The organism is Leptospira andrefontaineae, from assembly GCF_004770105.1.
In the GTDB taxonomy this organism is placed as follows: domain Bacteria; phylum Spirochaetota; class Leptospiria; order Leptospirales; family Leptospiraceae; genus Leptospira_B; species Leptospira_B andrefontaineae.
Genome location: NZ_RQEY01000012.1, coordinates 285,962 through 343,632 on the forward strand (window position 1 = coordinate 285,962; position 57,671 = coordinate 343,632).

General features: G+C 40.7%; 55 protein-coding genes and 1 pseudogene (2 of these 56 running past the window's edge). 16 read left to right on the forward strand and 40 right to left on the reverse strand.

Going from position 1 to position 57,671, the window contains the following annotated elements; all coding sequences use genetic code 11:
• On the reverse strand, positions 1 to 388 hold the 5' end (the start) of the coding sequence (locus EHO65_RS08255; RefSeq protein ID WP_135773640.1) for a PhoX family protein. It extends 1,283 nt beyond the left edge of the window; the window shows 388 of its 1,671 coding nt (coding positions 1-388); it begins with the start codon at positions 386 to 388; its stop codon lies off the left edge, out of view.
• Positions 389 to 497: 109 nt separating this feature from the next.
• Between EHO65_RS08255 and EHO65_RS08260 the strand changes: the two genes are divergently transcribed.
• A complete protein-coding gene (locus EHO65_RS08260; RefSeq protein ID WP_135773641.1) occupies positions 498 to 992 on the forward strand; it encodes a hypothetical protein in 495 nt (164 codons plus the stop codon).
• On the opposite strand, the gene EHO65_RS08265 is transcribed toward EHO65_RS08260, so the two are convergent.
• The 18 genes and pseudogenes from EHO65_RS08265 to EHO65_RS08345 form a co-directional block, all read right to left on the reverse strand.
• Positions 973 to 1,491, reverse strand: coding sequence for a hypothetical protein (locus EHO65_RS08265; RefSeq protein ID WP_135773642.1), 519 nt, complete (start codon positions 1,489 to 1,491; stop codon positions 973 to 975). The two genes, EHO65_RS08260 and EHO65_RS08265, sit on opposite strands and share 20 nt — an antisense overlap.
• A gap of 57 nt (positions 1,492 to 1,548) precedes the next feature.
• A complete protein-coding gene (htpG, locus tag EHO65_RS08270) occupies positions 1,549 to 3,378 on the reverse strand; it encodes a molecular chaperone HtpG (RefSeq protein ID WP_135773643.1) in 1,830 nt (609 codons plus the stop codon).
• On the reverse strand, positions 3,375 to 4,970 hold the full coding sequence (locus EHO65_RS08275) for a BatD family protein (protein WP_135773644.1): 1,596 nt from the start codon (positions 4,968 to 4,970) through the stop codon (positions 3,375 to 3,377). Before EHO65_RS08275 ends, htpG begins: the two co-directional genes overlap by 4 nt.
• Positions 4,967 to 5,665 carry a TPR repeat-containing protein BatC gene (gene batC / locus EHO65_RS20125; protein WP_341867373.1) on the reverse strand — a complete coding sequence of 233 codons (699 nt, stop codon included), beginning with the start codon at positions 5,663 to 5,665 and terminating at the stop codon, positions 4,967 to 4,969. The genes EHO65_RS08275 and batC overlap by 4 nt, the downstream gene beginning before the upstream one ends.
• Positions 5,666 to 5,677: 12 nt before the next feature.
• Positions 5,678 to 6,676, reverse strand: a pseudogene (gene batB, locus EHO65_RS20130) (VWA domain-containing protein BatB); the annotation flags it as partial.
• Positions 6,673 to 7,617, reverse strand: coding sequence for a VWA domain-containing protein BatA (batA, locus tag EHO65_RS08285; RefSeq protein WP_135773646.1), 945 nt, complete (start codon positions 7,615 to 7,617; stop codon positions 6,673 to 6,675). The gene batA and the pseudogene batB, both read right to left, overlap by 4 nt.
• Entirely contained in the window at positions 7,614 to 8,516 is a 903-nt protein-coding gene (locus tag EHO65_RS08290; RefSeq protein WP_135773647.1) for an LB_053 family protein, read from the reverse strand. The genes batA and EHO65_RS08290 overlap by 4 nt, the downstream gene beginning before the upstream one ends.
• Complete coding sequence (locus EHO65_RS08295; protein WP_135773648.1) at positions 8,513 to 9,337, reverse strand: DUF58 domain-containing protein; 825 nt, start codon at positions 9,335 to 9,337, stop codon at positions 8,513 to 8,515. Before EHO65_RS08295 ends, EHO65_RS08290 begins: the two co-directional genes overlap by 4 nt.
• Before the next feature lie 14 nt (positions 9,338 to 9,351).
• On the reverse strand, positions 9,352 to 10,362 hold the full coding sequence (locus EHO65_RS08300; protein ID WP_135773649.1) for an AAA family ATPase: 1,011 nt from the start codon (positions 10,360 to 10,362) through the stop codon (positions 9,352 to 9,354).
• An 11-nt stretch (positions 10,363 to 10,373) separates the two neighbouring features.
• Positions 10,374 to 10,988 carry an LIC20036 family protein gene (locus EHO65_RS08305; protein ID WP_208744022.1) on the reverse strand — a complete coding sequence of 205 codons (615 nt, stop codon included), beginning with the start codon at positions 10,986 to 10,988 and terminating at the stop codon, positions 10,374 to 10,376.
• A gap of 163 nt (positions 10,989 to 11,151) precedes the next feature.
• Positions 11,152 to 12,438, reverse strand: a complete 1,287-nt coding sequence (locus EHO65_RS08310) for an LIC20035 family adhesin (protein WP_135773651.1) — start codon at positions 12,436 to 12,438, stop codon at positions 11,152 to 11,154.
• 336 nt (positions 12,439 to 12,774) lie between these two features.
• Positions 12,775 to 13,863 carry a DUF1574 domain-containing protein gene (locus tag EHO65_RS08315; RefSeq protein WP_135773652.1) on the reverse strand — a complete coding sequence of 363 codons (1,089 nt, stop codon included), beginning with the start codon at positions 13,861 to 13,863 and terminating at the stop codon, positions 12,775 to 12,777.
• A gap of 44 nt (positions 13,864 to 13,907) precedes the next feature.
• Positions 13,908 to 14,273, reverse strand: a complete 366-nt coding sequence (locus tag EHO65_RS08320) for a PLU-1-like domain protein (RefSeq protein WP_135773653.1) — start codon at positions 14,271 to 14,273, stop codon at positions 13,908 to 13,910.
• Between the two features lie 153 nt (positions 14,274 to 14,426).
• Positions 14,427 to 14,849, reverse strand: a complete 423-nt coding sequence (locus tag EHO65_RS08325) for an SRPBCC family protein (protein WP_135773654.1) — start codon at positions 14,847 to 14,849, stop codon at positions 14,427 to 14,429.
• Between the two features lie 15 nt (positions 14,850 to 14,864).
• On the reverse strand, positions 14,865 to 15,677 hold the full coding sequence (locus tag EHO65_RS08330; RefSeq protein ID WP_135773655.1) for an SDR family oxidoreductase: 813 nt from the start codon (positions 15,675 to 15,677) through the stop codon (positions 14,865 to 14,867).
• 50 nt (positions 15,678 to 15,727) lie between these two features.
• Positions 15,728 to 17,014: an NAD(P)/FAD-dependent oxidoreductase gene (locus tag EHO65_RS08335; protein ID WP_135773656.1), complete on the reverse strand. Its 1,287-nt coding sequence runs from the start codon at positions 17,012 to 17,014 to the stop codon at positions 15,728 to 15,730.
• A complete protein-coding gene (locus EHO65_RS08340) occupies positions 17,007 to 17,522 on the reverse strand; it encodes a low molecular weight protein-tyrosine-phosphatase (protein WP_135773657.1) in 516 nt (171 codons plus the stop codon). The genes EHO65_RS08335 and EHO65_RS08340 overlap by 8 nt, the downstream gene beginning before the upstream one ends.
• A gap of 12 nt (positions 17,523 to 17,534) precedes the next feature.
• Positions 17,535 to 18,299: an SDR family NAD(P)-dependent oxidoreductase gene (locus tag EHO65_RS08345; RefSeq protein WP_135773658.1), complete on the reverse strand. Its 765-nt coding sequence runs from the start codon at positions 18,297 to 18,299 to the stop codon at positions 17,535 to 17,537.
• Between the two features lie 87 nt (positions 18,300 to 18,386).
• Between EHO65_RS08345 and EHO65_RS08350 the strand changes: the two genes are divergently transcribed.
• A complete protein-coding gene (locus EHO65_RS08350; protein WP_135773659.1) occupies positions 18,387 to 19,409 on the forward strand; it encodes a GGDEF domain-containing protein in 1,023 nt (340 codons plus the stop codon).
• On the opposite strand, the gene EHO65_RS08355 is transcribed toward EHO65_RS08350, so the two are convergent.
• The 4 genes from EHO65_RS08355 to EHO65_RS08370 all read right to left on the reverse strand — a co-directional run bounded on the left by EHO65_RS08355 (position 19,410) and on the right by EHO65_RS08370 (position 22,500).
• A complete protein-coding gene (locus EHO65_RS08355; protein WP_135773660.1) occupies positions 19,410 to 19,808 on the reverse strand; it encodes a cyclic nucleotide-binding domain-containing protein in 399 nt (132 codons plus the stop codon).
• Between the two features lie 366 nt (positions 19,809 to 20,174).
• Positions 20,175 to 20,780 carry an NADPH-dependent FMN reductase gene (locus EHO65_RS08360; RefSeq protein WP_135773661.1) on the reverse strand — a complete coding sequence of 202 codons (606 nt, stop codon included), beginning with the start codon at positions 20,778 to 20,780 and terminating at the stop codon, positions 20,175 to 20,177.
• A 108-nt stretch (positions 20,781 to 20,888) separates the two neighbouring features.
• The gene (locus EHO65_RS08365; protein ID WP_135773662.1) at positions 20,889 to 21,590 is read right to left on the reverse strand and encodes a ParB/RepB/Spo0J family partition protein; all 702 of its coding nucleotides are present in this window, start codon (positions 21,588 to 21,590) and stop codon (positions 20,889 to 20,891) included.
• Positions 21,574 to 22,500, reverse strand: coding sequence for a ParA family protein (locus EHO65_RS08370; protein WP_135773663.1), 927 nt, complete (start codon positions 22,498 to 22,500; stop codon positions 21,574 to 21,576). Before EHO65_RS08370 ends, EHO65_RS08365 begins: the two co-directional genes overlap by 17 nt.
• Positions 22,501 to 22,688: 188 nt before the next feature.
• Here EHO65_RS08370 and EHO65_RS08375 point away from each other — a divergent pair, with 188 nt between their 5' ends.
• The 6 genes from EHO65_RS08375 to EHO65_RS08405 all read left to right on the forward strand — a co-directional run bounded on the left by EHO65_RS08375 (position 22,689) and on the right by EHO65_RS08405 (position 28,942).
• Positions 22,689 to 23,783: a putative porin gene (locus tag EHO65_RS08375; RefSeq protein WP_135773664.1), complete on the forward strand. Its 1,095-nt coding sequence runs from the start codon at positions 22,689 to 22,691 to the stop codon at positions 23,781 to 23,783.
• On the forward strand, positions 23,780 to 24,883 hold the full coding sequence (hemH, locus tag EHO65_RS08380; RefSeq protein ID WP_135773665.1) for a ferrochelatase: 1,104 nt from the start codon (positions 23,780 to 23,782) through the stop codon (positions 24,881 to 24,883). The genes EHO65_RS08375 and hemH overlap by 4 nt, the downstream gene beginning before the upstream one ends.
• Positions 24,884 to 24,898: 15 nt before the next feature.
• On the forward strand, positions 24,899 to 26,422 hold the full coding sequence (locus tag EHO65_RS08385; RefSeq protein ID WP_135773666.1) for an AAA family ATPase: 1,524 nt from the start codon (positions 24,899 to 24,901) through the stop codon (positions 26,420 to 26,422).
• A gap of 484 nt (positions 26,423 to 26,906) precedes the next feature.
• On the forward strand, positions 26,907 to 27,263 hold the full coding sequence (locus EHO65_RS08395; protein WP_135773667.1) for a YciI family protein: 357 nt from the start codon (positions 26,907 to 26,909) through the stop codon (positions 27,261 to 27,263).
• 26 nt (positions 27,264 to 27,289) lie between these two features.
• A complete protein-coding gene (locus EHO65_RS08400) occupies positions 27,290 to 28,522 on the forward strand; it encodes an RNA polymerase sigma factor (protein ID WP_135773668.1) in 1,233 nt (410 codons plus the stop codon).
• A gap of 3 nt (positions 28,523 to 28,525) precedes the next feature.
• Positions 28,526 to 28,942 carry an SRPBCC family protein gene (locus EHO65_RS08405; protein ID WP_135773669.1) on the forward strand — a complete coding sequence of 139 codons (417 nt, stop codon included), beginning with the start codon at positions 28,526 to 28,528 and terminating at the stop codon, positions 28,940 to 28,942.
• Here EHO65_RS08405 and hemG read toward each other — a convergent pair whose 3' ends face one another.
• From hemG to EHO65_RS08465, 11 genes are all read right to left on the reverse strand, one after another.
• Entirely contained in the window at positions 28,943 to 30,247 is a 1,305-nt protein-coding gene (hemG, locus tag EHO65_RS08410) for a protoporphyrinogen oxidase (RefSeq protein WP_135773670.1), read from the reverse strand.
• Between the two features lie 81 nt (positions 30,248 to 30,328).
• Positions 30,329 to 31,294, reverse strand: a complete 966-nt coding sequence (locus EHO65_RS08415; RefSeq protein WP_135773671.1) for an LA_0442/LA_0875 N-terminal domain-containing protein — start codon at positions 31,292 to 31,294, stop codon at positions 30,329 to 30,331.
• A 125-nt stretch (positions 31,295 to 31,419) separates the two neighbouring features.
• Complete coding sequence (hemN, locus tag EHO65_RS08420) at positions 31,420 to 32,769, reverse strand: oxygen-independent coproporphyrinogen III oxidase (RefSeq protein WP_135773672.1); 1,350 nt, start codon at positions 32,767 to 32,769, stop codon at positions 31,420 to 31,422.
• Complete coding sequence (locus tag EHO65_RS08425; protein ID WP_135773673.1) at positions 32,766 to 33,788, reverse strand: uroporphyrinogen decarboxylase family protein; 1,023 nt, start codon at positions 33,786 to 33,788, stop codon at positions 32,766 to 32,768. The genes hemN and EHO65_RS08425 overlap by 4 nt, the downstream gene beginning before the upstream one ends.
• Positions 33,781 to 34,473 carry a response regulator transcription factor gene (locus EHO65_RS08430; RefSeq protein ID WP_135773674.1) on the reverse strand — a complete coding sequence of 231 codons (693 nt, stop codon included), beginning with the start codon at positions 34,471 to 34,473 and terminating at the stop codon, positions 33,781 to 33,783. The genes EHO65_RS08425 and EHO65_RS08430 overlap by 8 nt, the downstream gene beginning before the upstream one ends.
• On the reverse strand, positions 34,470 to 35,396 hold the full coding sequence (locus tag EHO65_RS08435) for a sensor histidine kinase (RefSeq protein WP_135773675.1): 927 nt from the start codon (positions 35,394 to 35,396) through the stop codon (positions 34,470 to 34,472). Before EHO65_RS08435 ends, EHO65_RS08430 begins: the two co-directional genes overlap by 4 nt.
• Positions 35,393 to 36,688 (reverse strand): glutamate-1-semialdehyde 2,1-aminomutase, encoded by a 1,296-nt coding sequence (hemL, locus tag EHO65_RS08440; RefSeq protein WP_135773676.1) that lies wholly within the window; start codon positions 36,686 to 36,688, stop codon positions 35,393 to 35,395. The genes EHO65_RS08435 and hemL overlap by 4 nt, the downstream gene beginning before the upstream one ends.
• The gene (hemB, locus tag EHO65_RS08445) at positions 36,688 to 37,653 is read right to left on the reverse strand and encodes a porphobilinogen synthase (protein ID WP_135773677.1); all 966 of its coding nucleotides are present in this window, start codon (positions 37,651 to 37,653) and stop codon (positions 36,688 to 36,690) included. Before hemB ends, hemL begins: the two co-directional genes overlap by 1 nt.
• Positions 37,650 to 39,212 (reverse strand): hydroxymethylbilane synthase, encoded by a 1,563-nt coding sequence (locus EHO65_RS08450; protein ID WP_135773678.1) that lies wholly within the window; start codon positions 39,210 to 39,212, stop codon positions 37,650 to 37,652. Before EHO65_RS08450 ends, hemB begins: the two co-directional genes overlap by 4 nt.
• Positions 39,197 to 40,084 (reverse strand): glutamyl-tRNA reductase, encoded by an 888-nt coding sequence (locus tag EHO65_RS08455; RefSeq protein ID WP_135773679.1) that lies wholly within the window; start codon positions 40,082 to 40,084, stop codon positions 39,197 to 39,199. Before EHO65_RS08455 ends, EHO65_RS08450 begins: the two co-directional genes overlap by 16 nt.
• Before the next feature lie 303 nt (positions 40,085 to 40,387).
• The gene (locus tag EHO65_RS08465; protein ID WP_208744036.1) at positions 40,388 to 41,215 is read right to left on the reverse strand and encodes a Cof-type HAD-IIB family hydrolase; all 828 of its coding nucleotides are present in this window, start codon (positions 41,213 to 41,215) and stop codon (positions 40,388 to 40,390) included.
• A gap of 166 nt (positions 41,216 to 41,381) precedes the next feature.
• On the opposite strand from EHO65_RS08465, the gene EHO65_RS08470 reads away from it, so the two are divergent.
• On the forward strand, positions 41,382 to 42,209 hold the full coding sequence (locus tag EHO65_RS08470; RefSeq protein ID WP_167482017.1) for a 1,4-dihydroxy-6-naphtoate synthase: 828 nt from the start codon (positions 41,382 to 41,384) through the stop codon (positions 42,207 to 42,209).
• Here the strand turns inward: EHO65_RS08470 and metF are convergent.
• From metF to EHO65_RS08500, 5 genes are all read right to left on the reverse strand, one after another.
• Positions 42,206 to 43,078, reverse strand: coding sequence for a methylenetetrahydrofolate reductase [NAD(P)H] (metF, locus tag EHO65_RS08475; RefSeq protein ID WP_135773682.1), 873 nt, complete (start codon positions 43,076 to 43,078; stop codon positions 42,206 to 42,208). The two genes, EHO65_RS08470 and metF, sit on opposite strands and share 4 nt — an antisense overlap.
• Before the next feature lie 34 nt (positions 43,079 to 43,112).
• The gene (locus EHO65_RS08480; protein ID WP_135773683.1) at positions 43,113 to 45,620 is read right to left on the reverse strand and encodes a discoidin domain-containing protein; all 2,508 of its coding nucleotides are present in this window, start codon (positions 45,618 to 45,620) and stop codon (positions 43,113 to 43,115) included.
• Between the two features lie 21 nt (positions 45,621 to 45,641).
• Positions 45,642 to 46,535 carry a helix-turn-helix domain-containing protein gene (locus tag EHO65_RS08485; protein WP_135773684.1) on the reverse strand — a complete coding sequence of 298 codons (894 nt, stop codon included), beginning with the start codon at positions 46,533 to 46,535 and terminating at the stop codon, positions 45,642 to 45,644.
• Between the two features lie 387 nt (positions 46,536 to 46,922).
• Complete coding sequence (locus EHO65_RS08495; protein WP_135773686.1) at positions 46,923 to 47,768, reverse strand: ParB/RepB/Spo0J family partition protein; 846 nt, start codon at positions 47,766 to 47,768, stop codon at positions 46,923 to 46,925.
• Positions 47,752 to 48,504, reverse strand: coding sequence for a ParA family protein (locus tag EHO65_RS08500; protein WP_100723858.1), 753 nt, complete (start codon positions 48,502 to 48,504; stop codon positions 47,752 to 47,754). Before EHO65_RS08500 ends, EHO65_RS08495 begins: the two co-directional genes overlap by 17 nt.
• A 218-nt stretch (positions 48,505 to 48,722) precedes the next feature.
• Here EHO65_RS08500 and EHO65_RS08505 point away from each other — a divergent pair, with 218 nt between their 5' ends.
• From EHO65_RS08505 to EHO65_RS08530, 6 genes are all read left to right on the forward strand, one after another.
• On the forward strand, positions 48,723 to 50,132 hold the full coding sequence (locus EHO65_RS08505; RefSeq protein WP_244243480.1) for a helix-turn-helix domain-containing protein: 1,410 nt from the start codon (positions 48,723 to 48,725) through the stop codon (positions 50,130 to 50,132).
• Between the two features lie 4 nt (positions 50,133 to 50,136).
• Positions 50,137 to 51,171, forward strand: coding sequence for a hypothetical protein (locus EHO65_RS08510; protein ID WP_135773687.1), 1,035 nt, complete (start codon positions 50,137 to 50,139; stop codon positions 51,169 to 51,171).
• A gap of 95 nt (positions 51,172 to 51,266) precedes the next feature.
• The gene (locus EHO65_RS08515; RefSeq protein ID WP_244243481.1) at positions 51,267 to 52,241 is read left to right on the forward strand and encodes a hypothetical protein; all 975 of its coding nucleotides are present in this window, start codon (positions 51,267 to 51,269) and stop codon (positions 52,239 to 52,241) included.
• Positions 52,242 to 52,246: 5 nt separating this feature from the next.
• Complete coding sequence (locus EHO65_RS08520; protein WP_208744024.1) at positions 52,247 to 52,621, forward strand: phosphatidylinositol phospholipase; 375 nt, start codon at positions 52,247 to 52,249, stop codon at positions 52,619 to 52,621.
• Between the two features lie 808 nt (positions 52,622 to 53,429).
• On the forward strand, positions 53,430 to 53,645 hold the full coding sequence (locus tag EHO65_RS08525; RefSeq protein ID WP_135773767.1) for a hypothetical protein: 216 nt from the start codon (positions 53,430 to 53,432) through the stop codon (positions 53,643 to 53,645).
• 100 nt (positions 53,646 to 53,745) lie between these two features.
• Positions 53,746 to 55,191, forward strand: a complete 1,446-nt coding sequence (locus EHO65_RS08530) for an MBOAT family O-acyltransferase (protein WP_135773690.1) — start codon at positions 53,746 to 53,748, stop codon at positions 55,189 to 55,191.
• Here EHO65_RS08530 and EHO65_RS08535 read toward each other — a convergent pair.
• Complete coding sequence (locus EHO65_RS08535) at positions 55,176 to 56,654, reverse strand: hypothetical protein (RefSeq protein ID WP_135773691.1); 1,479 nt, start codon at positions 56,652 to 56,654, stop codon at positions 55,176 to 55,178. The two genes, EHO65_RS08530 and EHO65_RS08535, sit on opposite strands and share 16 nt — an antisense overlap.
• A gap of 91 nt (positions 56,655 to 56,745) precedes the next feature.
• On the opposite strand from EHO65_RS08535, the gene EHO65_RS08540 reads away from it, so the two are divergent.
• Positions 56,746 to 57,671: the 5' portion of a hypothetical protein gene (locus tag EHO65_RS08540; protein WP_135773692.1), read on the forward strand. 619 nt of this gene lie beyond the right edge of the window; 926 of the gene's 1,545 nt are visible here — the first part of the coding sequence; the start codon lies at positions 56,746 to 56,748; the stop codon falls past the right edge of the window.

Sequence of the window (57,671 nt, forward strand, 5' to 3'; positions counted from 1 at the left end):
CTAATTCGTTTAAGTATTCGTGATTGGTCCAAAGAAGTGCTGAGTTTGGATCATTAGGGAACTGGAAGAAGCAGTTAAAATCTGCTGCATAACCGAAAGTGTCTCCCTTAGAGTTGATCTTATCTCCATAGACTGCGATCAGATCGTAAGTAAAACCCGCCGCTAAAATTAGATCGTCTTGAGTGTTAGGTTTTAGAGGTTTAAAATTACTTCCCGGAATTTTAGAAGAGAGCTCCTTTTTCGTTTTTGGAGAAGAAGGATGTGAAGAATGAACTTTTTTAGAAGGCTCTTTTGCAGGTTCTGAAAACAGATCCAAGGTACGGGCGGCAGTCAAAGCAAGCATCCCCTTTCCCATATATTTCAAAAAGTCAGATCTAGATACCTTCATATCCTAAGAATATTGCACCTGACTCTCTGGACCATTCGTTTTTTCTTCCTACAAAAAAAGGAAACTTGGTTGTAATAATCCCTATCGAAAAAGATGATAAAGCTTGAGAATGAAAACGAACTCTACCCCATTCTATAAGATCCTATTTATCATGGGTTGGATTTCTCTTGCGTTCTTTCTTCCTCTTTCCTTCGCAGTTTATTGGGAAAACAAAAGTTTAGAATCGATCTACAAAAACTTATCTCTTCCAGGAAACAAAGAGTTCGGGGTCTTAGTCGAGAATACCAAACTCAATAAGTTAGGCAGAACCGTAAATGTGTACACCTACTTGGTGCCCGACGAACAAGGTAAAAAACACGAGGTCACAGAAGAAGTAGACCAAACTACAAATCGAAGAATGAGAGTGGGAGATACGGTTCAGGTCCGCACTTTAGTTTGGAATAGTTTCGGAAAAACGAAGATCCTAGGCAGGATCGTGGGAAACACTGCCCCGCATCCAGGTTTCGGTTTTATGCAGAACTTTTTATTATTCGGGATTTTGTTCTCTTTCGGACTGGTATTAGTCAGTCTTTATTTCAGAACGTTTAAGGCTGAGGTAGAGTAGAATTATAATTACTATCTCTTTTAAAGATCAATTGAACTTGGAACGGAGTTTGGATATATCTGGAAGGGTTCATCTCATAAGAAATAAAACAATAATATTTGTCGTATACGATCACATACATATACTCTTTAAAACGTAGATGTCCCATTTGTTTGCGTATTCCTCGCACCCAAATGGAATCCTCGAAAACCCTTTCATAACGAACTGAGCTCGAATTCACTTTTTTTAATTCTTCCGGACTCATTCTTTCCGGATCGACTTTTCTTAATTCGAATTTAAAAGAACGGATCAGATTATATTCTAGCTTCTCTTTTTCAATGATATCCGTATTCGGAAGAGTTTTGAAATAATATTCGTAATACTCTTTGTCCAAGGACTTTAAATCGCTATGGACCTCTCCTTCTTCGACAGGTTTCCCTTTCCCCGCCTCTTGTGAATGCAGGTCGCCAAAAGACGATAAAACAGAAATGATCAAAATTAGGAAAATCGGTGTCCGCATACCGGTACCATTAAAGATATCGGTACGATCTTCGATTTCCCCCCTTTTTTTTCGGAATTAATCCGAGGAAAGATCTTCCAATAGATCCCTTTGACGGCGGATCAAATCGCTCAATTCATCCTCTCCGATCAGCTTGGCGCCTAACAAGGCCAGATCGTACACGGAACGAGCTAATTTCTCCGCTTTCTCCGGATGTATACCTTTAGAAAGACCAAGGATGTTTTTAATAAGTTTAGATTTACGGTTCAAGAGAAGAGTATGATTCTTCAGGATATCACCCGGTTTTTGTCCGTACATCTGGCCCATCTCTGCTAAACGTCTCAGATGTTCCGGCAATAGAATTACGGAAGGAATATCCTCTGACTTCAATGCTTCGGTTTTAATTTCCACACCTTCTCTTACGATTGCCTTAGTGAAAATTTCCTTAAGCCTATCTTCAGTAGTTTTATTATCTTGGTCCGCAAGATCAGGGCTTGCGTCCTTATCCAAAACTTGATCTGCAAGTTCAGAATCCACTCTTTGAAATTTCAAATCCGGATTTTTGCCTTCTATAAACTGTAAGAAATGATTGTCTATCCGGGAATCCACAAGCAAGGCTTCCAGTCCTTGGGATTTGAGAAGGTCCATATATACGGAAGAAAGTTCAGCTTCTCCTGCATAATATACTTTGCCTGAATTTTTATCCTTATTTCTTTCTACATATTCTTCCAGTTTCGTCAAATCACCGTTAGATGATCGGAAAAAAATGAGATCTTTCGCTGACTCGTAAAATTTCTCATCAGTCATCATTCCATATTTAACGAATAATGAGATCTCGTCCCAGTTCTTGCGGAATTCGTCCGGATTTTTGGTCCATTCTTCCTGCAATTTGTCGGAAACTTTTTTTACTATATGAGAAGAGATCTTTTTTACCAAAGGATCATTTTGAAGATAAGATCTAGAAACATTCAGAGGAAGATCAGGAATATCCAAAGTTCCTTGCAGAACAGTCAAAAATTGAGGAACTAATTCCTTTGCTTCGTCAGAGACAAACACATGATTACAATAGAGTTTGATCCCCATTCGGTTAGCATCTAACTCGTGTTTCAGTCTTGGGAAATATAGGATCCCCTGTAGCCTAAAAGGATAATCCACATTTAAGTGAACGTGAAATAAAGGTTCTCCAGCAAAAGGAAATAGATACTGATAGAACTCATCATACTGTTCTTTTTTAACGGAAGAAGGTTGTTCGCTCCATAATGGAGTTTGTTTATTCGCCTTCTCCTCCTTTACGTAAATTGGAACAGGAAGAAAATCGCAGTATTTACGGACTAACTCTTTCAGTTTCCATTGGTCCAAATACTCTCCGGAATCTCCATCCAGATACAAACTGATCTTGGTCCCTCTCTCGGATCTATCGCCCGATCTTAAAGAAAACTCAGTGCCCGACTCACTTTCCCAAACAACAGGAGTACTCCCCTTTTTATAAGACTTGGTTTCTATTTTTACCTTAGAAGAAACCATAAAGCTGGAATAAAATCCTAAACCGAAATGTCCGATAATCTCCGGCTTATCTCCTTCCGATTGGTATTTTTTTACGAATTCTTCTGCGCCGGAAAATGCTATCTGGTTAATATAACGATTCACTTCTTCATCGGTCATCCCGATCCCGTTATCTTGGACGGTTAAGACCCTGGTTTCTTGGTCGAAGTCCAGATCGATCCTATAATCGGTCCCTCCCTCGAATTCCTCATTCAAGGAGATTTTTCTGAGTTTAGCGATTGCGTCGCATGCGTTGGAAACCAACTCTCTTAAGAATATATCTTTTTCAGAATATAACCATTTTTTAATAATAGGGAAAATATTCTCCGTTTCTACCGAGATCCTGCCTTTTACTTCTTCGCTCATTCGAATCCCTCCTCTTTTAATTTATCAGACAACCAATTTGAGATCCTAATCAGAGTCGCTCTGGAAGAAGGTCCCAGACTTTTATAGGTTTCGGTCAATGGAGCCGTGTCGGACTTCCAACCGGCGAGAAGACTTGCTTCTTCCTCAGGCAGTCCCTTGGTCATCACAGAATGTTTCAAAACAAAACCTCTTTTGGAACCTATCCAGAGGTCAAGTCGTTTCAATATTGCCTCAGCTTGATACTTCTTACGCAGAGTTAAAACTGCAAATGTACCTGCTCCTATAAATATAAACGAAATGAGAATGGCACCTAATAGAAAAGATCCACCCTTACTTCCAGTATCTTCAGTTACAATTTCCTGCTTCGGCCGAAGAGGCCCAACCTCTAAACCGGGAAAACGCAGAGAGGCGGATTCGTATCTTCCTGAACCGGGATTGAAAAAAGTAAATTTTAGATCCTCCGGTTTCCAGGTTCCTTCTTTTTTAGGAAGTACAGAATAATGATAAGAATGATTTAGATAAAATCCGAACTCTCCTGGACCTAACTCCCTAAAATCTCTTTGCTGCCTAGTCTGCAAAAAAGTAATCTCCGGGTAACAAGAAGGATCGCATACACTTAATAAAGGATCTTTAATAGAAGAAAGATTTCCATTCCCAGAAATGGTTAGTTTGAACTGAAATGGTTCCCCTAAAAAAGCAGCCTTAGGATATTCTTCTAAACCTATTTTAAAATTACCGACTGCACCTTTAAATTCGGACGGAGAAGGAGAAGGAAGATCCCTTACGAAAATTTTACTCGGGATCGTCTTAATACTTCTCATATGGAAGAATGACTGCTGTCTCCCCTCCAAATGAAATACGGTGGAACCTAAGGAATATTCTCCCTTTTTCAAGGGTGTTAGAATGAAAGTTTCCTTATTATAAACTGCGGTTTCAAATTCTAATCCTTCATAAATCACTTGTTCGGGAATTAGAAGATTAATCCCGGAAAGAGCCTCACTTCTAAAATAAGGGAATTCAATGGAGCTAGAAAAATCACGATCTATATAAGGACGTATCGCATTTCTATAATATAGGGTAAAAAACCCTAAGATAGGCTCTCCTACCCAAACTTGGTCCTTGTTTGTTTTGAATAATACCTTTAAGTCCCCGTCTTCGGGACCTTCCGTTTCTTCGCTGAAAAAATAACGATTCGAAAAAAATCCGGAAGACTTATTCGTCGTGGTACTTCTGGGAGAAATTTCCAGAGCCATCATTCCAGAAACTACCTTTTGGCCATCTACTTCTATTTCTATTTCGGGAACAGAAAAACGCCCAGGTGCTGAGACTGTTAGTCTGTACTTGATTAGCTTTTTGCGATATACTTTGAAGTTTACTATGGTAGTATTCTCTTCCGTTCCCCAATAGACCGCTTTGATCCCTTGGCCGGCCCATTCTTTTTCTATTAAACGGACCTGAGCACCACCTTCCGTTTCTAAAATGATAAAGACCGCGTCCCCCAGATCTGCTCTGGTTTGACTAAGATAAAATTTGGAACCTTGTGCGAATAAAGGAAAAGTCCCAAATAATAAAAGAAGAAGAAAACGTTTCACCAGAACACCTCTTTGTTCCTAGAGCCCGGGCTTCTTCTTTTCACCGAATCTAGATCCATAGACTCCATGATCCGATCTAATTCGTCTTCCATCTTGGATTTGTTTTTATCTTTCTGATCCTTTCCTGTACCGGATTTCGACTGTTTCTCCGCCTTCTCTTTTCCTTTGGGACCTTGTTTAGATGCGGAAGATTTATCCTCCTTCTCTTCCGACATACTTTCCTTGTTTTCGGAACCTTCTTTACCTTCAGGAGGAGGAAGTTTACGTAGCCATTCTAAATTCTTTTTAGCAGATTCTAAATTAGGATTTTCTTTTAAAGAACGAAGATAATGTTCTGCCGCTTTTTTACGATCTCCCAGTTTTAAATAAGAATTTCCTAAATTAAAATGAGATTGAGCTCTTAACCCTGCGTCTTTCGAGTCTGCGGACTTTTCGAAATGACGGATCGCCTTATCTAAGTTTCCTGATTTGTATTCACAATCACCACGATTGAATTCTAATCTAGGATCTTCCGGGAAATAAGGATCTGCTTCCTTATATCTTTCCAAGGAATTTTTATAGTCGCCTTGCTCGTAGGAGTTCCTACCTTCCTTGATCCGATTTCCTCCAGGATCCAATTCGAAAGAATAAACATCTCTTCCCCAAAGCGAGAATAGTACTAATAGAACAGGAGCGACCTTCTTGGAGATTCTCACTAAAAATTTTCCCCAGAATTCTATTACGAAAAAATCAAACAATAATAGTAGAAGTGCAGGTATTAAAAACTTTTTAGCGCCTTCTGCCCTTCGTCCATTACGAATTCTTTGTCCTGTGTTTTTTTCCATGGAGCCGATCCATGATTTTATATCGCCTATCTCAGGACTTTCGGAATCCAAAGATAAAAATCTACCTTCGTTTGCAGATGCCAGTTCTTTTAAAAATCCTGGATTAGATTTGGAGACGATCACACCTGGAGAATTTTCATAAGGAGCTAAAGATCCGTCTTTGGTTAAAAATCCATAAACTCTTGATCCATCTTCTGAATATCCGATAGGCCCTCCTGTTGGAGTTCCTACCGACCAGACCCAAACCTCTGCAGGAAATTTTACAATACCTGGAGAATCCATATCTTCTCCATCAGAGATCAAAACTAAAATACGATTTCGTAATACCTGATTTGAATTCAAAACTTCTTCCGCTTTTTTAAATGCGGACTTCAAATCCGTTCCTCTATCACCCACTATATCCACATCCAGACCTCTCACATACTCCGAAAATGCGCGAGTATCCGAAGTCATGGGGCAATACACGAATGGAGAAGCAGCAAAAACGATCATACCAAATCTATTCCCATTCAACTGAGGAAGAAGTCTCAAAATTGTTTCTTTAGCTCTAGTGATCCGAGAAGGACGTGTATCCACGGATTGCATAGAAAGACTTACATCCACCAAGAACAGAAAGTCTACACCCCTGGAGACTTCCTCCTCCTTAGACTTAGTGGATTCAGTTCTTTGGTAAGCAAAATAAGAAAGATAGAATACGGAAGCGAGTAATAAGATCCTTCCGAGTACTATATAAAAAGGAGGAACCTTGGATTCTCTAAGCAGGCCAGGATAAGATTTTTTCCAACGACTCCAATAAAAATAAAACACAAGCTTAAATAAAGTATAAGCGAAGAAGATCAGGCCAAGTGAGATCCAAAAAGATTCTAAAAAAGTTTCGCTCATAAGTAGTACCGAAACACCCAAGATCGGACAAGAAGATCAAAGCCTAATAACGCCAATGCGTAAGTCAGAAAAATTAAAGACTCCGATTCTCTCACTTCTTCCGGAGGTAGGATCAAAAGATCTTTTTCTAAAGAGTCAATGGAAGCTAAAACTTCTCTCAACTCGCTGATATCTTCCGCCCTATAAAATACTCCTCCAGTTCTTTTGGAAAGTATATCCAAAATTTCGAAATTTACTTCGTAAGATTGATCTTCCTTTCCTATACCTATGGAGTAAATTTTAACCCCTACACCTTTTGCAATTTCAGTCGCTGTCACTGGATCTATACGACCAGTATTTGAAGCACCATCCGTTATGAGGACGATCACCTTAGATTTTGCAGGAGACCTACGCAATCTATAACAGGAAAGAATAAGTGCATCACCGATAGCGGTTCCTTGCTCCGGAACTGTTTCTTCTTCGGCTTGGCTTAATATTTCCTCTAATACTTCTCTGTCGCTTGTCAAAGGGGATTGTAAATAGGCACCTCCCGCAAATACCACCAAGCCCAAACGATCATTTTCCCTTTTTCTAATAAACTCTTTGAGTAATTTTTTTGAAACTCCCAAACGAGTCTCAGGCAAGAAGTCCCTACTCTTCGACATGGAACCGGAAACATCCAATGCCAAAATAATATCCACTCCCTTTGTTTCGTCAGGGAGAAATCTATATCTTTTCCCGGGGCCTGCAACTGAGATCACAAACAATGTTAATACAATCGGGCGAATTAACGGTGCTATCGAAGACAAAAGTCGTTTTAAGTAGAATGTCCCAGATTGGACCTTCCCCGGGATCCGAAGTTCTATTCCTAAGGCCGGTTCGTTTTTCCAATACGAATAAAATGTCCAAACCCAGATCGGAATAATTAGAAAAAGATAATATGGAGACTCCCATTCCGTCATTTGGAAAGTGCCTCCTTCCAATAATCCCAGGCTTTTAATGCTTCCGCAGAAGTAATTTCCACTTCTTCTTCCGAATATTGTGCTTTACGGAAGGTATTCTCCCAACTTCGAACTTCCTCTTCTTCCAATCCGAATGAATCGTAAATACGTTGGAATAATTCTGCCTCAGTCAGATGTGCAAATGGTGCGTTCATCTTTTTAGACATATTCTCCCGAATATATCCGGATAGTACTCTATAAAAGATCCGAGCAAATACGGGGGGAGAATTTATGATCTCATCCAATTTACTTTCGTATATTAGAATTTTCTGAACCCAAGGATCTGCTTCTACAAGCGCGTCCATCGTTCTTTTGGATGCAGTTTGATTTAGATACCAAGCATAGAAGATCCCTAAACCTAAAGCAGCCAAACCTGCAAGGATCGCAGCCAACTTCCAACCATACTTTCCTGAAAACTCTAAAGGTGGCAAGATCTCCTCAGGAGATTTATCCTTCTCCCCTAAAGAAGAACGAACAGTCAGAACAGCTCCGGAATGATATTCTTTTCCGTCCTTATCCTTCCAAACAATAGGAAGAGAGAATTTTCCAGAAGTATAATAGGCGACGTTTAACTTGATCTTTGTATCTGAAATTTCGGAAGAGATCACTTCGAATAAAGGAAGATCTGGGGACTCTGGATCGGGAACCATTCCCTTGGATGGTATCTCGGGATCCTGGATTTCTCCTTGTTGGAATTCCAACACGTACCCCGCCTGATCTCCGATCCCTACTTCCTTAGGTTCCCAATCTTCTTTCCAAGCAAAAGTCGGGGCCGCAAAGAATATTAGGAATGAATAGAATATATAGTAGAAAAATTGAATACGATCTAAAGGCCTTAGACGGCTACTTCCCGCCTTCATGACATTCTTCTCCAATATTCAAGAAGTTTGTTGGGATCCGTATCTTTGCCTTCCAGCTCTAAACACCTGGACTTAAATAAAAATTCCAGATTCTTTTTGATACTCCCTCCTACTGGAGAAGGGACAGCACCCGTTTCAGGATCTTTTAATAAGAAAAATTGGAAAAAACCTCTGGGGGCGCTCTCTTCCAAACGATCCTTAAATCGAATCGCGTGCAGAGTATGGAATCTTCTAAGCCCAGTGAGTTTTTTTAAAGAAGGAAGGCCGTGAAAATCGGAAAGTATATAAGAATCAGTGTATCTTCTGATCCTATTTTTCAAAAGTACAAATGGAAGTTTAGGATCTGTTTTTAATTTTCGATGCGGATATGATCGGACCTTTTCCAGAGAAGAAAGTGCTTCTTCTGTATTTCTGATATAACCTGTTTCCCATTCTAATCGATCCGAATAGAGTAGTATCTTGGCAAGATTCCCTTTTCGTACATAAAGTAAAACTAATAGAGCTAAAACCTGGAAAGCATTCTCCGCCTTGGTCCATTCTGAACTGCTCCAATCCATGGACTCGGAAACATCTAAGAAAAAAACTCCCAGCCTTTCTTTCTCTTCGTAGAATTCTCTTACATGCAATTCTCCGAATCTAGAAGTAACATTCCAATCGATAAGTCTTGTATCGTCACCGATTGCATAGGGGCGAACATCCTTAAAATCTACTCCCCTACCCTTTCTGGAACTTGTAGCTGTACCTTGCCTATTCCGAAGAGAAAATCCTCTCTCCTTAAAATCCAAAAGTTGGACCAGGTTTTGGTATTCTTTGCGGAACATTTTATTCGATTAGATCAAAGCACCTGAGTCGCGTCTGAAACGATCCTGACAACGGACTCGATCCCTACATCTTCAGAGATTGCTTCGAAAGTAAGTAAAATTCTATGGCGAAGAATTTCAGGAAGAACAGCTTTCACATCTTCCGGAGCCACATAGTCTCTTCCTTCCCATAAAGCCTTCGCTTTGGATGCCTTTAACAAACTTAAACTTGCTCTAGGAGAAGCCCCATGTTTTACATAAGGAAGAAGATCCGGAACGGTCTTTTCTTCCGGACGAGTATTTCTTACCAAACGAACAATATAACTCTTCAATTTAGGTTCCACATGAACTCTATCAACGAGAGAAGAGATTTTCAGAACGTCCTTAGCAGTTGCAGTTTTTTTAATACGTTTTGGACCGGCAGCAAGTTTGCCGTGTTGTTCAAGGATCGCTAGTTCCTCATCCATATCAGGATAATCCACAAGAACCTTCATAAAAAAACGGTCCATCTGTGCTTCCGGCAATGGATAAGTCCCGTCTTGGTCGATCGGATTTTCCGTAGCTAGTACCAGGAAAGGTCTCTCTAAGGGGAAAGTATTTTCTCCGATAGTGACCGTTCTTTCTTCCATACATTCCAAAAGAGCTGATTGTACTTTTGCAGGCGCCCTATTGATCTCGTCAGCGAGTAAAACTCCAGTAAAGACGGGGCCCTTACGTGTAGTGAATTCTCCATTTTTAGGATTGAATACTACTGTTCCGATCAAGTCCGCAGGAAGAAGGTCAGGTGTGAACTGCACTCTTTTAAAATCCAGATCTAATGCGGAAGATAATGATTTTGCCAGAAGTGTTTTTGCAAGTCCAGGCATCCCTTCTAACAAGACATGACCCTGGCAGGCTAAAGAGATGAGCAAATTTTTAACTACTGCTTCTTGGCCGGTGATCTCTCCAGACAATTCCTGACGGATCCGATCTAATGTATCTTTTGCAAAATGGATATCAGATTCAGATAAAGGAATATTCTCACGATCTTTTGCGATGGATTCCATATTATTTCCTATTAACGTTCCGCAAGCCAACGGCCAGAACTGTTCGTGCCTTGGTATGCGCCTTGGATTTTTTTACCGTCCAAGTCCCCGGTATAAGTTTGGGTGAAAGGAACATTACTGCCTATCTCAGAACATCTTGCCCCTGCACAAGATCTCACAAACCTAATCGATTTACCTGTTACTTTTATACCTGTAAGGATCTCGTTCGATCCTTTTCCCCAATTCGTAAAACGTAAAGTAGCACCTATTCCTCCCGTTTTGCGAGGAAAGATACTCAATACACCTTTATGGGTCCCGATCTGTATTTTATAAGTACCTACAAATGATTTTTCCGAATCGCTCAAAGGAACCAGGTTCGGGCTTAAACTTTGAGGGTCTTCCAAAAATTCTATTTTTTCCACTGTCTCCAGTGGGATAGAGAAATCAGGGTCTTGTAATATTACATTTTTAGAATTTAATGAAACCAGAGTTCCTTCTGTAAAGGAACCGCTATAGGTTACCTTTGCCTGCCGATTTACGGAACTACATCCTCGGACAAAATATCCAAGCAGGAAGAATAATGGAGCAGCGACCAGTATCCCGAGGCTGATTTTTTTGAGATCATTATTTGTGATAATTTTTTCCAAGGCAAGGATTCCCTTTTGCGATTCTTGAGTCCATGTTGGAATTCCTACACAGATCAGAGAAGAATTTTACAGATTGAGAAAAGCCTTTCTAAATATTATAAGCCCGGAGAAATACCCTCCGAGCTTTTTATACTTAAGAAACCGAGTTACTTAAGGCTTAAGATCACTTACAGCCTTGTAGTTCTCCCATTTTAGGATTTTCTCTACCGTTCACGTAATATTTTTTACCCTGAGGTGTCGTCCAACAATCGTTTTTTTGGTTTGTCCCAGGCATAATCGGCCCTTGCCCGATCTTTGCTCCGGACTCATCATACTCGACCGCAGTACCGTTTGCAGAGATTTCAAAGGACTTCTTTCCGTTTTTATAATATGCAAACGGGAAATCAGGCTTATATTTTGCCTTCAACTCGTCCGTCTTTTCATCCATAAGTAGAAGGTCAAAAAGGAGTTTTCCTTTCCCTACAATTGTTCCGTCCTTATCGTATACTTCTGCGGAACTCATCATCATTTCGTTCATCATAGTTCCTTTATACGCAGGATTTCCGGTACTCCAATAAAAGGTCCAATCTCCCTTACGAGTATGATCTCTTTGCCCTTCCGCAAAAACCTTTCCGTTTTTGTAATATTCTTTCCATGCACCTATCCTAAGGGATTTTCTGTCGGCACCCGCACCCTTAGGAGCATAATTACCTTCGGATTGAGGGGTTCCGTTGTCGTAATAGTTTTTCCAATAACCAGTTTTTAGATCATCCGAATTGTTTCCTTCGGAAGAGACAGTGTTCCCGTCTTTATGATAATTCGTTTCTTTGCCGCTTTTTTTACCGTCTTTGAATTCGATTACGGATTTTTTAGCTCCGTCTTCATTATAAAAGTCTTTCCAGGTCCCTACTTTTTTATCGTCTGCGTAAGTACCTTCGTCGCTTAAGATCCCTTTGTCTGTTTTAGACCAGTATGGTCCGTTCTTCTTGTCGGCCTTATAGATTGTGCTTTCAAGTTGGGTCCCGTCTTTCGCGAGTTTTTTATCTTCACCTTCTTTTACACCGGCAACATAAGGAGTCTCTCTTAAAGTTTCTCCCGTTTCGTATAATGTTTTCCAGATACCTTCTCTTTTATCGTCTTTATAATCACCTACGCGAACCAAAACGGAGAATTTATTTTTTTGAAGATCTTCCTTCTCCACATATTCTTTCCAGGAGCCGTTACGTTTTAGTTTCTTGATCTGATCAGGAGTTAATGCGCCGGCTTGGTCCGGAGTACAAGGTTTTCCGGAGCAGTCCAAATTAACCGGACCTTCTCCCTTTAGATTGAATGTTTCTTTGAACTTTTCTATTCTGATATTCGGCTCTAAAATTTGGAACTCTACATTTTTGCCCTTGTTCTCAACGACACTCGCAGAAGAACAACCGATCAAAAGAGAAATTGAAACCGCTGTGGATATAATTTTTTTCATGGGTTCGCCTTTTGGGGAAAATCTAACGAAGCAAAACTAAGGCAGACAATCCCTCTCGTCAACCTCCTTTCCCCGACGACCGGGCTTAATAGGCCTTACAATTTCCTGTAAGTTGGATAAAAATAGAACACATGGAACAAGAGGGCGACTTCTCGCTTCGCGAGAAACGCGCTTTCCGCTACGATCACTGTCGCTATTATTATTTTGATATTTCCCGTTTATTCTTAAGGCTTCTTTGTTATTTTTCTCATGCCAAGGCGCCAAGAAAAGAAGTTACTTATTGAAATCCTAAAAATCTCTTCTAAACTTTGCGGCTTCGCGTGCAAATCGGAGCTTTTACTCTCCCGGGTATCTCATTCGTAAAAAGCGTAAGAATGGACGGTAACAGTCCACTGCCATATGGCCACTATCCGCGAAAGTATTACACTCGTAGTCGGTTGCCTCTGCCATATCTATGATGGGAACTCCGAACTTTTGGTTGATGGGGCGAATCCGTTCCCACCAAGGAGCCGGTATATTCAATTCTTTTAGAAGATTTTCTAAAGGAAGAGAAACTTCAGGACGGACAACGATGGTAGGAACTCCCTCTGCCTTCACCCTATCCAGGATCTTTTCATAAAAAGAAAACTGCATTTCAGACGGGGAATATTTAGGATAGATCCAACCAATCGTGCGGATAGAACTTGCTTCTAGTTTGCCGTAGTCCTTCTCCATAAAACCGCCGGCTGGAGAGATCGCATTCCCCTTGTCTTTATGTAGAGAATTAATCGTCAGCATTTTGATTAGATCCGCTTTCTCGAATTTTTTATTGGTAAGGTGAGAGTAAACATTGGCGAGATAAGGTTTGTTCTTACTCACTCCGAAGAAATAATTCCCCAGATAATAGTTTACATTTTCCTTACCCAAATCCCAGGCATTAGAAAGAACGAATCTAAGATCAAAACTATTTGCTAAATTCGATTTTTTGAATGTTGTGCTGTTTGCATTGAACTGGAAAGGATCCGCCTCTAAAACCAGGAAGTCAGGTTTAACACCTGCTTCAAATAATCTTTCCAAAAAATAAAGGTAATATGCCGGAGTAGTTACCGCTGAAGAAAGATTATACACTTCCCAATCAGGGTAGAAGTCCAGGATCTCTTCGTTTTTAAAATATAACATCCTGGAAGAGCCCATGAGAAGTACCAATTTTTTGTTGGACTTCTTCTCCGCATTCTTACCGAACTTGGAGATCATCTCTTTCAGAAGATCCTGCTTAACTTCGTAATAGATATAGGTTAATTCTACTTTTACGTAGTCTCTGACCTTATCCAAAAAGAAAATTTTATCTAGAGCGAATATGAATACAAAAAGAAGTACAGGATAGAAGAGAAAAGGATGGGTGAAAAAATTAATTTTTTCTTTTGATTGGAGTTCGTTCTCGGACACGAACTCAAGACTCCCCGGTTGACCGGGGATGTCAATAGATTATATCAAGCAGTTGCGAGAGTTTCTGTGGCTCTGCGACGTTTTTGAAGATCTGCCAACCATTCTTCGGTTGTTTTGCAGTACCCTACCAAACGTTTTACATGTATACGACGCTCAGGATCTAAGATCTCTCTAGCTTCGCGGACAATCTCTTCTACAATTTTGATATGAAAGGAAAAGTGGCTGGTGAATAAGTTAAAGTATTCTTTTTCTGTAGCGAGCCAATCTTTGGATTGGATCTCATTTAAGAAGTCTTCCATCTTAGAGATATCTGAATCGAACTCGGACTCATATGGAGAGTTTAAGATCGAGATCGTATCTGTGATATCCGTAAGACTTTGAAAATAAGGGTCTAGTTCTGGTAAGTTCACTGTATACCGCCTTGAAAAGCAGCTCGCAGCCTTTGGTCTCTTATGGAGAAAAGACCGCGAACACCCTATATCGGGGCTCTAATGTCATCTTTTTTTAAGGACCCGAGAGTTCAAGCGGAAAATAAAAACATAATCCGACACTAAAGAGATATCTTAGTTCTTCCTAAGGTATTGAAGTAAATGCATACTTTCTTCGTCCCAGCCTTCGGAAGCAGCCTCGATCCAATGATCGAATTTTTCTCCGATTGGGTATCCTGAGTTGGTGAGTTTAAGAAGAGTTGTATCATCCCCTTCTTTTTCGAACTCTAACTTGAGCTCTATATCACCTGCCGGATGGTCTTGCCATTGTAGTATCAACTCTTGGAAAGGAACGATCTTTTTATAAATACCTGTAGAAGTAAGCTCTCCTTCAGGACCTAAGTTCCAAGTCCAAGAGAAAGTACCGCCAAGCTTAGGACGTCCCGTTACCTTATCCGCCAACCAATGGATCAGCTCTTCGTTAACGGTAACAGCACTCCAAACCTTTTCCAAAGGAAAATCATATTTGAATTCTTTAATAATGCTTCTAGTTTCCATATAGACTTCAGTCCTTTAATGAAAGTCCTTATAAAGTTTTTTGTATAATACCTTTTCTAAAAAGGAAGGGGAAATATTCCTCATCCATTTCATGAAGAACCCACTTTTATCCATCACAACGAGTCTTGAGTTTGGATCTTCAATAGAAAGGATCATCTTCTCTGCGACTTCTTCCGGAGTTTTACTTTTGCCGGAATAATGGGATTCTCCCAATATCTGGCCATCCCCGTCTATACCGTTTGCTCTTAGTTTTGTTTTGGTATAAGGAGGGCAAAATATAATAAATCTAAGACCTTCTTCCGAAAGTTCTATACGTGCAGATTCCATAACAGCGTGTAACGCAGATTTGGAAGAAGAGTAAGCGCTCCTTGCGGGAACTCCGTACAATCCGCTGACTGTAGATGTTACCATGATCGCTCCCTTATTCTTTTTCAAAAAAGGAAGAAGTCTCATTGTTAAGAAGACCGGACCGAAAAAGTTCACATCAAACGCCTTTCTAAAAGCTTCTATCTGGGTTTGATCGAATCTAGAATGAGCGGTTATGCCTGCATTATTAAAAAGAACATCGATGCCGTCCGCAAGTTTTGCCAACTTAGCAACCGCTTTATTGATCTCTTTCTCGGAAGAAAGATCCGCCTGAATATGGAAAATTTCCGCAGGTCGTTTTTCCTTCTTCTTGGAAATTTTGCGAATAAGCTCCGGCTCCGATCTGGAAAGATTAATAATCTTGCAAGGTATCCGGGATAAACTTTCTAATAAAGCCTCTCCTATCCCGGAAGAGCCTCCGGTAATCACGATTGTCTTGCCTTTCCAAAGATCAGTCCGCATCGAGCTTATTCTTTTATTAAGTACGACCTATTCAAGGATTATTTTCGGCTTTAATTCGGCGTAGAAGGCCCGTTAGAATTGGATTCGACCTCGTCTTGGATCAATCTCGCCTCTGCACGAAATGTAATATAAGACCAAACCCAAGTGATGAAAATGGAGATCTTATTTTTAAAGCCTACCTGATAGAAGATATGGATGAATAACCAAACAACCCATCCGAAAAATCCTCTCAGCCTAAAACTTCCAACCTGAGCAACTGCGTCTTGTCTTCCTATAGTCGCCATACTTCCCTTATCCAGATAATGGAAAGATTTTCTTTTTTTGGATTTCAGATCTCCTCGAATGAGAGAAGCAACATATCTTCCTTGCTGCATTGCGACCGGAGAAACACCAGGCAAAGGTTTTTCTAAACCTTTAGAATAATTCGCGATATCACCTATCACAAAAACTTCAGGATGGCCTTCCACATTACAGAATTCATCCACCATCACTCTTCCCATTCTATCAGTAGGAACTCCTAAAGTAGCTCCGATAGAATTTGCCTGCACTCCCGCAGCCCAGATCACCGTAGAAGAAGCGATTGTTCTACCTTCTATCTTAACTCCGTTTTGGTCTATCTCAAGAACTTTGGTCCCTGTTAGGACTTCCACTCCTCTTTTTTCCAAACGGATCTTTGCAAACTCACTTAACTTAGGAGCAAACGCTGCAAGAAGCCTAGGAGAAGCTTCGATCAAAGTGATTTTTGCTAAAGCAGGGTCGATTGTATGGAATTCGTTTCTAACGATCTCATGAGAAAGTTCCGCGATGGAACCCGCAAGCTCCACACCTGTAGGACCTCCGCCGATAATTACGTAATTCAAATGTTTTTTAGCGACTTCAGGATCTCCTGCAAGTTCTGCCTGCTCGAAAGAGGTTAGGATCTTAGTTCTGATAGAAAGTGCATCTTTCAGAGATTTTAATCCGATAGAATGTTTTTTCCAATGATCGTTCCCGAAATAGCCCGACTTAGCACCTGCAGCCAATATTAGATAATCATAATCTTCTGAATGCCCTTGAAAAAAGACTTTTTTAGCTTGAATGTCTACCTTCTCCACTTCTCCCAAATAAACTGTTACGTTCTTTTTATCCCCGATAAGGGATCTGGTTGGGATCGCAATATCCGCAGGACTTAAAACCGCGGTTGCTACTTGGTATAATAAAGGTTGGAACAAATGGTGATTTTTTTTATCGATAGCGATGATTTCCAAATCTTCTTCTTTGGATAATTTTTTGATCGCTTGCAATCCCCCGAAACCTACTCCGATTACTACTACTTTCTTTTTTTCACCCTTAGGCATTCTTTACTCCATTTTTACTCAAAACGTATTCCAGAAATCCTTCCGAAGCTTCGGAAACGATCTGGTGGACTTCTTCGAAATCCTTTAAAGTTCCATAATATGGATCAGGGACTTCAGAGTCTTTTCCTTGGCCCTTTTGAAACTTTCTGAACAAATGAATTTTTTTTCTTTCTTCTTCATTCGAAGCGAGTGCCCCCAGATCCTTATTATTGGATCTGTCCATCGCTAGAATAAAATCATAATATTCAAAATCGGATCTTTTAAATTGTCTCGCCTTATGAGTAAGCTCTATTCCCTTCTTACGAGCCGTCTGCCTTGTCCTGGGATCGGCCAATTCACCAATATGATAGCGAGAAGTACCGCAGGAATCCACTTCGAATAGAGAAGAAAGCCCCTTCTTCTCCAATAGATCTACGAATGCACCTTCTGCGGCAGGAGATCGGCAGATATTCCCCAAACATACGAAGAGAACCTTGTAAATATTCGAAGGGTCTGGAGTTCCTACCATATTCAAAAACCTTTATCTAGGCCCGATCTTCTCCCATAAAAACTCAGGAAGAGATCTCATCAGAACCCCGATCAATGCCCAAGGGAACCAAGGCACAGTAGCAGATCGAACTCCTGACTCTATCCTATTGTAAATTTTTTTAGCGCCTTTTTCCGCGGAAACAAGAAAAGGACGGGTTTCCAACTTTTGATTGATTGGAGTGTCTATAAAACCTGGGTGAATAACGGTAACCTTTATACCGAATTTTCGAACTTCTCCCCTTAATGCCTCTAGATAAGTAGAAACTGCAGCCTTAGAAGTAGAATAACTTGCTGAACCGGGAAGACCTCTAAAAGAAGCTACGGAAGAAATTCCTACGATCTGCCCACTTCTCTGTTCTCTAAAGATCGGCTGTAAAGCGGAGATACCGGCCATAAGTCCGATCAAATTTGTATCGATTACCTTCTTATCCGCTTCGAAACTTTTTTTACCGAAAGAAGAGTTGGTAGAAATCCCAGCATTTGCAATGAATAGGTCCACTCCACCAAGCTCCTTTGCAAGTTTAGGCAGAACTTTAAAATTATCTTCTGATTCAGAAACATCCAAAGAAGCCAAGATCACCTTGCCTCCTTTATTAAAAGAACGGATCTCTTTCGCGATACCTTCTAAAACATTTTTCCTTCTGGAAGTAATAGCCAGATCATGACCTGCCTTTCCGTATAAAAGAGCAAGCTCTCTGCCGATACCGGAGCTAGCCCCAGTGATAATAATTTTTTTCTTATGAGGACCTTTGGACATATGAAACCGCCAAGTTATTCATTAAATTGGTTTACCCCTAGGGTGGAAAAGAATTATTTTACCAGTATTCCATAACCGCGAACCAAAATGCGAAATCTACAAGAAGAACTAAAAGAAAAAGAAGAGGAAATCCAAAAACTCAAGGAACTATTGGAGCTATATGAAAGAGTTTCTAAGCTGGGAGAAGTAGAATTACTCACGGCTGAACAAACCCTTAACGCCCAGGAAACCACAGCAAATCTAGCCAGAAATGAACTCATAGAAATGAGAGACAGGTTCAAGGGACTAGGTCAGGTAAATTCCGAGAGAAAAACCGCAATCTTAGAGATAGTAAACGATAAAGAAGCGCCCCTTCCCAGCCTCGCAAACAAATTCGAAGAGATGGGAAAGAAGGACGATTACTTCTATTCCGACTTTTTCAGAATTATCGCAAATCTGGATCTGCCCGAATCCGAAGCAAGGTCTCTCTGGAAAGAGATCTACGCTCACGCAGAAGGTCTAAGTAAACAATTGGGCAGAAGTATGAACTTCGTTGTTGCCCTCCTCGATTATATTTATTTAAAGAACCGTTTAATCGAAAATCCAAAGATCGTGGATATCTATTCCTTCGAAGAGATCATCCTTAACGCAGTCATAGATGAAGGAACAGGGATCTATAATAGAAGATATTTCAATCTGGTCCTAAACAAAGAGATCACCAGAAGTAAAAGATATAAAAGAAGTTTCTGCTTATTCTTATTCGATCTGGACAATTTTAAGAAAATCAACGATACCAAGGGACATTCCTTCGGGGACGATATTCTAAAACTGGTAGCAGGAACCCTGATGTATGCATTCCGCACCGAGGACATCAGTTGCAGGGTTGGAGGGGAAGAATTCGCAGTCATTCTTCCTGAAACCGGCAAAGAAAACGCTAAGGTAGCTATCGAAAGATTCAGGACTTATTTAAGAAATTCTTCCAAAAACGATTTCGGGATAGAAGTTACTGTATCCGGCGGAGTAGCGGAATATCCAACGGACGCTGACGAAAGTAACAGGTTATATTCGCTTACGGACGCAAAACTTTATGAAGCAAAAGCGGCCGGTAAAGACCGCATTACGTATACCTGATCAGGTTTCCCCTATCTGATATTCGATCTCTTTCGTAGTAATTTCATTCAATTTAGAGATCAATAGTTCGTTCGTATTCGCCAAACGATCCGCTAAAATCCTCACCATCTTAGCGGCAAATTCCGGGTTCGCGAGTAGATATCTTTCCAATTGTTGTTTGGATTCCACCGCGACCATTTCGGTGTCCATCACTGCTCTTGCAGTAGCAGTTCTAGGTTTAGCCCTGAACAAAGCCATCTCACCGAAAAAATCTCCCTTCTTCATCAAAGCCAAACGAGTGGCTGAGTTTTTATGAGTAAAAAATATTTCAACTGTCCCAGAGGTGATGATATACATCGAGTTATTCAACTCACCTTCTCTGAAAATAATTTGTCCGGCCTGGATATTAATTTTATTCATGAATTCCTAACTTTCGATTTAGACCGAGACATCTAAAAATCCGGTCCGTCTTATCTGACTTCGAAACTTTTCGTTTCCTAACTGAAGGATCTGGATCCGACAGCCCTCAGGATATATCATCGGGTCAGAAAAGACAATCTTTGAGCCAATTCCGAAGGAAGGAACTCCCCTCCCCTCTTAGCCTAATGAATTCAGAAGTTCGTAGGATTATGTCACATTGGAGATCTTGATTGCGGCTTGGGGGCGGCCCACTCGCTGTCGCTCGAGTCGCGCTGCTTCGATTTCGCTTACGCTCATCCGGGCAAAGCCCGGACTAAAGATCTACGCATCGCTGCCGCGTTAGTATTTACAAAAAGGAATTTAAGATCAGGACATTCCGTTCTTAAATCTTGGATCCTGGACCACACCGGATTCGCGGATCTCCGACAAAGAATTTGCATAGGCAACTAAGATCTTAAGAGCAAATCCACTTCTCTCCCTGATAAAACTATCTTCCGGAGAAACAGGTTCTCCTCCATTGATCAAATGTTCCACATCTCTAAAGATCAATTGTTCGGGGATATAACAGATCTTGGTATTTTTATAACTGCTTGCTCTCATCTCATTGATCGGGAAAGCCCCGCCTCTACCTGAAGAAACAGAAACAAGAAGCCCGGGTTTATGACCCAACTGAACAAGCCCAGCATGAAGGAAGAAATTTTTAATCGCAGGACTCGCCATCCCACCATACTCAGGAGTGATAATAACAAAACCTTCGGAACTTTTTAAGTTTTCATCGATAGGTTTCCAAAGACCCATCCAGAGTTTATCATCGCTTGTCTGAGTTGAATCGTAAAGAGGAAGAGGATTTTTTCCCAGATCCAATGTCCAAGTTTCCACGGACATTTCTTTTAATTTAGAATTTAAAAATTCACCTACTTTAGCAGATTGAGATACTTTTTGTTGGGAGCCAACAATGATTCCAATTTTCATTCTATTCCTTTATTAGAAACCAAACTGCGGATAAAAAAGCCCGCCCGAACGGTCGAATGAGAACAGGATCAAGAGCCTGGAGTTTTCTCCAACGAGAAAAAATTTGTCTTAGCTTAAACCGTATTTTTTCTTTAAGTTAGAAAGTTCCCTTAGAAAAGATTCTCTATTCTTAACGCTTAGAGGTTTAAGATCCAGGGTAACCTTTTCTCCAGGTTTACGGGGTGAAATCATTTCACCCCCCCGTCCTTCTTTCTTTTTCAGGAGGGTTTCCAGGTTTTTGACCGAAAGATCACTTCCACTTTTGAGTAATTCTGAAACAGATTTTTGATCCAACCTTGCGATCGAGCTCAACTGTTTTACATATCTTTCCGTGTAACCTAGTATCTTGCCGACTTCTTCTGCGGTCTTTTTTCTTTCTTTCCTTAAGAACTGGATCGCCCTTCCTACTTCCCAAGGATTTAGACTTTTACGTTTTTCGTTCTCTGCCAAGGCGATCTCATAACATCTATCTTCGGAAGCTTCTGTCTCTACTACCGGAATGGACTTCCAGCCTATGAGTTTTGCTGCCTGGAATCTTCTTTCACCGGCTACGATCTGGAACTTCTTGCCTAATTTACGGACAACGATCGGCTCTATCAAACCCAAACGTTTCATAGACTCCACAAGATCGCTCACATCTTCTTTTCCAAAAACCCTAGGTTGTTCCGGATTAGTTAAAATATCAGAAAGAAGAATTTCTTTTTTAAGGGATTCATCCCCACCAAAAGCTGTTAATAAATCCAGCCCTGCAAAATCAGATCTTTTTGCCATTTGCTCTCCTCATTACTTCTTCCGCCAAAGTAGAAAACATCTGCATCGCTTTAGGATCATATTCGGATAAAAGTTTACGTTTTGCTTGGGACTGAGGAATTGCTTCTCTTCTGTACACTACAGAATCGAACACTGGGAAATATTTCCGGACAGTTTCAGCAAGACCGGAAAGAGCTCTCGAATCCTCATACTGATTTAATACCGCACCCAAAAGTCCAAGACCGGGATTTGCCTTTTTACGGATCTTCTCGATTGTACCATGAAGGTCTTTCAGGCCCTGCACACTAAAAGCACGAGTCTGGATCGGGACCAAAACAAGATCCGCCGCGATCAAAGCATTCTCCAAGATCAAACCAAGAGAAGGAGGACAATCTATAATAATATATTCATAAGAAGAACGGATCGGCAAAAGTGCTTCTTTCAAAAGATCGAAATCATCTCTCTCATATGGAGTCGTAAAATTTGCCAAATGAATGGAAGAAGGAACCAGATCCAAACCGGGAGCCAAGTTCACAATAATTTCAGAAATATCTACTTTAGATTCTTCCTTATAACCCAAACTATGAAAGACCGATTTATCAGCCTGGCCAACGTACAACTGAGTGATATTTGCCTGAGCATCCCAATCTAATAGCAGGACTTTTTTGCCTGCCTTTGCCAAAGCTTCCGCAAGGCATATGGAAACTGTAGTTTTACCTTCTCCACCTTTTTGATTGGATACCGCGATGATCACTGATTCGTAAGAATGTTTCATTTTTTTGGAGAAGTATTTATCCAAAACATCGGTCTTATACTTTCCCTTATTGTCTTTGGGCAGGGACCATTTTTCCGCCTTCTCCAGAAACTCATCTTCCGAACTTAAAACGTATTCGGAGAGGACTTCTTCTACACTTAAAACTTTGGCTTTCACTTCAGACCTTGACCCTGATAATAGATCAGCGTCCAGACCGGATTTGTCAAGAAAACCTATGTCTCATATTGCTTTAAGTGCGAAAAAACCGAATTGAAACGATAGGGGAGGGGAGAATGCTAAGGTCTCTTCTCGGAAAAGGAATTCCACTGGGGATGAAATCATTTCACCCCTAATTCTAGGATGAAATGAAAATTCAGATTCGAATTATAACCACACTATTCTGCCTATTTGCCACAGGCCCATTGCTCGCACAAGAGCCCGAATCTCCCAAGGATATAAGATCAGAAACTAAACTCCCGGGAACCGAGGTGCCCCAAACAAAAATCCAGACACTTCTATCCGAACTAATGACCAGAAGTTCCATCACAGGTCTTGTGGGGGAAAACGGAGGCCAACATATTTTTGAATCAGGCACAAAGTTCCCTAATTTATCCGGGCTAAAAGCGGGATCCAGGATCACGTATAACAGAGAGTTCGAATATGGTGGGATCGGATTAAAACATTGGTGGGAAACTTGGGAGATCAACCTGGAATACAGGACAACTTTCAAGAACCAAAGAACCGGAGAGGGAAGGGACGAGGACTTTTTTCTTGGTAGCGTAAGCAGGGAAAAGGGGACAAAGATCGATTTCGCAAACGCAAGTTTTTACGATACACCTTACACATTCACGGGGACCCAAAACTTTGCCGATGGAAGAGGGAAACTGAAGATGAAAGATGATCGAATCGGTCTCCTTGGCAGAAAATATTTCGGCACAGCAAATCCTGATCCAAGAAAACCAGGCTCAGGTCTTTATCTTACTGGCGGCGCTTATTATACTTATTATAAATATTATCTATACGATGTGACACAATGGATCGCCACTTCCCCCGTGACTTATGGTCCAATCGGAATTGGGCTTAGTTATTCTATTTCTACCTGGGAAATCCCATTCGGGTTCGGTTATAGATATTCCAATGGAACTTGGATGTTAGAAGCAAGCCTCTCTGGAAATGTTTGGTATTCACATTTCAGGGATTATCATTACCAAAGAAATTTAAATTTCATCGGGGATTCTTCCGGCTTCGGAGTAGAAACAAATTTAGGCGCAGGATATATCCTACCCTCTTGGTTATTTTTCCTAAAATTAACTGAGCATAGATTATACGGAGAAGGAAGTTTCCAGACCCAAGGCGGCATAAACAGGGAAGACGTTCTTTCAAATTATTCAGGAAGGTATAGAAACTATCTGAGCACAAAACAGTACTCGGTCGAATTCCAAGTGAGCCATTTTTTATGAAAAATAAACTTTTACTGATCAACTTGGGCGGGCCCAGAAACCCCCAAGAAATCCCAAAATTTCTGAAAGACCTATTCGAAGATCCTTTAGTATTCGATCTTCCTCTTCCTGAATTCCTAAGGATTAAACTTGCTAGAAAAATTGCAGAGAAAAGAGCCAAAAAAGTAGAAGAGACCTACGCTTCCATGGGATTCGGAGGAGGCTCCCCTCTTGTAGCAGAAACTGAAAAACAAGCAAAAGGTTTAAAAAAACTTTTAGAAGAGTCCGGAGAAAAATGGGAAGTTAAGACGGCAATGTGCTGCGGATATCCGGACATCAGAGAGTTACCATCCGAGTGGACGGATCCGAAAGAAGGAGTGGTACTTCTTCCACTATTTCCTCATTTCTCCAGATCAACAGTTCTTTCCACAGCAATGCTTATGGAAAAACAGTTGGGATACTGCCCTGCTTCCAACCCACTATGGGTGAGACCATTCTCAGATAGGAAGGAATATTTAGAATCCATCCGAGACTTAGTCCTCGATTTTTTCCAAGGCAAACTTTCAGAAAATGATTTTCTTCATCTCAAACAAGAACAAATCCCAGATTGGCAAGATCTAGATATAGTTTTCAGTGCACATGGGATCCCTCTTAGATTAATTAAGAAAGGAGATGTATATACGAAAGAGATTGAAGAGAATGTGCAAGCACTGACTTCTCTTCTGAGAGAAAAAGGTTATAAAGGACAAATTCATTTATCTTATCAGAGTAGGGTAGGGCCAAGTAAATGGACCACTCCAAACACTTTAGATAAGATCCAAGAGTTAGGGCAAAAAGGAACCAAACGGATCGCAGTATATCCGATCAGTTTTATCAGCGATCATCTCGAAACATTAGAAGAGATCGGAGTTCAGATTAGAGACCATGCACTCCAAAATGGGATCTCAGAATATTATAGAATTCCTGCACCGGGAACATATCCGGCATTTTTAGAAGCTTTAGCAAAATTCGTTTTCGAGGCAAAATATTCTGCACAAAAAGGCAGACAGCTAAGTTGTATCTGCAAGGCCTCGGGCGGATGGGATCCGAAAAAAGAAAAAGTAACTTGTGATTGTGGATGAAAGGGAATCTCAACAATGATAGAAAACTTATTCATTACAAGCGAAGAGCTTTTGCAAAACTATTCTATCAATGGGATAGGACGTTTAAACATTATCACTGGAAAGAATAATAGTGGAAAAAGCACATTATTAAATATCTTACGGTCTCATGAAAAAGCCGCAATCCTTGCAAGCTGCGACATTCGTTTTCTGGAAAAAATCTCCGCAATAATTCGAAAGAAATTCCAGGAAACAGAAGTAGTTCCGGTAAAGAATTTCGATTTCGAATTAAAAAAATTCTTTAGTCAAACCAGCTTCATTTCAAACGAAAAGCTACAAACACAGCTATTTTCCCTAATTACACAATTAGGGGAAAGGAATCCTGATGAAATATTCATCTTCGATCCCTCGATAGAACCCTTAAGTCAAATTATTCAACGTGAAATCTTCACAATGCCCAAATCTATCTTAATTCCTGCAAAAAGAAATTCTCCCACAGAATCCCCACTAAATTTATACGAAATTGATAGAACGGGAAATGCTCAGAACATCCTAAACATATTATTTAAATTAAAAAATTCTGCGAATGACCCTGAAGATAGTGCTTATTATCAAAGTATTCGAAAAAACTTCCAAGAAATAACAGAAGGTTTTGAATTCGAAGTCAGCATCAGTGAAAGAAATGTAATCAAATTATTCTTCAAAAGGGACGGAAATTATAAAGCTGCAGAAAATTTCGGATTAGGCCTTCAAGACATTCTTTGTATACTTACTTTCACCCTTGAGCCAAGCACACAATTGGTATTAATTGAAGAGCCTGAGAATCATTTAAATTCCGGCGTTCAGAAAAATCTTCTAAAATATTTTCGCCAATCGACTAATAAGCAATTCATCATCACAACTCATTCAGGCGTTTTTTTAAACCCCTTATTCGTGGATAAGATCCTTTTAACGAAATACGATGCAAAGAAAATAGAAATTATCGATTCTACAAGTAAAGCAGAGGCCTTATACGAATTAGGATATGAACTTTCGGACAATATTCATACAGATATGCTAATCCTAGTAGAAGGCCCTAACGACAGGCCCATTATCGAATCATTATTATTCAATATACCTGACGCGATAGGCAAAAATATCAAATGTCTCCCCATAGGAGGAGACAACATGCTTCACTTCGATTTTTCGGCCCTCCAAGGATCCGCCGTTAAAATATGTGCCATTATAGATCTTGACCCTGGTAGCAAAAAAATTCGAGATAAATTTATTAAAGAATGTGAAGACAGAAATATCTACGTCCACAGATTAGAAAGATACTCAATTGAAAATTATATCCCACTTCAAATCTATAGAGAAATTTTTAAATCTCAAATTTCTTCAGAAATTACTGAAATCGATCCATTGAAAAGTGTCGAAAGTCAGTTTGGTTTTTCTGTAAAAAAGAATCTTTCAAAAATATCAAAGCTTCTCGCAATTCAAGACATTCAAAACACGGATTTACATAACTTTTTAAAGAAAGTTTTAGAAATATACCAAGCAGAAATATCTTTGCCGCATTAAGAAAAGAAAGATTTTTAAAATAAATCTTGGCATTTGCACAGAAATCGTGCAAATTTAGAATATAAAAAATGTCACCTTCAGGATAGGCGAAAACCTGATCCAAAAAGCCAGGGTAAAAGCGATCGATTTAAACAAATCGCTGAATGAACTTTTTGTAGAGTGGCTTACCACGTTCTCTAACGATAATCGTGAGTCCTTGGATTATAAAAAATATATCAACAAATACTCTCATATCCGGATTAAAGAAAAATATTCCAGAGATCAGATGAATGAGCGTTAAGATATTTTTAGATGCGAGTATCTTAATATATCAATTTGGAGAAGACGAAAACAAACGGGCCAAAAACTGGAAGGTTTGCAGGTCATAAATCCGTTTAAATCCGGATCTAAAAAGAAATAGGATCTAAATTTTCTCTAACTCCCTGTCCAATTTCCTAAAACTCAATTGATCTAGAGATAAAATCATCTTCTATAGGAGAAAAATATGGACGAATATTTAATCTTAATGCGACTAGATCTGATCACAAAGGAAGCGCAACCTTCTCCGGAACAAATGCAAGTGTATATGAAAATGTACCAGGACTGGGTGGGAGGAATTGCCGCTCAAAACAAATTCGTGGGCGGAACAGGACTATCTACCGAAGGTAAAGTGATCAAATCCGGACAAATTATCACTGACGGACCATTTGCAGAAACGAAAGAATCCATAGCAGGTTTTATCACGATCAAGGCCGAAAATTTCGAAGAGGCAGCCAGTATTGCCAAAGGATGTCCTATTCTAAATGGGCCAGGAAATAGTGTAGAAGTCAGAAAAATTATGGGCGCAGACAATACACGTTAACCGACACATACGAAGCGTACAAATTTATGCAAAACTCGGAGATATTACCCCATTTATTCAGAAATGAATATACTAAAATTGTCTCCGTTCTTTGCAAACATATAGGTTTCGAAAGATTGGAAATCGCCGAAGAGATCGCAAGCGAGACTTTTCTAACCGCGACTGAGGCCTGGGGAATCAAAGGAAATCCGGAAAACCCGACAGCCTGGCTTTACGCAGTGGCAAAAAATAAGGCCAAAAATTATCTGCAAAGAAATTCAGTCTTTCAAAACAAAATCCTTCCCGAACTTACCAAATCACAACCAGAGCCTTCGGAATCGGAAATAGATCTTTCACCGGAGAATATCTACGATAGCCAACTCGGAATGATGTTTGCGGTATGCCATCCTTCCATTTCTCAAGAATCTCAAGTTGGACTTTCTCTCCGGATCTTATGCGGATTCGGGATAGAAGAGATAGCCGATGCCTTCTTAACAAATAAAGAAACGATCAATAAGCGATTATTCAGAGCGAAAGAAAAATTAAGAGAAGAAAAGATCCCCATCCAATATCCGGAACCGGGAGAATTAGAAGATCGATTGGATTCCGTACTCTCTACGATCTATCTATTATTTAACGAGGGATATCACTCGATCAGCCAAAATCAAACTTTACGAAAAGATCTTTGTTTAGAAGCGATCCGTCTTTGTAGTATGCTTGTAGAAAACCAGATCACCAATAAACCGCAAGTCTATGCACTTCTATCATTGATGTGTTTTCATACGTCTAGATTCGATGCAAGGCAAGACGAAAATGGAGAACAGATCCTTTACCAAGATCAGGATATAAATCTTTGGAATTACGATCTGATCGCCAAGGGTGAAATTTTTCTGACCAAGGCGGCGAGTGGGACCAAACTTACAAAGTATCATCTGGAAGCAGGAATTGCTTATTGGCATACCCAAAAGGAAGATACGAAAGAAAAATGGGAAAATATTTTGCAATTATACAATCGTCTACTTCAAATACAATATTCTCCAATTGCTGCTTTGAATAGAACATACGCTCTTTCTAAGGCAAACGGAAAAGAAGAAGCAATTATAGAAGCGGAAAAATTAGATCTGAAAGAAAATCATTTTTACTTTGCTCTTTTAGGAGAATTGTATTTAGATATGGATAGATCTAAGTCGGAGTCGCATTTTCGCAAAGCGCTTTCACTCGCAAAAACTTCTCAGGCCAAGATCAGTATCCAGAAAAAGATCGATCAATTCACAAAATAAACAATGCCTAAGACAAAAAACACAAAACATATCAGCGTCACTATCCCTGTTGCTCAAAAAACAGCTTACGAATACCTTTCCGAACCTAAAAATTTTCCGGAATGGGCTTCAGGCTTATGCAAATCCATTTCTCCCTTAGAAAACGGAGAATGGTCTATCGATTCACCCATGGGTAAATTGACTGCTAAATTTACGGACAAAAACCCGTACGGTATCTTAGATCATTATGTAATATTCAACCCTGAGAATATTTCTTATAACCCTCTCAGGATTATAGAGAATGGAGAGGGGAGTGAGCTGATCTTTACGTTATTCCAAACGGAAGGAATGACTGCTGAAAAATTCGAAGAGGATTCCAACTGGATCAAAAAAGATCTAGAAGAACTTAAAGGAATTTTAATGAAGAAATTCTCCGCTTGATCAGGCGGAAAGATCCGGATTATACAAGTAGAATGCCCTTTCTAGGATGGACTTTAAACCGATCCCGTTCCTGAAATTCCCTTCTACTCTGATCTCAGGAGGGAGAACTCTATCCAAATCCCGATTGAATGCATAAAGCTGAGGTCCGTACACAGGAAGTGCATCCTTCCAAACTGTCACATAATGATTTAAAGGAACACCGCTTTCGGGAAACAGTTTTTTGCGATCTTCTTCTACCACGGAGATAATTTCCTCATCGGTTTTAGAGGAAATTTCCCTGTCGCCCGCGCCACCCATAATAAAAGTTTCTGAATGTATTCCGTCGGAGGTCCTACCGGAAAATATAAAATCGTTAAACAAGATCCCTCTCGATCTAATTCCTAATTCAGAAGAAAAACTTTTATGATCCTTAGGGAATAATACTCCGAATCCTTTTTTCCCATCCAAGATAGAATCTTTTCCGAAACGAGTTACACTTACTATAGGTAAGGTATCCAACATCCCTTGGTAGGCTTTGAATTCTTTATATTCTGATCTCAGAAGTTTTAACGCGGTTCCAAGATTCGTAGCGATCGTGATTTTGGACTTAGGATAAGTGGCTCTCAATTCTTTTAAGCTAGAAATATCCTGATTATACTTGATCTTCCCTTGAGAAGAAACTCTAGCTTCCAAGGCTCCGAGCAAAGTCCCGATACCACCTCTAAAACTTACGGTCCCTTTTCTTCCCGGAAGAAGTTTAGGTTTTCCTTTTTTGGATTCCCTAAGATGAAGAATATTTTTCCAAAGAGGAGCTTGCTCGGGTAAAAATTTTCCGAGAACAAGTTCGGCCGACATTGTATCCAGATCGCCTGCATAAATTCCGCCTAACGCAGGCTCCAATACTTTGCTAAGCGTTTTTTCACCCAATACTCTTTTACCCCATTGGTAGATGGATTCGCCAGAAAGAGGTTTCGCAGGCACAGTCAATACTGAAAATGCAAGAGAGATTATTTCGAAAACGGAAAGAGGCATTCTTCTCATTTTACCGTCCGAGAATATATAACGTTTTCTAGATGCCGGATTTGAGAGTAGTATATCTAATCCCAAACGAGACGCGAGGCTTTCTAATTCCCAACAATTTAAGATCCCGTTGGCTGCCCTTTCTACGATCCCGTATTCCGTTCGTACGGAACGGATAAGGCCGCCCGAACTTTCTTTTTTTTCCAGTACTAATACGGACTCACCCTTCTCAATAGAAAGGAATGCATGCAGAAGGCCGGTAAAGCCTGCGCCTATTACTATATGATCCGGAACCCATTTCGCCACGGATACAAAGTAATGGAATGGAAACTATTGGCAATTAAATCCTAGATTTTCTTTCAAAAGGAAGAAAAGTTTTTATCAGGTTCAGAAATCGAATCTGTAACCCATGGTATATTTCGTTTCCATTCCGGAGAAGGTTCCGTTACTGGAAAATCCGCTTCCAGTTCCAACACTGGATGGCATTGCGGATATCACCATTCCTTTGCTTTGACCATCTGAAAACTGGACTACCGATTTGACGGAATTTGCAAAAATATATGAATCAATTAAGTTCAAGAGATAAATTCCACCTAATACATATAAGGCGCCCTGGTATTCTCTGAAGTTTTTGTCTGCTTCGTCTCTTTTTAACTGAACCTGACTGGATTGATTTGCTAAATAAGCATCAATTGGAGATAGAGAAGGATTAACTGCCGCCTGCGCTTGGCCTAGTGCGGCAAGTGTAAGACTTTCTCTTGTATATGGATTTCCCAGATCCCCGTATTCTTTTACGGAAGTTCTATAGACTCTAAATTTATCATAAGCTACAAATGCAGTCATAGCGATTAGGGTAGGGTAAAGAAGTGATTGGAACTTTCTATCAGTATAATATTGTCCCCAACCAGGTATAGCCGCGGATCTCCAGAGCGCATTTAGAGGACGTTTTGCTTCCTGCTTACGAAGTTCTTCTAGCCGGCGAGCCTCTTCTTCGGCTGCTGCTTGTTTTTTTAGATCTTCTTCTTTTTGTTTATCTTCTTCTAATTGTCTTTGGGCTGCTTCTTTATCTTCTAATTCTTTTTTGTCCGCAGCAAGTTTGTCTTCTTCCTCTTTACGGATCTTCTCCTCTTCGTCGTCGTTTATGTCTTGGAAAAGGATTTTGAGGATCAGGTCTTTATCTACTTTACGTTTTCCTGATTCAGTTTGAAGAAGAACAGAATGCTGATTTTGAGTGATTATATCTCCTTTTACTTTTCCACCTTCTCTCAATAGAATAGTAACGGGAAAGATCCCCACAGGAGCAAAAACGATCAATAGGATCGGTATTATTTTTCTTAAATGCAAAGATAACATTTCAAAACGAAAAAGTGTTATGCCACTAAAGTCCCCAAAGTATTGGACGAAAAGAAATTAATTTCCAAATAGATCCTTTCTAAGGGAAGAAACAGTTATTGGACCCGAATATTTCAGAAAGAGAGTCAAATAGACTGAGAAAATACCTTGGTTTCAGGACTTTTTCTTCTCAAACGCATGTCCAAACCTGTGCATGCATTCCTTAAGAAAGGTTTCCCCAGGGCAGTTAAAACAAGGGTTTTTCCTTTCCACTCTATTAAATTATCGTCTTCCATACTGGCCAAATAGAGGCGAACCTCTTCAAAAATCGGATCCGGAACCTCTACTTTCCCTAAAGTAGAAAGTTTTAGAATGAGTTCTCTTTGGACCAAATCTTCGGAATTCAATTTATGTCCCCTGAGTATTGCCTGTCCGTTTTCTGAAATTCTTCTTTGGTATTTCTTTAGGATCTTTTCGTTCTGATAAAAACAATCCCAACTATCCGAAATTGCAGACACACCTAAACCTAAAAGTAGGTCGGTGGACTTGGTGGTATAACCCATAAAATTTCGATGAAGATTCCCATTTTGATAAGCGGTGTATAAGGAATCAGACTCTAATGCAAAATGGTCCATTCCGATTTCTTTATATCCTGCGCTTAGGAAAAGTTCTCTTCCTATCTCGTAGAGTTCCCTTTTCTCTTCTCCCTTTGGAAGATCATCTTCTGTGAATAATCTTTGTGCAGCCTTGATCCAAGGGACATGGGCGTAACTGTAGAATGCGATACGATCCGGCCTAAGTTCCAAAGTTTTTCGGATCGTTTCCTTCATACTTTCTTTGGTTTGTTTAGGAAGTCCATAGATCAGATCGAAATTTACGGAATGATAACCCAATTTACGAGAACCTTGTGTGATTGCTGCAGTTAGTTCATAAGGTTGGATACGATTTACCAATCTTTGCACTTCCGGATCGAAGTCCTGGACTCCCAAACTGATTCTTCTAAATCCATATTTTGCCAGAACTTCTAACTGAGAAAGTCTAGTTCTTCTTGGATCTACTTCCAAAGAAAATTCAGGAGAATCGGATACATTCCAAGAATCTAAAATTGGTTTTAATAAACTTTCCAAATTGGCCTCGGAAAGATAAGTAGGGGAACCACCGCCTAAATGTAATTCTCTTAGTTCACGTTTAGTCAGTTCAGGAAGTTCTTCTTGGTATTTTCTGAATTCTTGCAGAACCGTTTCCACATAAGGATCTTCTACAGAATGGTTTTTAGTGATAGAAGTATTACATCCGCAAAAAGAACAGAGAGTCTCACAAAACGGAATATGAAGGTATAATGCTACGGAAGAATCGTCCGGAACCAGCCTTCTGCGAAGCGCATCTATCCATTCTTCTCTAGTAGGATTATCTTCCCAATAAGGAACAGTCGGATAACTAGTATACCTAGGCGCTGGAACATCGTATTTTCTGATTAGATCGGATTTGGAACTCATACGAAAGCCTCACGTATCGTACTTACGAAAGTTCTAATATTCGCTTCCGGGGTTTTTGGCAGGACCCCATGTCCTAAACCGCAAACCCATCCTGCTCTTTTTTCCGGGACCAGATCCAAAAACGGCCTGATCCAACGATTTAAATATTTCTTAAACTCCCCGGGCTCCATGAACAATAACGCCTGATCAAAATTTCCCTGCACAAAATGAGATCCATTTCCCAAAAAGCCAACGATGTCTGTTCTATGATCCATTCCGAATCCAGTCAAACCAGGGACTTCTCTCAATGACTGTAAAGAAGCAGGGGCCAAATTTTTGGCATAATAGCCGATTTTGCCAGGGAATGCCTCGACCAAAAATTTGATGGTAGGCAGTATTGCCTCTTGGAAGAACACAGGAGATGCATCTCCAGCGGCAGTATCAAAGATCATTACGATCTCGGCGCCACCTTCTAATTGTAAGCGTATGTTCTCTTTTAATAAAGCCAGTATCTTTTCGTAAAAACCTTCTCTCAGCTCCGCAGAAACCTTAGGAAGTATTAGATTTCCATCATGTTTTCCTTGGGTAGCATAACAAAATAGAGTCCAAGGTCCTCCCACAAATCCGATCAAGGACTTATCCTTTGAGATCCTTTTTCTGGTGCGGATCACCGCTTCTTTTTGGAAGCCCATAAATTCTACAGCTTGTTCCAAAGGGTAAAACTTATTCAGATCTTCTAATGTGGAAAGATGCCATCCAAGTTTAGGGCCTTCATCTCCGAAACGTAACCCCATTCCGAATGCTTCCAAAGGAAAAAGAATATCAGAAAATAAAATTGCAGTATCAAAATCAAAATCATCCACAGGACCGAAAGCGACTTCCGCAGCAAGCTCCGGGACTTTACATAGTTCTTCGAAAGAATGTTTTTTTCTTAAATTTTGGTAATGCCAATGATATCGACCTGCCTGGCGCATCATCCAAATTGGAGGAGTGGCCTGGGCCTCTAACTTAAGTGCAGCTTGAAATCTAGTATTAGACATTTTTTAAGTCTCCGATCCATTGATAGCCGACTCCTCTTACGGAACGGATCGCATCCTCACCCTTATCTCCAAAGGCTTGGCGTAATCTAACAATGGAATTATCTATAGTTCTATTTGTAGGGAATTTTTCCTCTCCCCAAAGGCGATCTAGGATCTCATCTCGACTAACTGTTCTTCCTCTTTCTTCTACCAAAAAGTTTAAGAGAGCGCAGTCTCTTTTGGAAAGATGGATCTCTTCTTTGGACGGTGTATGGATACAATATCCGTAAAAATCCAAAAGATAACCTTCGTAAGAATATTTAGCCTGTTTTATTGAATGTTTATGAGATTCTAATACGTGTTTTACCCTGATCAGCAATTCCTTTAGGTGAAATGGCTTAGGTATAAATTCTTCTGCGCCTAGTTCAAATCCTCTCAAACGTTCCGGCGCTCCCGAATGTGCAGTTAAAAATAAAAATGGAGGGCAATCTTTTCTGGATTTTAATTCTTCCGCCAGTTCGAATCCGTCACCATCAGGCAAACGAACATCTAAAAGTATAAGATCCGGTTTGGACTCAGCCGCTAAAACTTTTGCAGACTGAGCGGAAACGGTCCAGACCATTTCATATCCTTCTTTTTCCAAACGTTCTTTTAAAGTTTCACCTAAGGAGCGATCATCTTCTACTAATAATAATTTCGCTTTCATGTTCCGCTTCTCCTTTGAGAATAAGAAGGAAGAATAAGCTCTGCCAAAAATCCGCCTGACTCAGAATTTCGAACGGAGAAGTTCCCATCCATTCTTCCTGCCAGTTTTTCAGCGATATATAATCCAACTCCAGTACCACTGGTGCTTGTATGTCTTAAGAATAATCTTCCTAATAAGTTAAAATTGCCGGAGAAACCTTTTCCATTGTCTTCAAATTTGAATTTGATCTTATTCCCTGAAATCGGCTCCGAAAGGATTTTAACCTTTGTAGCTCCTCCGTGCTGTACGGAGTTTTCTAAAAGATTTCTAAAAATACTTTCGAGTGCTCTTCTATCTGCTAACACTTTGGTTTCTTTCCAATCTGTTTGGATGTCCAACTCGGACCATTCTTCTCTTAGACTTTCTTCCCAGTGTCGGAGGTCCAACTCTTCTAGATATAATCCCTCCGATCTCATGAGACTGGCTAGGTATATTGCCTTGTTCATCTGGGATTCTATACGATCCGAGTCTTTTAATAATCTATGGAGAAGTTTGTCTTTTCCTGCATCCACACCTTCTGCTAATAAGCTCTCTGCTTGCAGCCTAAGACTTGCCAAAGGAGTTTTCATTTCGTGAGTTACAGTAGAGAAAAAATCGTGGATAAGTTTATTCCTTTTTTCTTCCCTAAATGTCAGCCAAACTAAAGTTGCACCACCGCTCACTAACAAGAATAGGAAAAAGGTCCCTTCCATCTTGATCATGGAACTTTGCCTTTCTAATTTTTCCAAAAAATCAATATCGATCTGAGAGCCGAGACGAGAAGCAAGTTCAGTCGCCATTCTATTTTGCCTTAACCCCAAAAAAAGCCACCAGACACCGAGCGAAACCGTAGTTACAACCCAGATCACCGGTAGAACAATTTTTTTAGAATCGAAGACCTTCATACTTTCAATTTTCTTAATGCGGAATCCGCTTTCTCCAAAGTTTCGGAAAGTATTTTATCCGAATGAGCGTAACTTAAAAAGCCAACCTCATAACCGGAAGGTGCCAGATAAATTCCTTCGGAAAGAAGCGCATGGAAAACTTTTGCAAATCCTTCCTTATGGCCCGCCGGAATTTTATCTACAGTGCGAATAGGGGAGGGTGATTTTTTATGAAACCAAAACAAGGAAGAATGTACACTTGAATCCCAATCCCCCTCAAGATCCCTCTCTCTTAAAATTGAGACCATTCCGGAAACAAAAGATTTGGTGCGGTTTTCTAAAACGTTCCACACATTCTCTTTTTCACATTTTTTCAATGTAGCAAGACCTGCTCTCATTCCAAAAGGACTAGCGCTCAATGTTCCTGCTTGGTACACAGGTCCTTGAGGTGCAACCAGATCTAATAATTCGGCTTTTCCAGCATAAGCACCAACTGGAAATCCTCCGCCAATGATCTTTCCGTAAGTCACTAGATCAGGAGCGATCCCCAATTCTCCGCTCATTCCTTGTAATCCGACCCTAAATCCGCTGATCACTTCATCGAAAAGTACAAGGCTTCCGTGTTTTCTTGCGATCTGGACGATCTTAGATAAATATTCTTTTCTTTGTATTAATAAACCGTAATTTGCAGGAAGAGGTTCTATCACCAATGCGGCAATGTTCTTGCCTTCTTTTGCAAAAAGTTCCTCAACTGCTTTTTCATCGTCCAAAGGAAGGACCAAAGTATTTTTGATCAACTCTGAACCGATCCCTGCACTATCCGAAGAAGATTCTCCGGCAAGCCCGGAACCCGCTTTTACAAGCAGCGCGTCCAAATGGCCATGATAACATCCGTCAAATTTAAGGATCTTATCTCTGCCAGTCGCGGCTCTGGCCACACGTAATGCACTCATTACGGCTTCAGTTCCGCTATTTACAAATCGGATCTTTTCTACCCAAGGAATTTTGGACACGATCCATTCTGCAAGTTCTAATGAATAAGGCTCTGCAGCTCCGAAACTCCAAGCAAGTTCTGCAGTTTCGTTTACGATCTTTTGGACATCCTCATCTCTATGGCCCAAGATCAAAGGGCCGAAGCTTAAACAATAATCTATATATTCTTTTCCGGAAACATCCGTAAGTTTTGCACCTTTTCCGGATTGGAAGAATATAGGATCTCCTCCAACGGAACGAAAGGATCTAACGGGAGAATGTACTCCACCCGGTGCTACTTTTTTCGCTCTTTCAAAAAGTTCCTTAGAACTTGGAAACATTAGCCTAAAATCTCCTTTCCTCTTCTTGCTGCATAAGTAATCAGATAAGATGCACCTGCTCTAGAGAACACTTGCCAGGTTTCTTTGAGAGCATCTTCAAATTTACAAAATCCATTTTCTGCAAGCATAGCAATAGATGCATATTCTCCGCTCACTTGGTAAGCGCCCACAGGCAATCCAGTTTGCTCTTTGATTGGCGTGATAAGATCTATAGAAGTTATACCGGGCTTGACCATCAGAAGATCAGCACCTTCTTCCGTGTCTCTTATAGAAGAAAGGATAGAATCTTCTCTATTTCTCACATCGATTTGGTAAGAAGAACGATCTCCATAACCGGGAGCAGACTCAGCGGCCTCTCTGAATGGACCATAAAAATGGCTCTTGAATTTTGTAGAATAACTCATGATCGGAACATGCTGAAAACCGTTAGAGTCCAGAATATTTCTGTGGCTTCTAATTCTTCCATCCATCATATCGGAAGGAGAGATTCCGTCGGCACCTGACTCTGCATAACAAAGAGCCAACTCAGAAAGTCTTTTGACGGAACTTATATTGTCTATTCTACCTTTAGGATCCAAAAGTCCGCAATGACCGTGAGTAGTCAAAGAACAAAGACAGGTATCCACCCAGAGAAAAGTTTCCGGGAATTTGGATTTAATACTTCCAATTACGTTTTTATAAAATGATTTCGGGATAGAATCATCCGACTTTTTTTCAGGGACCAAAAACAGAAGGAAATGTTCCACTCCATTTTTCAGATCAGATTCTATTTGAGATAAAATGGAGTCTTGGCTATCACGGAACACTCCAGGCAAAGAGGACATTTTTTCGGGAGCTTTTAAACTTTCTGCCACGAATATAGGCTGAACCAGTTTTTTAGGATTCAAACTCTCAGAAGACACCAAATTTCTAAGCGGGGCATTGATTCGATTTCTTCTCAACCCCAACAAACTCTCGGAACTCATACAGCACCTCTTTTTGTACCAAAATCCGGAACTTCACCCTTACAGGCTCTTTCCCAAGATTCAAAGTTAGGGAATGCGAAAATTTTCGCAGAATCACCTAATGTTTTTCTAATATATTTATATGTGGCCCCGGTCCCGCAAGAATGAATGCGAGATCCAATTTCCGGATTCTTTTTATAAGCTCGATCAAATTGAGAAGCACTCATCCAGAAAAAATGCGAGTACTCCGAAAGATCGGGCTGCTCTGAATCAAAATCCACTTTGTAAGTTACGAATCTTCTCCAGACACCTTCGATGATATCGCTTTCTTCATGAGTGAGTTTGATAAAATCAGGATTAGATTCATAAAAACTGACAATTTCTTTTGCATCTTCTTCGCCCAAACCGTCAGTAGAGCCATTCACCCAAACATCTCTGGATGCTAATTTCTCCCAAGTTTTTGCACCCGCTACGATAAAGATCGTATCAAGTCCCGGCAATTCCCAGTCTTTCGGCAAAGAATCTGCCCGAGAAACAAACCAAAATTTTTCTTTCGGGACGGAAGCTTGCACAGAAGAACGTTTCATTCTAAAACCCTGTCTTGGTTTTGGAAAAACAAGATCCAAGGAAGAAGGTAACGGCAATTCTTCTCCATTCCAACGATCGAAAGCATCTAATTCAGAACCTGAATCGGTTTTTCCTCGAACAAATAGAAAATCCGCAGGACCTCCTAAGATCACGGAAACCCCGATCTTCTGATGACAGCCCCCGCCGAAATAAGAGAGAATTTTTCTCTCTTCTAAAACCGCGGCTTCTTCTTTTGGATCCGAAAGGGGAAGTAAAAGTTTTTTAGTCTTCTCGTCACCTTTTCTGAACTCTGCAGCAAGTGCACCTTGCGCAGGTGCATTCGGATTTTTTGATAAAGGCAGAACCATAAAAAGTTCGTTAAAGATAGCAGATCTAATTTCTTTTCTAACTTCTGAATATTCCTCATTAGAAGAAAAAGAAAAATTTTCGGAAAGAAGTCGATCCAGCGCAGCCTTTGCTACCACAATCCCTGAAACTTCCGGATCGGATTTCCATTTACGAAGTCTAGTTTGTACATTCCCTCTTACAGGATGAAAACTGATCGGTAAATTTTGAAGACGAGAGGGGAGTGCACTCGGAAGAAATGCAGAAAGATTATATTCTCTTCTTGGGCTAGAAGAATGGATCTTAATTTCTTTAGGAGGATTTTTATAAGAAGATCTCTTAAAAAGTAAAACATCTCTTTGGTCGGCACGAGGAAGTACCATCAAAATTTCAGTACCTTCATGACCTTCCAGATCCAAATCTTTGAAGGAATGAACGACTACATCTACATTTCCCTCGACAAGTTCTTTGGTTAAGTCTTGGGTAAATACACCTCTACTTCCCATTTTCCAAAGCGGAGTAGTTAGATCTTGGTCGCCACTTGCTTCCTTGAAAAAAAGTTGGAGCTCCAACTCAGGATACAATTTGCGCAATTGATCTTGTACGAGGCAGGTCTGTAATTTAGCGAGGGAACTTTTTCGGGAACCGATTCTTAAAACGTCGGACAAGGTAGGTCATCCCAACCGAATACAAATTGATGAGCTTCCAATTCTCTTTCTTCTAAAAGCTCGTCTAAAACGGATTTTAATTCTTCCTTTACTTTTCTAGTTCTTTCTTCCGTTTCCTTCAAGGAAGAAAGCATTTCTGCAAAGGAAATATATACGATATCTGAAGGCCAAGATTCTTCCAAAGGCTCTTCTCTAAAATCCAGGATCAGATTTCCTGGAGCCAATTTATCCATCCAAGCAGAGCAATCCATAGGCGCTGCAATCACCCAAGCCTCTCCATTTGGAGACCAGTCTTCCATCGAATGAGAAGAAGAACCGGAAACAGAAGATAAAAATTCCAAACGATTTGGATTACGTCCTACGATCTTTGTCTTTCTATTAGAATGAGAAAGCCAAGGTAGGATCTTTTCCGCAAGCTGACCCGTTCCAAAAAGTACAATCTCCTTAGGAGGGTTTAAGGCTTCGGATAAATATTTATCCGCCAAACCACCATAAGATTGTTCTCCCAGATTTTGCAAATAACCGGAGCGAAGAGTTCTACAATCTTCGATCAGATTGTCTCTGAGTTTTGCCAGATACTCTCCGAAAGCAAGATCAGGTAATTCTTGGAATCTTTGTCGGAACTGAGAGAGAACTTCCGTCTCTCCGAACAATTTAGATTTTAAACCGGAGATAATTTCGAGAAGAAGTCTATATGCTTCGTAACCGGATTTACTTTCCCAATGAGCGGGAAGATTTTCCGGATGAGGATGGATCCTGGAATCTGAAACAAGAACAGTGCGCATACAAGTCTTCCAAGAAAACGCGTCAGGCAGAGACAATAAATCCCTGTCGGAAGATTCAGAATGAAAAACTTGTAATGTGGACCACATCTATCTTCGATCATACCTGATTCAGGGCCTTATTTGTCAAAATACTGTCAGAGAGATCCGAAAAATATTCCTCTTGCATGTGTTGAGAACGAATTTCAAAATGACCTTATGGTTTGGGACATAGGCTTACAAGATAAAATTGTTTATCTAGTTGTTGGCTCTGCAGCGGTTTATTTGGGCTTTCCGCTCGTTTCTTCCATTAAAAGTTTATTTAGCAAAACTGAAAGGACAGAGACTAGTTTCGGTTGTTACGAGGCTGCCTGCTCCGCTTGCGAAGTAAAGATTGATAAAAATCAAAAAGTCTTATCTAAACGAAAGCACGGATAATTCCAGAAGAGTCATCGCGATCCCATCTTCATTATTCGAATATTTGGTAATATAAGAAGCGCCTTCTTTCAAACTCTGCACAGCATTTTTCATCGCAAATCCATAACCTGAATGAAAAAGCATCTCTTTATCATTCAACTCGTCCCCGAAAGAAATCACTCCAGTTTCATCCAAACCGGAAATTTTTAAGTAGGACTGGATTGCCGTCCACTTGGAGACTCCCTTCTCCAAAACTTCCAAACAATAAGACACTCCAGGAATTTTAGTGATTACCGTTCTATATTCCGAAGACTCAGGCAAGGATAGAAGTTCCTTTTCTAATTCGATCAATTCTTCCTTTATTAAAGAAAGATAACATATTACCAACACTCGATCAGAAGAATGTTCCGGAAGATCGGAGACCACCTTGGTCCTAGCAATATCACCACCTGAATAATTATGATACTTTTCGTCCGTGATCGGAGATTCGATTAAAATATCGATCCCTTCTTCGAAGCGGTCCACATGTAGAAGGGGAGAGTGGCCCTTCTTCTTTCCTAAAGATAAAACTGCAAATGTTGCTTTTTCGGAGATATACGTTTCCGAAATTCTTTTTGCATTCGGAGAACTCCGAAGCACCTGCCCATTATTGGCCACCACAGTTACATTCCCGCGGAACTCCTGGGCATACGGAAGAGCGGAAGAGAATCTTCTACCCGTAGCGATAATCAGCCCAACTCCCTGATCCAATGCGGATTGCAAAACATAATGATTCAAACTAGAAATAGAAGCCCGAGAATCCAGAAGTGTTCCGTCCAAATCCATTGCAATCGTATGAAAGGGGAAAAGCCCGTCCAATTTTGGGAATTTATGTGAATTCAAAATGATATCCAAGGGAACCTACGATTCTTTTCCAATAGACCTAAGGGCAGGTGTTCCTTCCACCTCCTTTTTTCGTTTCCAAAAGAATCAAAACTGATTGCCTGGAAGAATGGAACTCAGTCTGGCATATTCTCCCTGTCCAAACGACACATTCATCTTCTATCATCTCATTTCCGGAAAAACCAAAGCACCATTTTCTATCAAAGAAGAACTCTATGATGTGGAACAACTGAACCAATTCGCGGATAAAGGAAAATTCCAAGCCACGAAAATATCATTCGCAGCTCTATTCCATGTCGCAGACAAATATTCTCTTTTGGACAGCGGCTCCGCGCTCGGCAGGAACTGCGGCCCGATCATCGTAAAAAAAGCGGGTTCTTCAGTAGGAACTCCTAACGGAAAAAAAATTTTGGTCCCAGGACTTTGGACCACTGCTAACTTACTTACACATCTATATTTAAAAGGGGATTTTACGCCAATTCCCACTCGCTATGACCTGATCTTGGACAAAGTAAAAAATGGAGAAGCTGATTTCGGAATCGTTATTCACGAAGAAAGATTCACTTACGAAGCAAGAGGCCTCGCCAAGGTAGAAGATTTAGGGGAATGGTGGGAAGGCACGACAGGTGCACATATTCCGCTTGGATGTATTGCCATCCGCAGAGATCTTCCTTCTCAAACAAAACATGACCTGGATTCGGCGATTAAAGAAAGCCTTTCTCTCGCGTACCAAAACAGAGAAAGTATGTATGACTATATCTTAAAACATTCTCAAACCACAACGAGAGAAGTAGCGGATGCACATATAGATCTGTATGTGAATGAATTTTCTAAAAGTTTGGGAAAAGAAGGAGAAAGGGCAATCCGCTTATTACAGCAAAGGGCCCTCGAGACAGGATTACTTCCTCTTGAAAAAGAGAAGGATCTATTCCTTTAATTTTTCAGTTCTCTGACTATATCCAAACTCGCAGGAGATTGGTTTAGAGTATAAAGATGAATTCCGGGAGCGCCTAATTTGACCAATTCACGGCATTGGTTTACGGAGAAGTTTACACTTCTTTTATAAAATTCTTCCGGTCGGTCCTTCACTTCTTCCAAATCAGAAACTAGTTTTTCAGGAAATTCACAAGCAGCCATCGCCTTAAATCTTTCTATCTGAGTAAAAGAAGTGATAGGCATGATCCCCGGGATCACGGGCACATTGATCCCTTTTTTGCGGATCAGATCTAAGAAAGATTCGAAATTTGAATTTTTAAAGAATAATTGAGAAACGAGGTAAGAAGCACCCGAATCCACTTTGCGTTTTAGATTATCCACATCGGATTCCAGACTTGCGGCCTCCGGATGTTTTTCAGGATAACAAGCGGCTCCCATACAAAAATCGAAACCTTCTTCTTTGATAAAAGAAATAAGTTCACTTGCGTAACCAAATCCACCTTCTACCTTTTTAAAAGCCTCTTCTCCCTTAGGAGGATCTCCACGGAGAGCCATTAAGTTCTCGATCCCGGATTCTCGGATCTGTTTTAAAATAACTCGGATCTCTTCCTTATTGCCACCCACACAGGTAAAATGAGCTGCAGCAGGAAGCGAAAATTTTTTAGCCAACTCGGAGGTGATGCGGATCGTCTTGTCCCGAGTGGAACCTCCCGCTCCATAAGTCACAGTGATATAGCCCGGATCTACTTTGGACAATTCCTCCACAGCTTCGAATAATTTCGTCTCTCCTTCCGGGGTTTTGGGAGGGAAAAATTCGAAAGAGTACACCGGCGCCTTTGCCGTTTTATAAATTTCTAATATCTTTTTCATTCTAACCTTTCCCCACAAAACCGTGGGGAATTTTTCAACTACAGCAAAGAAGGACTTGGATCGGTCCTCTGCCGTTTCTCTGTAAGCCGAGAGATTTCGCTACGAGTGCGCCAGGTTTTAAATTTTCAGGCGCGACCCTGACCGCATGTCCTCCGGTAAGACCAGAACATAATAAGTCACCAGGCTGTACAGGATAAGATTGAGCCTCTACATTCGCAAGAACGACTCCTGCAATTGCAACAAGCCATTGTCCTTCTGCTTGCGGTTTATCTCCCAAAACTAATGCAGCAGATTTTACTGCAACACCTACGATATTCGTAGCGTTCGGCTGTCTGGATTTATGAAGTTTACCATCTTCTCCCATGGCAAGAAGATCTCCTTCCGCAATCACATCGGAAGACTGGACAGGGAAAAATTTAGCGATACAATCCGTACCTTTTCCTGTCTGAAGATATACCGTTCCAAGGAAATCAGAATCACCTTCTGCCAAGATCGCTTTACCTGAACCCGTTTCGTTCAGACTTGGAATTCCTTTACCGCTCGCATATACTGCATGGCCGGATCTAGAATGGAACCATCCACCAAATCCTCTTTTAGCCAGACCTAAAATACCTGCAGATTCTTTTTCTCCGGAAGCGCTATCGCCCCTGACCCCGAATTTTTCTCCAAAGCCCAAGATCCCGGAGAATCTACCGGAACCTACGATACCTGCACCTTTTTCGCTCTCATTTCTTGCATAAGCAAGTCCTGCATTTTCAGGAGGAGGGGAGATATTCGCATAAGGAGCTTCTACGGAACCTTTTAATCTCAAATATCCGGTATGAGAACTGAAATCGTGCTCTTTAGGAGCGTAATCATGAGTGTGAGGAAGAGGCTGCCTTGCATCCGACAATCTAGGATCATCAGAAGAAACGACGTGGCCAGGGATAGATTTTCCTTTAGGTGCAACAGTCACAATACCGGGATATTCAGTACTAGCGTTACGCAATCTTTCGTCGTCACCCTGGACAACTGCACCTTCTTTCGCCTCGCCGGAACGAGCAAGTTTCACAATCCCATAAGATTGAGGAGTGGAAATTTTTAATCTTTTATCATTTCCTTGAACAGCCGCATCTGCAGCTTCCTCTCCATTGGAGGCGAATCTTAAAATACCTGTGCTTTCTGTTGTGGCATGTCTTAGCCTTGGATCATCAGAAGTGACCACTTTTCCAGGACTTGCATCTCCTGGAGGAGCGAGTTGGACCAAGCCGAATTTTTGGTTCGTTGCATGTTTCAGACGATCATCATTTCCCTGAACAACAGTACCTTCTTTGGTCTCACCATTTTCCGCAAGTTCTACAATACCAAAACTTTGGGTGCTAGAAGGTCTTAAACGATCATCATTTCCTTGCACGACTCTATCTGCCCGATTCTCGCCGTTCGCAGCCAAACGCACCAAACCATATGCAGCTTCGGTAGAATGTTTTAATCTTCTGTCGTTACCTTGAACAACAACGCCTTCCTTATCTTCTCCATCAGAAGCAAGTTCTACAATACCTTTATACTCAGTAGAGCCGTCTCTTAACCTTCTATCATTTGCCTGAACTGCGGCACCTTCAGAAGTTTCTCCGTCGATTGCAAGTCGGACCAAACCGGATCTAAGAACGGTAGCGTAAGGTAATGGCTCTGCAGTAGGCTTATGAGTTAGTTCGCTTAAGTAAGGAGCAGCATATAATTCTACTTCTACGATACTTGTAGAATATTTTTCTTTGTTTTGGATCTTACGAGGGCGAGAAACGAATTTTAAAAAGCGGATATTCGTAGGTAAGAATCTCCACTGGTACCAAGTTCCCAATTCGGACAAGAATTGGTTCTCTTCTAAAAGCTGATTCCAGGTCAAATCGTCTTCACTATAATATACTGTAAAAGTTTCCGGGAAAGGTAAGTGACCGTCCTTCGGCGAAAGAACTCTTAACTCATTCACTCTGCTGATAGAGCCGAGATCCATTAAGAAAAATTCTTCCTTAGGTTGATTGGATTCCACGGAGGACCAGCCGTAATCAGGTCTTTCATCAATTAGATTTTCTTTTACCCAGAATCTGTCTTTCTCGGAACTCACTTCTAATTTAGTGACTCCTGAGATCCCAACTTCCAAAGCACCGATAGAGACTTTGAATTTGGCTCCTTCTTTTTCCGAAACCTTACTGACCAATTTTAGAAAGTTAGCACGGACCAAGGAGAAGTTCCATTGTCCCACTTTCTTATTCAATCTTCTGAAACCAGTTTCTTGCAGGATCGGCTCCCAAACTTTTCCATCCAAAGAAATTTCGAATTTAAAAGAGTCAGGGAAAAATGTGCCGGATTGTTCCGACTGATGTAATTTGATCTGATTAAAACTAGAGCCTGGATTTAAAACTAAGGTTAAGACCCCAACACCAGGATGATCCAACTGTTCAGAATAAGAACGAAGTCCTCCTTCTTTAAATTCGAACGTACCTTTGGTCTTAATTTCGTTTACTTTAACTTGTCGAGGATGGCTGATCCGGATGGATTCTTCATTCATAAGAGCTTTAACGTGGTCCTTTTAAACATGTACCCGGTTTTCTTCGGCTTTTGCAGAAAATATAACCAGTATCGAGGGGTGGATTTTGTCTGTGAAGTACTTTGTAATGATCATCCTAAGTGTCTCAGGAAGTGGATCCTTCACTAAAAGAGTTTTGCCGTCCGGTTCTACCTGAACTTTCTCCAATACTTCCACACTACTTCTAGAAAGATTCCCCTTGCACCATTCTATAAATCCAATCCAAGAAGCTTCTTTGCCTGAAGAATGTCTCAGGTCCTGGGACTGGAGAGGGGAGGCATGCTCAAAATTCGGCCGTCTGGTTCCGGACAGATTTTTGCAAATACCTCGAATATAATGTAAATTATCTCCTAGTCCTTGTCCTTTCGCAATTTCCATTGCCTCAGACAAGATTTCGTCTCCGTAACGTTCTTTTAAAGAATCCAAACTCAATTCTTTCTTCTCATTACTAGGTTTTTGGTTCTGGGTATTATGGATGGTTATATTTATATTGTTTGGGTTTCCAGTTCGACCCCCCTCGAGGCTACCTGTCGCCACCCCTGAGGGCGCCCCAAATCCCCCTCCAGGGTTTCCAAAAATAACCCCCTGGGGTGGAATTTTAGAACCGGGATAGTTGAAGCAAAAATAGTAAGTGGAATTTTTATGCCCGGTCCCAGGAACAAATTGAAGGAGGCCCGCTCTTACTAGGTCTTTCTTTCCTTCATTAATTGATTTTTTAGTCTTTAAGCCAGTGAGTCGGATCAAACTTTCGTTACTAGGCCAAACTGGTTTAAAGGTCTGGTCACTAAATTTAAGCAGGACCAGATAAAGAGTCTTCGCGGCTGGGGATAAAGTGGCCCAAACCCCGGAATCTATAATATCCGAGAGGAATTTTATATATGGAAAATGCTCACCCATACCTTGGATCCTCTTTTGCCCCGGCGGCAAAAAAATTAATTTTAAGCAAAAAGGTTCGAAGGTAGTTGACATTTATCCGACATAAGGTTACTTATGTCTCATCCAACAACATTCCTTCGGGAAGGTCCGGCCCCTGGGCAAACCAGGGGAGTTTTTTTATCTCAGACCGACGGCAATGTTTCTTCCTTCTCTCTTCCGGGCTGGGAGAAAGTACTACATTTCCGTTTAGAATATTATGTCACATATTGGGGCTTTTTTCTGCTCCGTCAACTCATTCCCGTTTTTTTCAGCCCAAGTCTTACAAAATCTTTTGCTAAGTACATGTTTGTACTCTTTTATTTCGTTTAACAATATATGTTAAGATATTTTGTTTTTAGATTTCGGATCTTATTTACCGAATTTTTTAGAAATTTCTTTCTTAACGAACTTATGAAGTTCTGAAAGAAAATCTTCGTCTTCGGTGGAGATGATTACGCTAGTACCTTTTTTTACGATCTTATAAGGGTAGGGAGAAACTGCAGGTTTTTCGGATCCAATTTTAGTTCCGATTTGTGCAGGGGAGAATAATCCACCTTCCTCAGCTCTATTGAAAGTTTTTGCGTCTTTTACAGTTTTCAATTCGCCTGAATTGAATTTTTCTAGAAAATCTTTCAGAGTACCTTTTTTGGCTGCGGAAGCAGCTTGGACCAAAAGGTTTTTGGATTCTATTCCAGCGTCTTTGCAAACCTTCAGGTCTTCTTTAGATAGAGAAGAAATTCCCAAAAGTTCGGTCATATAACTTCTACTTTTCCCAAACAGGTTTCCTAATTCCAGGTCCGTATAGGAGAAGGAAGTTTTGAGATGGGTCATTGCTTCTATCTCTTCATAAGGAGATAAATTTTCCCTTTGAAGGTTTTCTATGATTGCTAGACGGAAAGTTTCCTTTGCGTCCTTATCTAAAATTTTACATTCTACTTCCGGCCATTTGAGAAGGCTAGCTGCATGGTATCTTCTCTCGCCGGCGATGATCGTATAAAATTCTTCATCCGCTTTTTTAGTAACTAGGATAGGCTGAAGAAGTCCGTCCTTGTCCAAACTCTGGGCAAGTTCTTCCACGCCTTTTTTTCTCTCTTGTCTTGGCTGGCTTTCAGAAGGGCGGATTTTATCCAGGCGGATCTTGCGGATCGTACCTTCTAATTTTTCTGCCTGGAAAACGTCTGCGAGAGAGCCTAGTCTTTTACTTTTTGAGCTCATTCAAAAATTCCTCAATAAAGCCTTCATATTCCTGGGCCTGGCGGCTGGACTTATTATATTCATAGACCGACTTTCTTGCCAGGTGAGATTCTCCCACCGCCACCCCGTCCGAGATGCTATTATCAAAAATTCTGAAATATTTAGTAAGAACAGGGATGATTGTTTTAGTGAGAAGTGTCTGGGGTTTTAATTGGGTCACTAAGGCTCCCATGATTTCCAGACTAGGATTAATTCTTTTTTTAATACTAGTAATTGTTTGCTGGAGTCCCAAAATTCCATCCACGGAAAATTTTTCCGCCTGCAAAGGAATGATCACATAGTTGGAAGCAACTAGAGCATTGATGGTGAAAATAGAAAGACTAGGCGGGCAATCGATTACGCAAAAATCAATTTCCTTTTCCAAGTCCGCAAGAGCGTCTCTCAGAATATAAGGCGCGTCTACAATCGCTGCAATTGTCTCCGCTTCCGCAAGGGTCAGCCGAGAAGGGGCGATGTTCAAATTCTCCACTTCGGTCTTAACCATAACTTCTCTAATTTTCGCTTTGGATTGGAAAATATTATGCATGGATTTTTCTAATCCTTCCGGATTCAAAAAAATCCCTGTAGAATTTGCTTGAGGATCGATGTCGATCAGCAGAGTTTTTTTACCTCTTCTGGCGAGACCCCAAGCTAAATTCAGGGAGGTGGTGGTTTTACCTTCTCCTCCCTTTTGGTTTGCGATGGATACTACAATCATTCTGTTCCCTTGTATCTCAATTGTCGGATGTCCGACATCCCGTCCTTATATCTACCGTCAGAAATCGAGAGAATAAAGAGGGGAATTTAAACAAAAATAAAAATTAAAAAGTCAACTTCGGGACCGAAGCCAACACTATATTTCCATGTAAGAAGAAGGGGAGAAGCATTCAAACTAATTCTTAAATTTTCAAAAAATTGCAGAAAAATCAAACCGGAATGTCGGACGTCCGACATTCGAAAGAAAGTCCAGGTACATGGTTGACACCATGCTTAATTTTAAACATTTTCCCTTCTATGCTATCCGCTCCGGAAGAATTTATATGGGGGAATCCAAATCCTAAAGAACTTAGGATTTTGCTACCTCTTGCGTTTCCGGAATGTTTAAGATTAATCGATGGCCTGGCGGGACTCGCTACTTTAGTTTCCGAATCAGATCCTTCTTCCTTGGAAGAGGCGGGTTCTTGGGGTTACGAAGAAGATGGATTCTTCTATCCTTTCCTAACCAAGGGCTCTAAGATCCGGAGTCGTTTAGAAGGAAGTAAATCTCCATTCTTCTTACCCAGATCAGAAGAAGTGCAACTGTTCCGAGATAATTCATTTGGATGTTTATTATCCCCGGTTTTGCTGGATGGTAGGATGCTCGGATTCTTTTTGATAGAACTTCCGAACCCAGCCGAAGAAAGGCAAATTTTACTCTTACATTTACTTTGCCAGAAGGTGGCCCGGCTTTTGAAAAAAGAATCGGAACCTTCTACCGTTTATAAACTTTTCGAGGACACGAGTCCGGATCCATTAGGGGAACTGATCTTCAAATTGGGGAATGGTAAAAATTCACAGTTAGAAAAATTCAAGGAATCCGGGAGCATCTGCATTTCCGGTCCTGCTTCTTCTGGAAAAAAAACCTTAGCGAAATGGATCCAAAAAAGGGAGTTTCCCGGTAGGCCAATTTTAACTGTTTCGATCCTTCCGGAACAGCCTTCCAAATTAGAAAAGGCGCTTATCGATTGGGAAAAAATGGCCGAATCCGGGACTCTAATTTTAGAAAATTCCGAGAACTATTCTTTGGCCCAGCAGAGGATCTTGTTCGAATATTCTCAGAGAAAATCCGCAAAATCCCGTCTTATTTTTTTAGAAAACTCAGGCAAAAAATCAACTGATGAGTTCTTATATTTTCGTTCTCTTTTGTCCGAAAATAAGTTAGAATTACCTGCCTGGAAAGACTGGGCAAAATCGGATAAAATTTCTGCGGTCCGGCCGATTTTCCAAGAGGTTTGCGAGTTACATGGACGCCCTGATTTAGTGCTTTCTGAGGATGCGATCGAGTCTTTGGTAGGAGGAATATCCTGCCAAAATTTAGAGGATCTCCGGAATGCGATCGAAGAGGCAGTTTTAAATTCCGGCTCTGGAGAGATTCGAAATTCTGACCTTAAAAAAGAAGGTTCAAAAGGAATTTCTCTTCCGGATCCGGAGGATCTTGATTTGCGAAAAGCTGTGGAAGCCGTAGAGCGCCAAAAAATTCTTTTGGCGGATAAATTGTTCGGCGGCAACCAAATACGAATGGCAAAGGCCTTGGGAATTTCCAGAGGCTCATTGCAGTATAAATTAAAAAACCTAGGTTTGGGTTAAAATTTTGGAATTAGATTCCTTATACGAAGAAAGAAAAACTCCGGCCGGATTTTTGGTAAAAGTCCGCCTAGGAAAGATGACGTACGTAGTTTTCACCTCCAGAGGACCGGAAGTCCCGAAGGGAGCCAGAAACCAATCAATCGTGGTTCCGGTTCCTAGGATTGCATTTTTAGGAGAGGATTTTGACCTCTCTCATTTTAGGCTGGGGGAACTGAGTTTCGTAAACGTAAAACAGGGAAAACTAGTGATCCCATACCAGCATTCCAGTTCAGGAAATGAGGTCCGAACCATTTTCCTAAACAGCGGAAGTGAATGTGATATTTTGCCAGTAATCATCTATCATTATGACCGAGTGGATAGTCTTCTCAGGGCCAGGGAAGAAGGTGTGGAAATGCACCACCTGGTTTTGGACGAGGAGTTCCCGCGCCAAGAATTGGTGGCTCTGAAAATCAGGTTCCCTTCCTTAAATATGCTCATCATTAAAAGAAAGGTGGCCCAAAAAATCGGGGCAGTGGGGGAAAAACCATCTCCTGGAAAAGAGGAACTGGAAAAAAGTCTGAGGGAAGAATCCAGCATCGTAGATTTTAATAAGGTTCGAGCTACGGATTTATTGGAGAAGGGCAACTTGAATATGCACTCCAAAAATCCAGTCTTCCTGGCCAGGATACATCTCCGAAAAATGGAGTTGGAAAAAGTAAAACAACTGCTTCTGGAATTCACTTTGAAATCGGAAGAGGTTGCATTCATCCGAACCTTCTTGGATGTGATGATCCGAAACGATGATAATAAGGAAGAGCTAAAAGGCTGGGCGCCAAAATTAAAAAATTTGGATGAAGGTTTCCGACTCGCAGGCTTAATTTTAGAAACGAAAGAAAAAGAATTCGAAGCAGAACTAGATAAAGGTTTCTCTAAAGATATCGCGAGTATGGTTTATGCACTTTTAGAAAAAGAACAAGACCGAGCCGAGAACAAAGAGCAGGAAATTGTGCTTTGGGAATGGAAGCTTCGAGCCAAGAGACTATTCCGAAAGACCGCCTAAAATCCTAGAAAAACGGTAAAAAAAGCTTCCATTTCCCCCAAAAATGGTTAAAAATGGGCTATACTGTCATGTTTTTTCGAATGAGACATAATTTTTTGGCACAGTTCTTGCTTATTGCCTCCTTGGCTTTGGGCTCGAGTTCTGCCTTCGCAGAAGAAGGTTCTGATTCAGGATCTTCTTCTCAAATTATTGTCGAGGCGGAAGAGTCCATTTCGGAAGAACTAAAATCTATCTACCAAGAAGAAGTGGATCAAGTGCTCGCCGAAGGAATTTCTTATTCGGAAGAAGAAAGGTTATCCGACTTTCCTGATCTAGATTCTCTTCTGGCTAAAGAAGGTGCTCCGGGTAGAGTCGCAAAAATTTCTACAGATCAAAAAGTGGAGAAGGGGAAAAATTCTAAATCTGCACTTGGGATCCAAAATCGGAAATCGACCTCTGAAATTCTTTCAGCGTCTTCGGCCCTCTCTCAAAATTGTCTGCTTGGTTTGAATGTTTTATTACCGAATCTAAAAATCGAACAAGGACTTGGCCAGGAGTTCCTACCTAGGGCTCAGGCCCAAGGGCGAACTCGGGTCCAAGAAGTTTCTCCGGTCAGAGTAATTTCTTATACGGATGCTCTATCCGGATGTTCTGAATTGTCCTCCTTATATTTTAGTAAAGAGGGGTTCAGGGCTGAGGCATTCTGTTCTGCTAAAAATCCAAGAAATCAGCATTATCAAGCGGGAGTTACTACCATCCAGGCAGCGAATTCAAATAAAACTGCAGAGAATGCGCTGGAAGTTGGATTAGGTTCTGGAATCCAGCAAATAAAGGGCATTGCCCAGGTTTCTGGGGAATCCTATGAAAATAGGGTGTCCCCTTGGGAAAACGCAAGTAAAAGGGGAGAAAGGCGGTCTTCACTGGTCCGCATCCTGGGCGAAAGTAGGGCCTCAGGATTCTCTTCCGAAAAACTGGAAGCTCATGCTCTGAGCCAGACATTGAAATCATCAATCGAAAAGGACGCATCTAAGGTCGGACAAGACTCGCATAAATTTTCTTCTGGTCGTCCGACCCTAGAAATTCTAACTTAACAAATATGGCCGTGAAGATCAAACGAACCTCTTTTCAGAGGCTTCTGAATGCGATGAAGAAAGTCACTAGCGAGGTGAACGATCACGAAATTCTTCGCAGACTAGAAACTCTCATGGTCACTAGCAAAGAAGATCTGAACCAAACTGTTGTTCGCTCTCTTTTAGAAAATCCTTTAGACTTCGATCCTAAATCTGTACCTGAACCTTATGCACAGTACGTTAGACATTTCGTATATATGGTGAAACGAAATAAGAAAATGGGACTGGATGTGAACTTCGATGCAAGTGCGATCGATTCAAAAAAAGATAAAAAGAAATTAACTACTCCCAAAAAATCCGTTCCGGCCAAAAAACAAGCCCCTGCTCGCAAAAGAGCTTAAATTCTCAAATCTTCCCTGTGCTGCGCACAGGGCTAAAAACCAATTTCCATAAAACGGCAGCAGAACCCACTAAGTGCCCGAATTTAGGCGAATATCTTTGCAAATAGGCAGTTTCTGCCCAAATGTCGACTTTCGGAGCCTATATTTTGGCAATTACATAACTGCCTAATCATAAGCAGGGAAAATGCCGAATTGCCGAATACAAATTGGGACTTCCGTATGGGCGTTATTGCGGAAAGGCAAGATTTCGTCCTTCATGGTGGTAGGGCGCGGGCTTAGTTTTGAGAGCCGAAGTTATTGGTTAATCGCACTCTGGGGTAAGTCCATTGCATAGGCGTTGATTCGTTTATTCGGAACAGGGTTATGGTGCCCAAGAATGAGCAATTAATTATGATACTTATTCTGGCTCCGGAGAAAGGAAGGGAGGCGGGGATTTCTGTAAATTGAGGATAAGGCCGAAGATTTCGACTCTTCGGGGTAATTGGATTTTGTATTCCGTCTTTGCTATTGGCAGCATATTGATATCTATTGGTTTCTTAGGGCTCTGAGCCAAGAAGCCCTATATCCGATAAACCTCAACTGCCTGCTTTCGGGCGCCAAAACAGAATTTTCCTAGTATTCTGAGTTTTTATTAAGAGTCTCAGGATGAGCAAAGTGAGGCTTTTCGTCTGGTCCAATGGATGGCTAATTTTCTCTCATATTCATGCCATAAAGTCATGTGTATCCAATTTACATCCCCATGAGGTTTTGGCAGACCGCGGGCAGCTTTCTTCTTGCGAAAGGAAGATGGTTCGTAGATCCTCTTCCAATGGCCGAGGTAATCAAATTAAGAGTGAAATGCCATGCCTGCTCAAATTTAATCGAAGGTTCCGCTAAGTATGGCGGCGGACACTATGTTCCGGAAGGTGTAAACTTCGAATTTGTAGCAATTGGAAAGGTAGACACGCCGAAAGGTCGCCGAGTGAAGGCTGAAATCACTGCCGATTGTCCGAATTGTGGGGTCCGCTGTAAGTGGACAATATGAATCGATTTTTATTAGTCTTCAGTATGATTAAAATTAATCTTTAATTTGATTAATAATTAGCGATTATTTTATTTTTTAAAATATGCTTAAATTTAGGTAAATGAATTTCGCGGCACCTCTATTTCTCTTCTTCTTTCTGCTTGTTTTTGGGCTAAGATGGGTCCTCCCCAGGCTGAAATGTCTTCCGGATTGGATTTCAAAGCCATTTCTTTTAGCAGGGAGCTATTTTTTCTATATGTCCTGGAATCCTAAGTTTGGACTCCTCCTCTTTGGGACTACTGTTCTAGATTATTGGATCGGAAGATTAATGGACCAAAAAGAAGGAAGGTCTCGAGCGATCTTACTGTCTATTTCTTTGGTTTTGAATATAGGTGTTTTAGCATTTTTTAAATATTTCATTTTCTTTATGCAATCCGGAAATGCCGCATTATCGGCATTTGGGCTAAATTTGAGTTTTCCTGTATGGCGTATTGTGCTCCCTGTAGGTATCTCTTTTTACACTTTTCAGTCCCTTAGTTACACAATCGATGTGTTTAGAAGAGAAATTTTGCCTGAAAAGAATTTTTGGAACTATGCGCTCTTTCTTTCCTTTTTCCCTCAGTTGGTTGCCGGTCCGATCGTTCCGGCCAAGACCTTTTTGCCCCAACTGAAATCTTGGGTAACATGGAAGGAACTCCCGCTCAAGGAAGGTCTCGTTTTAATTTTGATAGGCGTATGGAAGAAGGTAGTGATCGCTGATCAACTTTCTATCTTACCTGATTCTTTTTATCGTTCTCCTACTGAATTCTCGAGTGCCTATGCATGGGCAGCGGTTTTTGCATATTCTCTTCAGATCTATTGTGATTTTAGCGGATATACTGATATAGCCTTGGGCTGTGCTTTTCTCCTCGGCTTCAAATTGACTGAAAATTTTAGGATGCCTTATCTTGCTTCAGGGTTTTCCGATTTTTGGAGAAGATGGCATATCTCTCTTTCTTCTTGGCTTCGGAATTATTTATACATCCCTCTGGGTGGGAATCGTAAATCTGAGCTAAGAACATATGTGAATTTATTTCTGACTATGCTTCTGGGCGGTTTATGGCATGGAGCCAGTTGGAATTTTGTGGTCTGGGGCGGATTTCACGGCATTTTTTTAGGTCTCGAAAGATTAGGTAAAAGGTTTTGGCCTGGTTTCTTCTCACCTGAAAACGGATCTGGAGTTTTAGGAAGATTCTCTTATAGGATTTTTGTGATCTTAGCTGTGGTTCTTTGCTGGGTCTTTTTCAGATCTCCGAATTGGAAGACTACAGGGATTGTTTTCGAAAAACTTTTTAGGTTTTCGAGCGGCGCGGATCCGGCATATTCTACTTTGCGTATTTTGTTTATTGCATTCTTTTTATTTTTTGTCGCGACCTGGATCGGAAATCGGGACGAGAAAAGTGGTAGTTTTCGTAGATTTTATGAAGGTTTACACCCTGTAATCTTCGGCGTTTTGTTAGGTATTGGACTTTTGTTTGCGGCAGTATTCTCTTCCGAGTCCCAGCCGTTTATTTATTTTGTTTTTTGAACAGGTCTTTGCAGATAATCTCTGATCTTTTCTGTTTCTTCATAGACCCAAATTTTTCCGGTTCCGGATTCACAGTTTAAAACGCGAGAAGGTTCTCCATAGAATGATTTGATTCTGGATTCTCCCAGCCCTTCCGGCAATATTGCGATCGGACCTTCTGGTGGGAATAGGAACCATTCTTTATTGGAAACTGAATAAGATCCTTCTAATGTACTGAAATCTATTGGGTAAGCCAGGACTCTTTTTTCGGAATATGTGAGTATTCGTCTAGCTTTTCGAGGTTCTGAGAGTACGAATACGAATGAATCTTTTTCTTTCCATTCATCTACGCAAACTGTTTCAGGAGGTCGGATAGATTCCCTTGGATCTCTGAATTGTCCGGTTCCTTCTCCAAATGCCGCAAATATCCCAAGTCCGAATATCAGTCCTAAAAATGCGAAATTCCTAGAATGGCTTAAATAGTTTTGGTTTTTGACAGAAGGTAAAATTCCAAATAAAACCGGAACCATCACGATTGCAGGTAGGCTGTATTTGAGCGAATTTTGGCCGGAATATAACCCGAGTAAGGGCGGTAATATACAAAGACTAAGCTGGAAATACCCTAAAAATCCGTAACTATGCCCGGATTCTTTTCCTTTTCTTAAACATAAAATTCCACCTAGGATCGCGAATGTTAGAAAGATCCCTGATAGTTTTAGGCTTATGATTGCCGTGAAAAAATCACTCCACCAATGTGAGATCGATTCGAGCGTAGATAGTTTATTTGGTGAGTTGATCGCTAAAAATATTTTTATGAATGAATGAAGTCCTAGTCCGATTAGCCCAGTTGCGAAAAATCGGATGGAGATGAGTGGGAAAGAAATTCCCCAACGACCGTACCTTCTCGCCCAAGCAAGCAAAGTGGGCAGATATAATTCTAAAACTAAGATCCTATCCGAAACTGTGAGTAGAGAAAGTAGAGGAAAAACGGAATATTTTGGGACCTTCTCTCTTTTTAAATAAGGCCAGATCCAGAGACTTGTGAGAAAGGCGCTGATATGTACGGAGGGGAAATATAAAAAGTATAATAAGGGAAATTTTTCGGCGATCAAAAATAGGAAAGATAATGCGAGTAAGCTGAAGACGTAACTTTGGGGCCTTGGCATTTTTGGCTCCATTGCTCGAATAAATTTTCCTAAAAGATATGCGAGTAAAGAGTTCTGGAAGATAGCATAGAGTGTTAATGTCCTGAAAACATTCTCAGTGATATAACCGAATATAAAAACGATCGGTAGGTCCGGAAAAAAATAAGGTGTAGGTGCGAATGACCAGGCCCTTAAGGAACCTCCGTCCCGAAGCACATCGATTAACACGGAAGGAAGATACAAAGCCTCCACGTTCCAGAAAATTTCTTTAGGTGCCGTAAATAGGGAAAATATAAGTGAGGCTAGGAAAATAATTATAGAAGTCCAGAGCCAAACCACTTGGGAATCGTGGCTAATACCTCATCCTAGGTAAAGTAGAAAACGAAACAATTTCTGGACAAAGAGGCAATTACTTTCAGTTTATGGAGCTGTGTCCCGTTCCAAGTTAACGATCTTATTTTCCGTTGTTATCTCAGTTATTTTTTTGGACTTCTTTTTGTTCCGATACTCGTTTTGGCTCTTGCCTAACGAATCTTCCTGGGGCGCGGATTATTTTTATAATTTTTTACACGAGTTTAAAACTTTCGAAAAAATTTCGAAGCAGAAATTCCGCGTTTTGGTAATAGGTTCCAGCGTTACGGGTTATTCTATTAATCCTAAAGACTTAGAAGAGGAACTTCGTAAGGTCACAGGGAAAGATCTAGAAGTCATTTTTTTGTCTTATGCAGGTATGCCTCCCATGGATGCGTACTTGATGAAGGACCAATTCCTAAGTTTGTCGCCGGATCTTGTTGTGTATCCTGTGAACTTTGTAGATTGGAGATTGTATAGGACCTATGTTCTCGATCCTAAGAACGGTAAAAACGAAACCGCAGAAGAATCTAAGCTAATCCTGGATGCTCTGGACTTTAGGGATGCTCCGCAATCCAAGATCATTTTTCCTTGGGAAAGTCTATCAGAGTTTTGGGATTTAATCGGATTGGAGAAAAGTGCGGAATATTTAGCTGCTTCTATCTTTGGTTCTTATCGTTATAAGGAAATTTACTGGAAAATTTCTTCTTCTCTTTATGAACATCGATTTGGTAGGAACACCAGCTTCAGAGAGTATAACGGAGTGGACATTCCTGAGAAGGTGACCTTTAGGGGCTGGACTGGGAAAGTTTTTTCTTTCCAACCTAAACCATATATGGCCAGAAAGGGTTTTTATATCCAGGTGGTGGAAGAAGTCCTTAAAGATGGAAAGTTGATCCTGAACTTGGAAAATTCTTCCCATACAGTTAAGCAGACTCTGGAATTTACGAGCCCTGGTTGGAAAAAAATTCTGTTAAACCCTAGGTTTTTAGACCAAGGGGAGAA

What these genes read in the sequence shown, in the direction of transcription:
- EHO65_RS08260 (WP_135773641.1), top strand. Translation starts at nt 498, where the DNA reads ATGAAAACGAACTCTACCCCATTCTATAAGATCCTATTTATCATGGGT.
- EHO65_RS08265 (WP_135773642.1), bottom strand. Translation starts at nt 1,491, where the DNA reads ATGCGGACACCGATTTTCCTAATTTTGATCATTTCTGTTTTATCGTCT.
- htpG (WP_135773643.1), bottom strand. Translation starts at nt 3,378, where the DNA reads ATGAGCGAAGAAGTAAAAGGCAGGATCTCGGTAGAAACGGAGAATATT.
- batA (WP_135773646.1), bottom strand. Translation starts at nt 7,617, where the DNA reads ATGACGGAATGGGAGTCTCCATATTATCTTTTTCTAATTATTCCGATC.
- EHO65_RS08290 (WP_135773647.1), bottom strand. Translation starts at nt 8,516, where the DNA reads ATGAAGGCGGGAAGTAGCCGTCTAAGGCCTTTAGATCGTATTCAATTT.
- EHO65_RS08295 (WP_135773648.1), bottom strand. Translation starts at nt 9,337, where the DNA reads ATGTTCCGCAAAGAATACCAAAACCTGGTCCAACTTTTGGATTTTAAG.
- EHO65_RS08300 (WP_135773649.1), bottom strand. Translation starts at nt 10,362, where the DNA reads ATGGAATCCATCGCAAAAGATCGTGAGAATATTCCTTTATCTGAATCT.
- EHO65_RS08310 (WP_135773651.1), bottom strand. Translation starts at nt 12,438, where the DNA reads ATGAAAAAAATTATATCCACAGCGGTTTCAATTTCTCTTTTGATCGGT.
- EHO65_RS08325 (WP_135773654.1), bottom strand. Translation starts at nt 14,849, where the DNA reads ATGGAAACTAGAAGCATTATTAAAGAATTCAAATATGATTTTCCTTTG.
- EHO65_RS08330 (WP_135773655.1), bottom strand. Translation starts at nt 15,677, where the DNA reads ATGCGGACTGATCTTTGGAAAGGCAAGACAATCGTGATTACCGGAGGC.
- EHO65_RS08335 (WP_135773656.1), bottom strand. Translation starts at nt 17,014, where the DNA reads ATGCCTAAGGGTGAAAAAAAGAAAGTAGTAGTAATCGGAGTAGGTTTC.
- EHO65_RS08340 (WP_135773657.1), bottom strand. Translation starts at nt 17,522, where the DNA reads ATGGTAGGAACTCCAGACCCTTCGAATATTTACAAGGTTCTCTTCGTA.
- EHO65_RS08345 (WP_135773658.1), bottom strand. Translation starts at nt 18,299, where the DNA reads ATGTCCAAAGGTCCTCATAAGAAAAAAATTATTATCACTGGGGCTAGC.
- EHO65_RS08350 (WP_135773659.1), top strand. Translation starts at nt 18,387, where the DNA reads ATGCGAAATCTACAAGAAGAACTAAAAGAAAAAGAAGAGGAAATCCAA.
- EHO65_RS08355 (WP_135773660.1), bottom strand. Translation starts at nt 19,808, where the DNA reads ATGAATAAAATTAATATCCAGGCCGGACAAATTATTTTCAGAGAAGGT.
- EHO65_RS08360 (WP_135773661.1), bottom strand. Translation starts at nt 20,780, where the DNA reads ATGAAAATTGGAATCATTGTTGGCTCCCAACAAAAAGTATCTCAATCT.
- EHO65_RS08365 (WP_135773662.1), bottom strand. Translation starts at nt 21,590, where the DNA reads ATGGCAAAAAGATCTGATTTTGCAGGGCTGGATTTATTAACAGCTTTT.
- EHO65_RS08375 (WP_135773664.1), top strand. Translation starts at nt 22,689, where the DNA reads ATGAAAATTCAGATTCGAATTATAACCACACTATTCTGCCTATTTGCC.
- hemH (WP_135773665.1), top strand. Translation starts at nt 23,780, where the DNA reads ATGAAAAATAAACTTTTACTGATCAACTTGGGCGGGCCCAGAAACCCC.
- EHO65_RS08385 (WP_135773666.1), top strand. Translation starts at nt 24,899, where the DNA reads ATGATAGAAAACTTATTCATTACAAGCGAAGAGCTTTTGCAAAACTAT.
- EHO65_RS08395 (WP_135773667.1), top strand. Translation starts at nt 26,907, where the DNA reads ATGGACGAATATTTAATCTTAATGCGACTAGATCTGATCACAAAGGAA.
- EHO65_RS08400 (WP_135773668.1), top strand. Translation starts at nt 27,290, where the DNA reads ATGCAAAACTCGGAGATATTACCCCATTTATTCAGAAATGAATATACT.
- EHO65_RS08405 (WP_135773669.1), top strand. Translation starts at nt 28,526, where the DNA reads ATGCCTAAGACAAAAAACACAAAACATATCAGCGTCACTATCCCTGTT.
- EHO65_RS08415 (WP_135773671.1), bottom strand. Translation starts at nt 31,294, where the DNA reads ATGTTATCTTTGCATTTAAGAAAAATAATACCGATCCTATTGATCGTT.
- hemN (WP_135773672.1), bottom strand. Translation starts at nt 32,769, where the DNA reads ATGAGTTCCAAATCCGATCTAATCAGAAAATACGATGTTCCAGCGCCT.
- EHO65_RS08425 (WP_135773673.1), bottom strand. Translation starts at nt 33,788, where the DNA reads ATGTCTAATACTAGATTTCAAGCTGCACTTAAGTTAGAGGCCCAGGCC.
- EHO65_RS08430 (WP_135773674.1), bottom strand. Translation starts at nt 34,473, where the DNA reads ATGAAAGCGAAATTATTATTAGTAGAAGATGATCGCTCCTTAGGTGAA.
- EHO65_RS08435 (WP_135773675.1), bottom strand. Translation starts at nt 35,396, where the DNA reads ATGAAGGTCTTCGATTCTAAAAAAATTGTTCTACCGGTGATCTGGGTT.
- hemL (WP_135773676.1), bottom strand. Translation starts at nt 36,688, where the DNA reads ATGTTTCCAAGTTCTAAGGAACTTTTTGAAAGAGCGAAAAAAGTAGCA.
- hemB (WP_135773677.1), bottom strand. Translation starts at nt 37,653, where the DNA reads ATGAGTTCCGAGAGTTTGTTGGGGTTGAGAAGAAATCGAATCAATGCC.
- EHO65_RS08455 (WP_135773679.1), bottom strand. Translation starts at nt 40,084, where the DNA reads ATGTGGTCCACATTACAAGTTTTTCATTCTGAATCTTCCGACAGGGAT.
- EHO65_RS08465 (WP_208744036.1), bottom strand. Translation starts at nt 41,215, where the DNA reads ATGGATTTGGACGGAACACTTCTGGATTCTCGGGCTTCTATTTCTAGT.
- EHO65_RS08470 (WP_167482017.1), top strand. Translation starts at nt 41,382, where the DNA reads ATGGAACTCAGTCTGGCATATTCTCCCTGTCCAAACGACACATTCATC.
- metF (WP_135773682.1), bottom strand. Translation starts at nt 43,078, where the DNA reads ATGAAAAAGATATTAGAAATTTATAAAACGGCAAAGGCGCCGGTGTAC.
- EHO65_RS08480 (WP_135773683.1), bottom strand. Translation starts at nt 45,620, where the DNA reads ATGAATGAAGAATCCATCCGGATCAGCCATCCTCGACAAGTTAAAGTA.
- EHO65_RS08485 (WP_135773684.1), bottom strand. Translation starts at nt 46,535, where the DNA reads ATGGGTGAGCATTTTCCATATATAAAATTCCTCTCGGATATTATAGAT.
- EHO65_RS08495 (WP_135773686.1), bottom strand. Translation starts at nt 47,768, where the DNA reads ATGAGCTCAAAAAGTAAAAGACTAGGCTCTCTCGCAGACGTTTTCCAG.
- EHO65_RS08500 (WP_100723858.1), bottom strand. Translation starts at nt 48,504, where the DNA reads ATGATTGTAGTATCCATCGCAAACCAAAAGGGAGGAGAAGGTAAAACC.
- EHO65_RS08505 (WP_244243480.1), top strand. Translation starts at nt 48,723, where the DNA reads ATGTCGGACGTCCGACATTCGAAAGAAAGTCCAGGTACATGGTTGACA.
- EHO65_RS08520 (WP_208744024.1), top strand. Translation starts at nt 52,247, where the DNA reads ATGGCCGTGAAGATCAAACGAACCTCTTTTCAGAGGCTTCTGAATGCG.
- EHO65_RS08525 (WP_135773767.1), top strand. Translation starts at nt 53,430, where the DNA reads ATGGCCGAGGTAATCAAATTAAGAGTGAAATGCCATGCCTGCTCAAAT.
- EHO65_RS08530 (WP_135773690.1), top strand. Translation starts at nt 53,746, where the DNA reads ATGAATTTCGCGGCACCTCTATTTCTCTTCTTCTTTCTGCTTGTTTTT.